Source organism: Nocardia sp. NPDC052112, from assembly GCF_040680135.1.
Lineage (GTDB): Bacteria > Actinomycetota > Actinomycetes > Mycobacteriales > Mycobacteriaceae > Nocardia.
In genome coordinates, this window is sequence record NZ_JBFAWD010000006.1 from 360,189 (window position 1) to 415,871 (window position 55,683).

Genomic DNA, 55,683 nt, shown 5'->3' on the forward strand with positions numbered 1-55,683 from the left:
TGGACGACGTCTCGGCCATGAAGATGTTGCGGCCATAGAATTCGCCCATGTCCTGCAGCGACTTGGAGTTGAAGATGCTGGCGCCACGCGCGACGGGAAGGGCGTGGAATTGGCCGACCGGCGCGGCCGCATAGGCGCGCAGGGCGTCGAAGAACGGTGTGGCGAACCGGCTCCGGACACCGGCGACCACCGTGCTGTACAGGTCGGTGACGTCGTTGAGCCGGTAGAACGTGCGATCGTAGACGTCGAGCTCGTCCTCGGTCTCCGCCGCGATCGACTCGTCGGTGAGTAGATACCGGTCGATATGAGGCCGCAGCTCCCTGATCCACTCGCCACATTCAACCCAGTTCTGGGCGCGATCGGTCACGACCACGTTGTCGTTGGCGCCGAGCAACGTGGTCATCAGCGGCACCCGGTCGCGGGAACGCAACGGCAGGTCATGCCGGATGATCGCGGCCTGAATCTCACCGTTCAACGCGATTGCGGTGATGGCGTCTTCGATGCTCGCCACGACAAGCAACTCGAACTGGACATCGTCCGACGGCTCGCGAAGCGCCCGCAGGCTCTCCGCCAGGCTCTCGGGAGCCTCGGGCGGGGAATCGTCGCCGAGCAGGACGGTGTAGAACTGCTGCTGTTTGGCCCGCGCCACGAGTTCCTGCTCGGCCAACGGCGCGGAGGTGTCGAACACAGCTGCGCGGTCGCCGTACTCGGAGAGCAGGCGCACGGCCAGCGACACTTCCTCGGTGAGCCGCGCCGTTGCGAGATCGGCGACATATCCGCGAAACGCCGCCAGTCTCGCCGCGCCGGGGTACAGCCAGTACCGCTCGTAGGCGCCGAGCCGATCGAGCAGGCGTCGCACCTTGGCGGCTTCGTGGGTGGTGTCCAGCCCCGCACGGTCGACATCGGCGAGCCGACGGCACGCGTCGTCGAGCAGATTCCAAGTATCGATTCGCGAGTACGACGGGTTCGCTACCGCCGCCAGTGCGGAAACACTAAGCCCCTTCGGGCGCTCGCCGTCTCGGTGCATGTCGTCGGTTTCGCTCCTCGATCAGTGACCGAAGCGATATGTCGCAACCCTGGAACATTCATCCCTGCAAATATTGTGCCCCGCTGTCGATCAAATTCCTAGCTATCGCTCAGAACGTCGAGGCGGCGGCTGCTCGGCCTCGCGCTGATGGGTGCGAGGATTGTGGTGATGGCTACCGTCGCGGGCACCACTGCAGGTGCGGTCGCAGGCGTGGTGGTCGCCACGCTGTTCGCGGTGGTGTGGGTGGTCGCACCGTGGCGCTGGCGCGATGGCGGCAACGGCTCGGGCGGTTGATCCGGAGCGAGCCACCGTGCCAGACTGATAGCGGTTGAGAATACAGCCGAGCCCGGGTTCGACGCGGCGGACACCACGCGGGACTCGGCCAGCGGGAGCGCTGAGTAGCACTCGACAGTGTCGCGACGACCGCCGCAGCGTAGTGATACCCCCAAACCGTCGCCCTCCCGCCGATTCGATCCTGCCGCGCAGGACCGGCATCCCCTTTTGGGAGGTTTGACATGTCAGCCGTTCTTCAGCACCGATCAAACGGTCAGCACCCGGCCGGCGAACGACCACGCAATCGCTTCTGGGCACAACGGGTCGACCGCCGTAAGCAGTGTGTGGTGGTGCGGGCAGAGGGCGAATTGGACGCGGCGGCGCTCCCGGAATTCCGTGCGATGCTCGAACGCGCCGTGGCGACTCGATGCCATGCGGTGGTCCTCGATCTGCGTGCCACCAAATTCCTCAGCATCCGGGTCGCGGCCACCATCGGCGCGATCAAACAGCACGCCGCGCACGGCGGCCCCGATGTGCGAATCGTCTCGGGTCGGCGGGAGATCGACCGGGTGCTCGCCATTACCGGAGTGCGCGCCGTATGCTGCGAATTCCCATCGATGCGCGCCGCGCTGGACACATGATGAGGCCTTAAGTCCCTGCTCGAGCCGATATCCGAGTAACGGGCATGATCACAATCCATACTTGCGCTGTGACGGAGAGTGGATCGATTCCGCCTGAGGACGCGCGTGCGTTGGATCGGGTCATCGGCATGGGAAAACCGCAGAGTGTCGGGACGTTCCGATTCTGGTTCGCGGATCAGCGCTGGGAGTGGTCGGACGAGGTCGCACTGTTGCACGGATACCAGCCCGGGACCGTGGTGCCGACCACCGAACTGTTACTCGAGCACAAACATCCCGAGGACCGCGCGCAGGTCGCCGACACTCTGGCCAGGTCCATCGAGAACGCCCAACCGTTCTCGAGCCGCCACCGGATCATCGATACAGAGGGCCAGGTGCACCACGTCATCGTCGTCGCGGATCAGATGAGCGACGAGACGGATACGGTGATCGGCACCAGCGGGTACTACATCGATGTCACCGACGCACTCGACGAGCGGCAGCAGGAGACCCTCGACGACGCCCTGCCCGAGCTGTATGCCGCGCGCGCGGTGATCGAGCAGGCGAAAGGCGCGTTGATGCTGGTCTACGGCATCAACGCCGAGCAGGCGTTCCGGGTGCTGAGCTGGCGCTCCCAGGAGACCAACAGCAAGCTGCGGGCACTGGCCACCCGGTTGATCACCGATCTCGCCACGCTGACCGATTCGATGGCGGAACTGCGCACACGGTTCGACCATCTGCTGTTGACTGCGCATGAACGGATCGAGGCCGACTGAGTCGAATCCGCACCGGTCGCGAGGTTTCGATGGTGACCGGCCGGGTAAGTCGCGAATGGCCCCCGACTCGAAGGCAGGTTCGGCGTCGGCTCGGAGGAAAGAGGTGGTGATGGGCATGGGGGAGTGGAGTTCCCGGTCCGCGGCAGAGAAGACGACAACGATCGGGGTGCGCATCCCCGCCGAGTTGGAGCAGCTGACCATGTTGCGGGCGCTCGCCGAAACCGTGGCGCTCATCGCGGATTTCGCGATCGACGAAGTCGTCGATATCCGGCTCGCACTGGACGAGGTGGCCACATCGTTGATTCTGGAGGCGACGCCGGGCTCCACCCTGGACTGCGATTTCACCTATAACGACCACGAGATGTTCGTGCGTGTCGCCTCGGTCGCGGTGTCGGAGAAGGTGGTGGGGCAGGCCGGATTCGGCTGGCATATCGTTCGTACGCTGACCCAGTCGATCGCGGCGGCGCAGGAGCCGTTCGACAGCGGAGCCTCCGGCTATCCGACTGTTGTGGACTTCAGCTGGGTGCGAGGTAGTGATGGCGGCTGACTCGAGAGCGCACCGCGACAGCTATGACAATATCGAACCGCTCTTCGAAAAGATCGCCGCCATCGACCTGGGCGACCATCGTCGAAAACTATTGCGCGAGGAGCTGATCGGCCGGTGCCTGCCGCTGGCAGAACATATCGCGCGTAAATTCTCCGGCCGCGGGGAGAACTTCGACGATCTGATCCAGGTGGCCCGATTGGGTCTGGTGCAGGCTGTCGACCGCTTCGATGTTACGCGCGGTTCCTCGTTCCTGTCATTCGCTGTGCCGACCATCATGGGCGAGGTGCGCAGGCATTTTCGGGACAACACCTGGGCGGTGCGGGTGCCGCGGCGCACCAAGGAGATCCAGCTCAGCATCGGTCCTACCATCGAGGCGTTATCCCAGCGGCTCGGCCGGTTGCCCAGGGCCCGCGAGATCGCCGCGGCACTGGATGTGGATCTGGTCGAGGTGACCCAAGCGCTGATCGCGGGCAATGCCTATCAGTCGAGTTCGATCGACGCGGTGGCTGGCGATGACACCGAGAACGCGCCGCAGGCGTTGCTGGACAGCCTCGGTGCCGATGAGCCCAGCTACCAGTTTGTGGAGGATTATCTGGCAGTCCGGCCGCTGATCGAGGAGCTGCCCGACCGGGAACGCGACGTGCTGGTCATGCGCTTTTTCGAATCCAAGACCCAGTCGCAGATCGCCGAACAGCTGGGAGTTTCGCAGATGCATGTCTCCCGCATACTGTCCAGAACGCTCGGCAAGTTGCGCGAGGCCGCGATGCGCGACTGAGCGGTGGGGGAATGCATTGTCGCGCAATGTGTTTCATAGTGATCGGATCAACTGTTTGCCCGCCGTTACGCGCGGGTACGCGAATAGGAACCGGACTATTGATGCCGACGCGCAAGGAGGTCGTCATGAACGATCAGCGACGACCGGGCACCCGAGATCCGTACGCCGGACCGGGGGCCTCGAGGTCGCTGAAGAAACCGCCGGAATCGGTCGTGGGCGGCGATGGCCCGCGGCAGCCCGGCCGCATCCTCGTCACCCGCAATCATGAAGTGATCCGGCGGTGGGCCGAGCAGCGCGGTGCCCGCCCGGCCACCATGCCAGGTAGTGAATACGACGGTCGCCTCGGCGTCTTGCGCTTCGATTTCCCCGGATACGGCGGGGCGGTGTTGCGCGCGGTGGGCTGGGACGAATGGTTCGCCACCTTCGACGCGCGGCGGCTGACATTCCGCTATCAGGAGCGTCGGGCCGACGGGGCGCCGAGCAACTTCAACCGGCTGGAACAGTCCCATCGGGACGAATGGTGACATGGGCCTAAATGTGTCGCATATCACGTTCAATTTGCACAAATCGGGTCTTCATGGACAGGGTGGAGTAGCCGGACGCTAACCGACTGCCCGTGATCTGCCGTTTACCGATTGGTTGATCCGGGTATTCGAGCAGTTGGCAAAGGTGCTCGAAGGCGGACTTTCGCGTCGGTTCTGGGTACGCGAGTCTCCGCGTCGCGTCGCGTCCGCGTGGCTGCAAGGGATGAGGGCTTGACCGCAAACCTGATGATCGTTGACGACGACGAAGTGGTACGTGGCGCACTGCGCACGGCCATGGAAGACGAGGGTTACGACGTTGCCGAGGCACACGAAGCCGAGGACGCGCTGACCTATCTGCGCAGCAATGGTGCGCCGGATGTGATGATCGTCGAACTGATGCTCGGGGATATGGACGGCTTCGACTGCATCCGGGAGATCCGCCGCGAGCACGACGTGCCGATCATCGTGATCAGCTCGCGCGATGACACCCATGATGTGGTGGCCGCGCTGGAGGCCGGTGCCGACGACTATGTCACCAAGCCGTTCGAGATCAAGGAGATCTCCGCACGCATGCGGGCGTTGCGCCGCCGCGCGCGCCTGACGATGGAGCGCGAAACGCCGCGGGAGGCCGTACTGGACGCGCACCCCGACGCACCACTGGTACTGGATCGCGACGGTGGTGCGGTGCGCCGCGGCGAAGACGAAATCCGACTCACCATCACCGAATTCAAATTGCTCTGCGAACTCGCCGAATCGCCGGGGCGCGTGCTCAGCCGCACCGTGCTGCTCGAAAGAGTCTGGGACGACGGCTTTTTCGGCGATGAGCGGATCGTCGATGTCCATATGCGCCGCCTGCGCACCAAAATCGAGCTCGACGCTTCCGAGCCGCGCATCGTGGTGACCGTGCGAGGTCTCGGCTATCGACTGGATCTGCCGCGCTGAGCCTGTGACCCGGCGCGCAGTGGCACCGAAGTATGACGCTGCCTGCGGTTGTGATCTTTTCGTAATACAACCGCAAAGAGTTCGACAGGTTCACCTCAAAGTTGCTTCGTAAGCCTGGATAAGTACTGCAGACCCGACCAGGGAGACGTATGTCACTGCACACCTTGTCCACCACGAGGATCGAACCATCGGTCACCGAATACCCTTCGGCCGTACCGATTTCCGGGCCGCACCCGCAGCCGGTACTGCGCCCGCCGAGAGTGGGTGACGCGGCCCAGATCTGGCGTATCGCCAAGGATTCGCAGGTCCTCGATGCCAATACCAGCTATGCCTACCTGCTGTGGTGTCGTGATTTCGCGAGCACCTCGGTGGTTGCCGAAGTCGGTGGCCGGGTCGTCGGATTCGTGATCGGCTACCTGCGTCCGCAGGCGCCGGAGACGGTCTTCGTGTGGCAGGTCGCGGTCGAGCACGAACAGCGGGGTCACGGCCTCGGCGCCGCACTGCTGGACGCACTGCTCGACACCGCCGCCGGCGCCGGTGTCTCGACATTGGAGACCACGATCGCACCGGACAATCCGGCCTCGATCGCGATGTTCGCCTCGGTGGCGCGTCGGCGGTCGGCACGGATGACCAAGCAACCCTTATTCGATTCCGAATTCTTCCCGGACAGCCACGCTGCCGAAGACCTCTATTTGATCGCCCCTACCGCCCGAAAGCAGGAGGATCGACGTTGATTACCGCCGAGACGACCATTTTCGAGGAGCTCGAATCCAATGTCCGCGGCTATTGCCGCGCCTGGCCGACGGTGTTTACCACCGCGTCCGGCAGCTGGTTGCGCGCCGAGGACGGGAAAGAGTACCTCGATTTCTTCGCCGGAGCGGGGGCGTTGAACTACGGCCACAACAATCCGGTACTCAAGCAGCCCCTGCTGGACTACATAGCCGGTGACGGGATCACCCACGGCCTCGATATGTCGACCGTGGCCAAGCGCCGACTGCTGGAAACCCTGCGCGATACCGTCTTCGCGCCGCGCGGCCTGGAATACAAGGTCCAGTTCCCCGGCCCGACCGGCGCGAATGCCGTCGAGGCCGCGCTGAAGTTGGCCCGCAAGGTTACCGGTCGCGAGACGATCATCAGCTTCACCAACGCCTTCCACGGCATGTCCCTGGGTGCGCTGTCAGTGACCGGCAATGCCGCCAAGCGGGCGGGTGCCGGTGTGCCGCTGGTCCATGCCGCGCATATGCCATATGACGGTTACTTCGACAACACCACCGCCGACTTCCAGTGGATGGAGCGGGTGCTCGACGACACCTCGTCCGGTTTCGACCGGCCCGCGGCGGTGATCGTGGAGACAGTGCAGGGCGAGGGCGGTGTGAACATCGCACGCCCGGAGTGGCTGCGGCATTTGTCCGAATTGTGCACCGCGCGCGGCATTTTGCTGATAGTCGACGATGTGCAGATGGGCTGCGGCCGAACCGGGCCGTTCTTCTCCTTCGAGATCGCCGGCATCACCCCCGATATCGTGACGCTCTCGAAGTCCATCGGCGGCTACGGTTTGCCGCTGGCCCTGGTGCTGTTCAAGCCGGAGCTCGATGTCTGGGCCCCGGGTGAGCACAACGGCACCTTCCGCGGTAACAACCCCGCCTTCATCACCGCGCAGGCCGCGCTAGAGCACTTCTGGTCCGACGGCGCCCTGCAGGCCTCGACCGAGGCGAAGGGACAGCGGATCGGCGCGGCCCTGACCCAGGCGGCCGAGTACTTCCACGGCATCTCGACGCGTGGCCGCGGACTGGTGCACGGAGTGGTATTCGACGATCCCTCCCAGGCCGGCAAGGTGTGCCAGGTGGCCTTCGAACACGGGCTGCTGGTAGAGACCTCCGGTTCGCTGGACGAAGTGGTGAAGTTGCTGCCGCCATTGACGGTCACCGACGAGGAGGTCGAGCATGGATTGCGGGTGCTGACCGGCGCGATCGGCACCGTCTGCGGACAGGAGCGTTGAGATGATCGTGCGCAGCACCGCGGAGATCACCGGCACCGAACGCGATGTCGCGGGACAGGGTTGGCGCAGTAAGCGCATCGTGCTCGGCGGCGACGGCGTCGGATTCTCCTTCCACGAGACCAGCATCGAGGCCGGGACCGTGCACGAGTTCCACTACCGCTATCACGTGGAAGCGGTGTGGCTCATCGAAGGTGAAGGGACACTGACCGATCTGGACCACGGCGTCAGCTACGAGTTGGCACCGGGCTCGATGTATCTGCTCGACGGACATGAACGCCACCGCTTGGAGGTGCGCACTGCTATGCGGATGATGTGCGTGTTCAACCCGCCGGTCACCGGGCAGGAGGTCCACGACAGCGACGGCGTCTACCCGCTCGTCGCGGCCCAGATAAGCGGATAGGAGGCGCAATGACGTTGGTGCAGACCGACGATCGCTACCCGACTCGGCTTGTCACGGCGGGTGAGCACCTGGAGCGAACCGATCCCACGGTGTGGGGCGCGGTCGATTCCGAGGAGCTGGCCTCCTTCGATGCCAATGGTTTCGGGATCGTCGAAGAGCTGCTGACACCCGCCGAGGTAGCCGAGTTCAGTGCCGAGATCGACCGCCTCGCTGGTGATCCGGCGCTGCGGGGTGATGACCGGGTGATCGTGGAGAAGGCGTCGAACCGGGTGCGTTCGGTCTTCGAGGTGCATCGGCTCAGCGGCGCGATCGCCGAGCTGGTGCGCGAATCCAGGGTGGCCGGATTGGCCAGGCAGGTGCTCGGCTCGGACGTCTACATCCATCAGAGCCGGGTGAACTACATGCCCGGCTTCCGCGGCACCGGCTTCTACTGGCATTCGGATTTCGAGACCTGGCATGCCGAGGACGGTATGCCCGCACCGCGCGCGGTCAGCCTGTCCATCGCGCTGACCAACAACTACCCGATCAACGGCAGCCTCATGGTGATGCCGGGCTCGCACCGCACCTTCGTGCCGTGCACCGGCAGCACGCCGGCCGAGCATTACCGGGAGTCGTTGCAGGAGCAGGAGATCGGCGTACCGACGCACACGGATATCAATGCGCTGGCGAACCGGTACGGCATCACCCAGTTCACCGGCAGTGCCGGTTCGGCCCTGCTGTTCGATTCGAACATCATGCACGGTTCGTCGAACAACATCACGCCGTTCCCACGGTCGAACATCTTCCTGGTGTTCAACAGCGTGGAGAATGCGCTGGTGGAGCCGTTCGCGGCCCCGGCCCCGCGACCGACGTATATCGCGAGCCGGGACTTCACGCCGGTGTAGTCCGCTTGCGACCCGACCGGTCTCGGGCGCCTTACCCGAGACCGGTTGCGTGCATAGGCATTCGGTTGCATGGACTGCGAATATGCAGCGGGTGTCAGCCGTAGATGTCCAGTGTGACGGTGAGCGTGGCCAGTCGCGTAGCGAGTCCGAGATCGCGGGCGCGACACTGGATGTCGGTGCGGTCGTCGGCGGGCAGCTTCGCCCACAGCTCGCCGAGACGGACCTGGGTAGCGGCATCGGTCACGGCGAGGATCCGTAGCAGTGTCGACCACAACCGCCCCTCGGTCGCGATGCCGGGGATCGCGGTCAGGGTCGATTCGGGCAATTCCAGTAGGTTCGTGCCGATTCGGCGTTGGATCTCGGCATCGGTGCGCTCGACGAGATCGAGCAGACCGCGCCAGCGTATGGGATCGGTCTGGTCCGCGAGCGCGGCGACCAGCGCCGCCATTACCGCCGGATCCGCGGTGATCGGGTTGGCCGCCAGGGTGTCCAGCGCCGATCGGCTCAGGTAGGCGGTGAAGCGGAGCATGTCATTGATCGCACTGTGCTCGATGAAGGTGGTGACGAGTTCGGCAATGGCTTCGGGCGAGCCGATATCGAGCAGAATGTCGCCGAGCGCCTCGATGACATCCTCGTCGCAGCGGGCGAAGACCGACACCGCCGCCAAGCGCAGTGCGGTGGAACCGGCGAGGACGGTATCGAGGATATGCGGTATCCGATCCAGCGGCCCGGATAGTAGTTGACGCACGATCGCGCTGATATTCGGGCCGGAATAGGCATAGGCCGCCGAGAGGATCAGGCCTTCGTCGTCGGGCACACCCGCCTCGATAGCGTCTACGAGGCGCGTTGTGGCGTAGCCGAGGAACGGCCCGGCGGTCACATAGTCTTTGCGCCGCATCAGTTCGTTGGCGACCTGAACGACCGGTTCCGGCGGCGCGACCTCGGCGAGTCGGCCGACGGTGTGCGGGTCGATATACGGCGCGCAATCGGCGGCATATTTCGGATCCAGCATCCGGAGGGCGTCCGCGGCCCGCTTGGGATGTTCGATGCCGACCGCACCCGCGGCGCGTCCGCCCATCATCGGCGGCACCACTCGCTGTACCAGCGGTATCGAAATGCGCAGCGGGATGATCGGCATCAGCTTGCTGAGCCGCGTGAAGGTCGCGGTGTGGTCGTCGAAGATCACGCGCGCCATGCGCTGTTGCAGTTCGTGCAGTTGGTCGGCGCCGAGTCTGTCCAAGTGCGCCAGGCGTTCGACGGGAACATCCAGTGTGCGGGCCAGCAGGACCAGCTGTGCCCTGGTCACCAGGTCCGTCATCAGCCGAGCCGATTCCCGAACACGACCTTCTTGGCGGCGGTGCTCAGCGGCCATGGCAGCGCACCGACCAATCTGTCGACTGCCTCGCCGAGTCCGGCTTTCTCGGCCCTGCGGGCGTCGCGGAACATGATCAGCAATTCGGCGGATTCCGCATCGGAAAGTTGGTCGAGGGCCGCGACGGTGCCGCCCAGTTCGTATTCGAGATCTGCTCTGGCGGTCATATTCGCTCCCGGTTCCCCAGTCCTCGCGCCATGACGTGCACGAAGCACCTCTAGTTCACATTGTGCAGCGCCACGTGGCCTACATGTTCTGGTTCGCCAGTAGCCCGCCATCCGGCAATCTCGGGGCAAATGCCGGGCTCTTGACCCGCCTGAGCGGCCACTGGAGGCGGTGTTGTCGTATCTGCCACGGGTCAGCCCGGTCGCGGTGGTGCTCATCCAACCCGGCCGATCACCGGGCCACAATGCGCTCCAGGGCGGCGAGGTCCTGTTCGAGCATCCGGAACAACCAGTAGATCGCGACGAAGGCCAGCGCGCTGCCGATGCAGAGCACACGCAGCGGCACGATGACCGCCGGAATATCCGCGGCCGGAATGAAAGTCGCGCCCGCGACGCCGAGCAGCGGCACCGCGGCGGCGATGGCGAGGAAGTAGGTGCTGCGGCGGTCGAGTTGGCGCAGTTGGGCGCCATCGGCGGCGCCGAGCCCGCCGTGCGGCACGAACATCGGGTAGATACTGCGCACCGCGTAGAAACTGACCAGAAAATACGGGTAGGCCATGGCGATCGCACCGCACACGATCTGGGTGATGAAGAAATGCACATAGGCCTCGGCGGTGAGGTGATTGCCGGAGACCTGCACCGAGACCGGGACGACGACACCGGAAAATACCCATAATGCGAAGCAGGTCAACACATTTCGTGGGCCGAGTCGCAGGGTGTCGGTGCGGGCCCGCGCCAATGTGGGCGCATCGTAGGACTTGCCCTTGCGCAGCCCGCGCGAAATGGACCAGAGATCGGCCAGCAGCACATTGGTGACGACGATCCCGATGAGGAAGCAGATGCCGTAGGCGGTGACGGCGATCTGGTCGAAGCGGTGCTGCGCCTGCTCGTCGAGTTTGGCGATGATGAGCGTGCGATTGTGGTTGTAGCTGTACAGGATTGCCAGGGCATTCGGACCGCCGATGGCCAGCGCCATGATGGGGTGCATGAGCACTCGAGCACGCGACCGCCAGCTGTTCGGCGGCGGGTCGACCAGATCGCGGGCGCGCGCGTCCAAGCAGACATCGAATTGCTGAGCCATATCCGCACCGCGCGCCCACCGCTTATCCGGATCCGGGTCGAGGGCGCGGACCAGTGCGCGGCGCAGCGCGGCCGGACAATCGGCTGGAAGATTCTGATACGGCAGCGATTGCGGACTGCCGGAACGGCGGTCCAACATGGCGTCGAGTGCGGTGCGGTCGCCGCCGGTCACCGTATTGTCATCGAAAGGTTTACTGCCGGTGAGCAATTCCCACAGCATGACGGCCAGGCCGTAGAGGTCGCCGCGGGTATCGAGGTCGGCGGCCGTCGTCGATTTAGCGGGGTGTACGGCGGCCAGCTGCTCCGGTGACATATAGGCCAGCGAGCCGCCGAAGTAGGCGACCGGGCTGTCACCGGAGACATTGCCGCTGAAGCTGATATTGAAATCGGCGAGTTTGGGGATGCCCTCGGCGGTCAGCAGCACATTGGCTGGTTTGATATCGCGGTGCAGCACCCCGCATCGTCCGGCGTAGTCCAGTGCTTGGGCCAGTCTGCGGCCGAGCCAGGCAATGGTCTCCGGCCACGATAACTCGGCCAATTCGGCGCGGACGGGGGATTCGCTGGGACGGATCTCGCCCTTGTCGGCGAGTACGGAGTCGATGACATCGAGCAGCATTGCGCCCGAGCGCTCCGCCGCGGGTGTATTGCGCACGCGCTCGAGTACGGTGAACAGCGTGCCGCCCGGCACGTACTGCATGTACAGCAGGCGCAGGTGGCGACTCTCCAAGACCCGCTGGTCGAAGACTCGCACGATGTAGTCGTGGTCGAGTTGGGCCAGCGTCTGTGGTTCGGCGCTCCTATCCTGGGAGATCTTCACCGCGACGAGTCGCTGCATGGAGCGCTGTCTGGCCAGGAACACCCGCGCGAACGCGCCACGACCCAGTCCGGTCATCAGGTCGAAGTCATCGACCTTCTGGCCGACGTCGATCTCGTCGAGGTCCACCGGATCGGCCGGGACGGCCAACAGAGTGCTGCGGTAGTCGTCAGTGGCCAGCATTTCCGAGAGTTGCTCGGCCTGTTCGGGATAGGCCGCGGTGTATTCCTCGACGTCAACCGAACTGCCCGCACGTCTGCGGACGTGGAACTCCTCGTAGATGAGATCGGGCGGAAGTGGCCAGGTACGCAATTCCGGCAGGTCATCGACGTATTCGGCGAGGCGCTTCGGTTCGGTGCCACGCAGCCACCGGTTCGCCAGATCGACCTTGATCAGCTCGATCAGCGACACCCGACGGATGGCGGGGGATTCGGGCAGATAGGCGGGTAGATCCGGGGGTCTATCGGCTGCCCGCCAGGCTTCCGCGAATCGCTCGACGACCTCGGCGACCCCGGTGCCGCGCGAGCCGCTTGGCGAGCGGTCCGGAGCGACCGTCGCCCGCGGAACCGGCGGAGCGGGATGCGCCATCTGCGCATCGTAGCTCCGCCGATGCCCGCATGGCGGGCGAGTTGGGCAACTGATTTGCTAGCTCAATGCCTGGTAGAGACTGAGCCAGCGGTCGGGGGAAACGAAGCCAACGGGTTCGTCGATGGCGATTCCGGCCATGATGCACGCAGTTCGGACCTTCGACGCCGGATAGGCCCGACGCAATGTGGCCGCGAGGGAGCCGCCGAGGCCGGAGAAGCCGAGTTCCACGAGTTGGTGGTAGCCGCGGAGTTCCCGACGCGCGAGCAATGGTTGTGCACGTCTGCGCAGCCGCAGGACGGCAGCGTCGGCCCGCGGTATCGGACGGAAGTAGTCACGGTGGACTACGATGCCCAATTCCATTGTCACAGTGGGCCATTGGGTGACGGTTAGCCTGGTCCAGCGGCCGTAGTCCCCGGCGTATTTGCGGGCGAACTCGCGTTGGGTCAGTAGCGTGGCCGAGGTGAGCTTCGGTGCCGCGAGACACCAGCGCACGATATCTGTGCTCGCGGCGAACGGGATATTCGCAACGACGGTGAATGGTGTGCGGGGCGGGGTGATTTCGCGAATATCGGCGTGGTACACCTGAATTCGGCGATCGTCCGCACAGCGCGAGCGGAGTTTCTCGACGTAATGGCGATCCTTTTCGTAGGCCAGGATGTGGTACGCGTTGCCGAGGAGGTGGCCGGTGAGTATGCCGTCGCCGGGGCCGACCTCCACAACGAGGTCATCGGCGCTGATACCGGCCCCGCGGACCAGCCGCGCTGCGACGCGGGTATCGGTGAGAAAGTTCTGCGAGAGCTGTTTGCGGGTACTGCCGGAGCGGATTCGGGCCTGCGGCAGCGAATGATTGCGGGACATGGGTGCCCTCCGAACGGAGTGGTCGAATCAGGAATGTGTGATTCGCCCGGACCCATGCCGGAACACTATGGGGCGCAGCCCATCCCAGTGCGGTCACGCGACGACCGGACCGGCGGAATCGATCAGATCGATTGAGAAGCGGGAGCAGCGCAGTGCGCGGGCAGAGGCCGGGCCGCCGCGCGGGGCCGCACGTAGTATGCGCGGACCACACACGCTCCGTTCAAGCCAGGACTGCCTCCCATACGGGCAAACCTAGCGCACGCCACAGTTGTCCGCGACCGATTTTCGGACCCGTCCCACGGGCCTCGCCGCAAGCGGCGGCCGGGTGAAATACCCACGATTCTGGGCTTCGACCTGCTCGGCGTCGCCTCGATGGCCGCCAGGGCTCAGCTGGCGGTGGCGAATCCCGCTGTCGCTCAGCCCAGGTTCACCGATTGATCGTGTTCGTCGGTCTGTTCCTCGGCTGCGCAGGCACGCCAGACCCTGGCCTCGTCGTGATTGCCCTGACGTTCGAGGAGTTCGGCGAGTCCGGTCATGGCGCGTGATTCGCGGCGCTCGGCCGCCGTGCGCCACCAGCGTTCGGCGTTGCCGAGTTCGCCCCGATTGAACAGGACGACGCCGAGATCATATGCCGCGCCGGCGTGTCCGGCCTCGGCGGCCTGTGCCCACAGACCGCACGCCTGGTCCTCCTCGCCGCGTCCGAACATGGCGACGCCGAGATCGTAGAGGGCGGCGCGATAGCCGCGCTCGCCATCCTTGGTGCGCTCGTCCGGTCGCGATTGCGGTCGCTCGGGCTTCGGTGGTTTCGGAAGCTCGATGTGGTCGGTATCCGCTGCCGGTTCCGGCATTACCGACACCTGCTTTTCGACTGTTGACGAAGGCGCCGCCAACCGGCTATGCGCGGGCTGCAACGGTCTCGTCTGCTCGGCCTCCGGGAGCTCGGGGCGGGCAAATGCCGTTTGCAGTGGTTCCGGGAACCGCACCAATTCCAGATCAGGGGGTGTCGGCTGTGGCTCGGGGAGTCGAGGCGGTGCAGGGGTTACGGATACGGCTCGCTGCGGCTGTGTCGCTGGCGTCGCCTGCACGGGTCTTTCCTGTCGCGGTTCTGCGGGTTGTTGTGGTTCTGCGGGCGGTGGTTGGGGTGGGGCAGCCGGGGGCGAGACGGAGATCGCGGGCGAACTCGCGGTATCCACCTCGACGACCAGGTTGGCGAAGTTCGGCGGGCCCTCACCGACGCTGCACCAGAGGATGATCCGGCCGGTAGGTGGTTGTTCGATGAGGATGCCGTAGTTGCCGGACCAGGATTTCTGTGCCCCGAACCCATCGACCCACACCGGCGTGAGCGAGAACAGTGCGCCCGGATCAGTCGGGACCACCTCGAAGGTGACGCCGGCGGCAAGGGCATCGCTCCACACGTCGACACCGGCCAGGCGTCTGCCATCGATGCCGAGGTGCCCGTCCACCACCGATAGCCCGATTCCGTGGCCGCGCAGACCCGCGGGTGGTGCCGCGGACAGCAGCTTCATGGTGACCAGAATCGGCGCGGGTCCGACCTGTTCGGTGTACATCGGGTAGATCAGGCTGCCGTTCCAAGTGATCGGGTCAGCGGACTGGTAGCGGGCGGCCAGCGGTAGGTTGTCCGGCGAATTCTGGGCATACCAGTGCGAATACGGCTGATTCATATCGCGCCCCGACCTTTCACCTATGCTTCCTCGCCCCTGGCCATGCGGTCCGGCCGGTAACACCGTACTCGCCTCGAATCCGGTGGATGTCTCAGTCCCAGGCGGACCGCATCGCGATCCACCTTGACGACACCAGAAGTTCTTCGCCTGTTCCGGTACCCCTTTTCGAGTCCGTCGAAAGCCGGCACCGGCTGTGCTGGTCCGCGAAGGGTACTGAAATGCAGTGGGGCCACAATGCCCTGCTCGACCTCGGTGCGCGCCCGAATGTGGATGTCCGGCGGACACCTCGATCACGGCGCCGCCAGGCGACACGTCCACGATCTTCCACCTGATGGCGGCGGCAATCAACTCGACTGCACTCGAAGACGTTGCGCACCATGCGATATTGCAGTCCGTTCCCCGATCGACAAAGAGAATTTACGTGTAACTCACGGTTACATATAAATCGGCTTCTGCGGAATTCGGGTGCCAGAGCGGCGATGGGATCATCGTACCCGGTCGCGGACCGCGTTGCGACGCGGCTGCGAATCGGGCGGCACCCCGGATTCGACCCACGGATGAACGGTATCCGTGGGTCGAATCGATCAGGCTTCAGACGCCGACTGCCTCTTCTATTTCCGCTTCGGTGGCGGTTGGTTGCTGTGCATGCGGGGGAGCAGCGGTTGCGGGGGAGGCGTGGCGTTCATATCGAGCGGCCACCACCAGCAGGACCGCGCCGACGGCCAGCCACACGAACAGGCTCGCGATCCGACCGGCGAAACCCGCACCACCGTCGAAGTACAGCAGGCTGCGTGCACCCTCCACGAAACCGGCGCCATTCCAGAAGGCATGCAGCGAACCGAAGAAGCCGTTCTGCAGTTCGGGGCGGTAGATGCCGCCAGAGGTGGTGAAGTTGAGCATGACGAACAGCACCATCAACGCGAGCGTGGTCCAGCGCTTCAGGAAGGTGTGCAGTCCGATGCCGACGGTGATGATGCCCGCCGAGTACAACCAGCCCATCGCCCAGATCGCCGCGTAGTCGTGCTCGACGATATGGAAGACCGGTGCGGCCACCACGATTCCGATAACGCTGACCACCAGCGAGGTCGCCAGGCCGATCACCGCGCGCACTCGCATGGACAGTCCGGCACCCGCAGCACCGATCGCGGCGACGCTGCCGTAGGAGCCGATGCTCAGGGCGACCAGCAGGAAGAACAGGCCCTGGCCGGTGGGGTCACCGCTGGCGGTCTGGGTGATATCGGTGACCGTCATCGGCACTCCCTGCGTCCCGGAGACCTGCCGGAACACCAGCTCGACCGCCATGGCCGTGGTGTCGGAATTGGCCTTTGCCACAAGCAGTTCGGGATGTCGGGCGTCGGGAATGTACGCGCCGGAGAGCGTGCGGTCCCGCAGCTGCGCGGTCGCGTCCGCACGGGTGGGCAGCGTGACGACCCCGAGCGCGTCGCCGGCCTTGTCCTTCATGGTCTGCGCCAGCACCATGTCCTGCGCGGATGTGCCGACCACGGCGACCTTCAGATGATTCGGCTCGGGCTGGTGGAACGCACCCAGATAGGCCAGTGCCATGCCGAGACACATCAGCAGCGGGGTCAGCAGATGTCCGGTGACGTGGCGTAGCTGGTGCGAGCGCATAGGGGTCAACTCCTAATAGTTGGTAAATACAACTATTAGTGTTGTATCATACAACTGATGTATAGTGCAACTATGACCAGTGAACAGCGCGCTGCGGCAATCCACATCATCCAGCGCGAGTTGACCGCATTCGCCCGGCGCGCCCGCGGCCGCGCCTCGGAGCTGCATCCGGAGTTGTCGCTGGTGGCATCGAGCATTTTGGATCTGGTCATCGAGCGCGACGGTTGTCAGGCGACCGATCTCGCGGACCATTTCATGCTCGACAAGTCCACGGTCAGCCGACAGGTGGGCGCGCTGGAGCGCTTGCGTTATCTGACCCGGGAGGTCGATCCGGAGAACCGGCGCAACCACATTCTGCGGCCGACGCCGGAGGGTCGTCGGGTCGCGGGGGCGGCCGAGCGGCGGCGTCATCAGGAGTTCGCCGAGCGCTTGACGACATGGGACGATGCCGACATCCGACGTTTCGCCGATTATCTGGTTCGCTATAACATCGCGAAGTGACCGCGCGAATTCCCTAGTCCCACTGCATAATTCCAATTATCCCGGTTGCCAAACCAAGCGCTTGCTACGCTCACTCGATGATCCCCACGATTGTCTGGGGCACCGGCAATGTCGGCCGGGCAGCCATCCGCGCCGTCGACGCACATCCGGCGCTGGAACTCACAGGCGTGCTCGTCCACAACCCGGATAAGGTCGGCCGCGACGCGGGTCGGCTCGCGGGACTCGACTACGACCTCGGCATCCCGGCGACCGCGGATATCGAGGCGGCCCTGGCCGCCGGCCCCCGTGCGGTGGTGTACGCGGCCTCGGGCGATATCCGTCCCGATGATGCGCTCGCCGACATCATCCTGGCCGTCGAGTCCGGCGCGGTTGTCGTCACCCCGGCGCTGTACGCGCTCTACGATCCGGCAAGTGCCCCATCCGAAATGCGCGATCCGGTGCTCGCGGCCGTCACGCGAGGCGGCGGGTCGCTGTTCGTGTCCGGTGTCGATCCCGGTTGGGGCAATGACGTGCTGCCACTGCTGATGAGCGGACTCGGCAGCACCGTGGATGCGCTCCGCTGCCAGGAAATCTTCGACTACACCACCTACGACCAGCCCGATTCGGTGCGCTATCTGGTCGGCATGGGCCAGCCGATGGACTATCTGCCACCGATGGTGGCGCCAGGCATCCCGACGATGGTGTGGGGCGGGCAGATTCGGTTGATGGCACGGGCGCTCGGCGTCGAACTCGAGGAGATCCGCGAAACCCTGGACCGGCGCGCGCTCGACGCCACGGTGACCACCGAGCGGATGGGGGAGTTCGCGGCGGGCACCCAGGGCGCCTTGCGATTCGAGGTGCAGGGGATCGTCGCCGGCGAGGCGCGCATCGTCATCGAGCACGTCACCCGAATCGCCCCGTCCTGTGCGCCGGACTGGCCAACACCGCCGGACGGCGAGGGCGCGCACCGTGTACTCATCGAGGGCCACCCGCGCATCGAAATCACCATCGAGGCCGCCGACGAGGACGGAAACCGTTCCGCGGGCGGCAATGCCACCGCGGTCGGTCGGCTGGTGAATGCCATCGACTGGCTCGTCGACGCCGCACCCGGACTCTATGACGCGCTCGATGTCCCACTGCGCCCCGCAGTCGGCAAGCTCGGAAGGAAACACCCATGATCATCGATATCCCCGAGGGCAAGGACCCGATCGGTTACGTATGGGGCGAGATGGTGCCCGGCATCGGCCTGGCCGCCTCGAACTTCTCGCTGGCGGTGTATTCGCATTCGACTCTCGGACTGCGCGAATTCGAGGCGGCGCGACTCAAGATCGCCCAGGTCAACGGCTGCATCTTCTGTCTGGACTGGCGCACCGAACGTGACGGTCAGAAGGTGGAGCCGGAGTTCGCCGACGCGGTCACCAACTGGCGCACCACCGAGCTGTTCGACGAACGCACCCGCCTGGCCGCCGAATACGCCGAGCGCTACGCCACCGATCACCACAATCTCGATGACGAGTTCTGGGATCGGATGCGAGCCAAGTACAGCCAGACCGAAATCGTCGAATTGAGTATGAGTATCGGCTCGTGGTTGGCGTTCGGGCGGCTCAACCATGTGCTCGGGCTGGACGCGATCTGTGTGTTGCCGGGACATTCATCGTAGGCGAATGACTTTGTCCGAGCGACAAATCGCTCAGGTCGCGCTCTCGATCGAGCCCTCGCACATGTGCTGCCGTTCGCGGGTCATCCCGAGGCCGACGGGTGGCTCGACGACGTGCTGGAGGTAGCCGATCACGCGCTGCTGATCTGCGCGCCGCAGCGCCGAGTGGTGCGCGAATCACCCAGTGGCGCTGACTGTTTCAGTCCACGGGCGACCAATCGATGGCATCCAGGCGACTCCAGTCGTCGCAGGCCCAGTCCCAGATGAGTTGGGCGACAGTCGCGCCGTCGGACACCGTGGCGCCGAGGCGTTGATCGCGGACCGGGTGGTGGATTTCGAGGGTGTAGTCGGTGGGAGAGTTGCGGTAGGTCTGGATGAAACTCTTCGCGTCGTTTCGCTTTCGGGCGATGAGGAATGGCGTGGCGGCCAGTAGATGGAGTTGGCGGACCCAGTCGAAAACCTCGCGCTGGGTGAGTGAGGAGTATTTGCGTTCACCGCCGATATCGACCGAGGCGTAGCGGCGAATGTCGGGACTCGTCAAAGTGTTGGTTCGCGCATCGTAGATTTCATATGCGAAACCCGCAATGAGGGCTTCGATGAGCTCGCGTACTCGCGGCGCGGCGTAGTCCATGGCGGAGCCGCGAGTCCTGCGGCGATCCACACTGTCGGCGGCGGTCACCCGCACCGAATCTCCGGCCGCCTCGATCCGCAGCCTGGCATGCCGGGCCGCGGCCGGAATTCGGCTGTTCCAGCCGTGTAGTCCCGCGATGACGGTCTGGTACAGGTGGTCATCGGCGGGTTGTCCGCGTCTGGATCGAAAATAAGGAAGTACGTCCCCCGGCGATGCCGCCGCGCCCGCGGGTAGCACCACGAACTCATAGCTCATCAACCCAATTTAACTCGGCCCCCGACACATTCGCCCGCCCTGTTTTCGATCAGAACTTTGCCGAGAACCCCATCTTGATAGGCAAGTGGTTACTTGCCTATAGTGGGCGTGTGAGCGGCGATGTCTTCAAGGCGCTGGCCGATCCCACGCGTCGGGCGATCCTCGACGAATTGGCCGATCGCGACGGCCAGACGCTGTTCGAGCTCTGTGCGCGGCTCACCATGGGCCACCAGCTCACCTCTAGTAGGCAGGCGATATCACAGCATCTGGACGTGCTGGCAGCCGCAGGTCTGGTGACCACGCGCCGGGACGGCCGGTACAAGTTCCACCATCTGAATCGAGAACCACTACGGCGGCTCACCCACCGCTGGCTCAAGGAGGGCCGATGATCCGCATCAATATCACCAGTGTCCTGGTCGACGATCAGGACAAGGCCTTGCGCTTCTATACCGAGGTCCTCGGCTTCGTGAAGAAGACCGAAGTTCCACTCGGCGAGGCGCGCTGGCTGACGGTCGTCTCGCAACAGGAACCGGACGGCGTCGAGCTGCTGTTGGAGCCCGATGGGCATCCGGCGGTTCGACCGTTCAAGCAGGCGCTGGTCGAGGACGGAATTCCGTTTACGTCGTTCGCGGTCGACGACCTGTACGCCGAGTACGAGCGGTTGCGCGGACTCGGCGTGCGATTCACTCAGGAGCCCCTCGATCAGGGCCCGGTGGTCACCGCGGTACTCGATGACACTTGCGGCAATCTGATTCAGATCGCCCAGCTGAAGAACTGAGGCTCAGGCCGTTCGGCGGACCCGCGGTAGCGTGTCGGCGAGGAGATCGAGCTGGCGGCGTGCCTGCAGTGAGCCGATGCGCAGCACCAGATGCTGCGCACCCGCATCGAGGTACTGTCCGAGCCAGTGGACACATTCCTGGGCAGAACCGCCGAAATAGGCTTGGATCACAGACATTTCGTCCAGGGACCGGCGGTAGTACCGCCGGACGTAGTCACCGAGTTCGCGGCGGGCGGCGGCGGAGTCCGGGTTGATATTGACGGTGGCGTAGAGGGCGGGAGTGATACTGCGGCTGGTCTTTCCGCGGAGGGTATGCCAGGCGCGGGCATAGGCGTCCGGGTTCGGTAGGAACGGCAGCCAGCCGTCGTAGTGGCGGGCCACCCGTTCGAGCACCCGCGGTGTGTCACTGCCCGCCAGCCACAGCGGCGGACCGGCAGGGGTCGCGGCGGGGAGCGTGCGGGTGAGGTCGTCGAGTTGCCAGTAGCGGCCGTCGAATTCGGTTCCGCCGGACCAACTCCGGCGCCAGATGGCCACCGTTTCGTCCAGTCGACCGACGCGTTCGTCGAAAGGTACGCCGACGCTGGCGAATTCGTCCCGGCTCTCGGGGAGTGGGAACCCGGCGCCGAGCCCGAGGATCAACCGGCCACCGCTGAGTTGGTCAACGGTGGCGGCAGTGTGGGCGCCCAGCAGTGGATGACGCAATGTCGCGGTGAGTGCGGCGGTGCCGAGCCCGACCCGCGCGGTAGTCGCGGCGACGGCGGCCAGCAGTGGCAGCGGATCGACTCGGGTGCGCGCCAGCGGGGAATCGCCGATCCACACCGAATCGAAACCGGCGTCCTCGGCGGCCCGCGCGAACCGGACCAATCCGGCGGCATCGTGTTCGCCGGTCATCGAGGTTTCGCGGCTGGGGAGCAGCAGGCCGATCTGTGTCATACCGGCGATCTTCGGCCGCGCTGGCGATTCGGGGCAATTACCTCGGAGGTAAGCGACTACCGGGGTTCGAACTCCGATTGGACGAGATCCTCCGGGAAGGCATACCGCCGAAACGCCCAGTACCGGAACGCCATGGCGAGCAGCACACCCAGAATCTGGCCGGTGATGAAGTTCGAGATAGCCTGGGTCACCGGACTGACGTGCGGCACCCGGATATCGAGCACGTAGAGGGCAACCGCCTGCGGCAAGAGCGTGACACCGATACCGAGCGCACTGATGGCGAAGAACAGCGCCGCCTCGTGGTGCCGTTCCCGACCGCCCCGGGTCCGGAACGACCACTCCCGATTGAGCACATAGGACACGATCGTCGCGATCAGCACCCCGAGCACGCGTGCGGTGAGCGGCTTCTCCCCGAGCACCGTCAACTTCAGTGCGTAGACGATTCCGGTGTCGATGAACCAGGTGATTCCACCCACTACCGCGAACTTCAGCAGCTCACGCCGCTGGATCAGATACGACCGGTAAGGCTCCGGGATCCGGTCGAGCGCAAGCTGGACGAAGGACACGCCCCGCACTATATCCAGCAAATCCGTCACCTCACGTTTTCCGACCGTCGATGCCGCCCTAACCCAAGCATGCCCGCGCGCGTCGCGCTAGGTAAGCGACCTTTCGTGCTCTGCGCGGCCGCGTTGGTCAGCGCGACGGGGATGCTCGTGGCACTGTGTCTTGACTGGCCCCGTAGTCGGAGGAGGAGCGCCAATGGCCGATGCAGGCAATTCCAGTGTTGTGTTGACCGCGGGGAAGGCGCAGGCCAGCATCGACCCGGAGGATGGCGGGCGGCTGACCAGTTTCCGGGTCGGTGAGCTGGAGCTGTTGCGGCAGGGGGCACGGTATGGCGCATTTCCGATGGCGCCCTGGTGTGGGCGAATGGGATTGGGACAGTTCCGGTATGGCGGCGCGGTGCATCAGATGCCGATCAACGCTGATCCGCACGCGATCCACGGCACGGCCCGCGACCGGGCCTGGCGCGTCCTCAGTACCACGGCATCGACTGCCGCGCTGAGCTGCGAGCTCACCGACCCATGGCCGTATCGCGGACGAGTCATCCAGGAGATTCAGCTCACCGAGCAGGCCATCAACCTCACCATGCGGGTCGAAACCGCTGGCGAGCCGTTTCCCGCGCAGGTCGGTTGGCATCCGTGGTTTCTGCGAAATCTGGGCTCCGGCAAGGACATCCAACTCGACTTCACCCCCGCCTGGCAGGAGGAGCGCGGCCCCGACTATCTCCCGACCGGACGCCGCATCGCACCGCAACCCGGCCCCTGGGACGACTGTTTTGCGATGCCCGATGGCACCGCTGTCACCCTGACCTGGCCCCATGCCCTGGAACTGATCATCACCAGTCCCGCCGAGTGGGTCGTCATCTTCGACCAACAGCCCGAAGCCGCCTGCGTCGAGCCGCAATCCGGTCCGCCCAACGGCATCAATACCCACCCGCGACCGGTCACCGCGAGTGATTCGTTGGAACTTTCCACTACTTGGGCCTGGCGGCTGCTCGACTGAAGTTTATGCGCGATCGATCTCTGCAGCCACGCCGTTGAGGATCAGTTCCAGCGCGAATACGAAGTCCTGCTCGTCCGAATCGGTATCCGCATCCGGCGGCGTTTCGAACAGCGGACCGGCGAGCAGTGCGGCGGCCTCGGAGAAACGGTCCGGATCGACCAGCTTCGCCAGGGCACGGCGGTAGTTCCGATTGGCCTGCACCTCGTCGAGTCCGGTGCCGCGCCGTGCCTCGGTGATGTCCTGGGTGAGCAGGCTCGATTGCCGTACATGTCCGCTCGCTAGCATCAGGATGCCTGCCTTGGTGGCCCAGGAGAGTCCGGTGTCGGCGAGTGCGCGCAGCCCGGCATCCAGCCAGCCGATCGTGTTCGGACCGCGGGGCGGCCCGGATATCGGTATCTGCGGCAGCCACGGATGCTCGGCGTAGACCGCCCGCATCGCGTGCGCCCACTGGCGCAGACCGGCCCGCCAGTCGATGGGCGCGGAACCGAGATCCGGTGCCGGACCAATGGCGAAATCGGCCATCAGCTCGAAGAGTTCGTCCTTCGAACCGACGTGGCGATACAGCGCCATTTTCGTGAAACCCAGTGCCTCCGCGACCTTCAGTAGTGTGACTGCGGCGAGCCCGGAGCGATCGGCGAGATCGACCGCGGCGCGCACGACCCGGTCGACGTCGAGTTCGGCTGGTCGCCCGAGCCGTGCGGACGCCGGGAGTCGCCACAGCCTGCCCAGATCGGCGGGAACCGCCTCGTCGGTCATGGACTTACCTCCTCGGGATCACCGATACTCCCGGCGGATACTAGCCCGCGAGATAGTATATGTTGGATAGTATCCCTGGGATGCTTTTGCGGTATTGAAGAAAGTGGCACGTTTTGACCGATCAGCTAGTTGCCTCCAGATCACGAGTGCACGATGTCGACGCCCTGCGCGGCTTCGCTCTATCGGGCATCTTCATCGTCAACATCACCTTCATGGCCTCGGGTTATCCCGGCAATCTGGCGATCGACCCCGCGTACGTCTCAATCCTCGACGACGTGGTGCGCGGACTGTCCGAGGTATTCGTCGATATGAAGTTCTATCTGCTGTTCTCATTCTTGTTCGGTTACAGCTTCACCCTGCAGATGGAATCGGCGGCCGCGGCACGAGCCGCCTTCGAACCGCGAATGCTGCGCCGCATCGGCGGCCTGTTCGTCATCGGTGTGCTGCACTCGGTGTTCCTGTACGCGGGCGACGTGCTTACCACCTACGCGGTGGCGTGCTTGGTGTTGTTCTGGATGCGGCGGGTCGGTGACCGAACCGCGTTGCGCGTCGCGGCGATTCTGTACGGCTTGGTCGTGGCGAGCCTGCTGCTCGGTGCGGTGTTCATGGACGTGTCGGCGCTGCTGCCCTCGAGCACCGAGGCGCAGGCCAATGCCGAGCGCGCGACCCAGGCCATGCTCGGCAGCTGGGGCGATGTCATCGGTGTGCATCTCGACAGCCTCGGACTCCTTGTCCTGCAATCCCTTACACTGCAGGGACCGACCGCGCTCGCCATGTTACTACTCGGCATGGTCGCGGGCCGCCGCAGATCGCTCGCCGACGTACACCGTGACGAACCGATCCTGCGCCGAATCCAACTCGTCGGCTTCCCCATCGGCCTCGCTGGCAGCGTCCTCTTCGCCATCGGCGGCGGCGTCGGCCACATCCTTGCGGTGGCAGTCAGTCTCGCCACCGCCCCATTCCTCAGCGCCGCCTACATCGCAACCCTGCTCCGAGCAATGCACAGCCCCCGCACTTCCTTCATCCGCACGGCCCTGGCCCCCGCCGGGCGCATCGCCCTCACCAACTACCTCACTCAATCGGCAATCGGCCTATTGATCTTCACCGGCATAGGCCTCGGCGCCGCTGGCACTTTCTCGCCCCTCGCCACCGTGTCCACAGCCCTCATCGTCTTCACCCTCCAACTGGCCCTGAGCGCAATCTGGCTCCGCTGGTTCCGCTACGGCCCTGCCGAATGGATCCTCCGCTGGATCACCAACGCCCACCGCCCCGCCTGGCGCACAGCCCTCCCGACAACAGCCCTGGCCAGTGACGAATCGATGAAGGCGGCGAGAATTTCGAGATGGCGCGACAAGGGGCGAACAAGCTCCTAGTGCTGGTCAACGGGCTACCCGGATCGGGAAAGTCGACATCGGCACCGCCGCTCGCCCGCCAAGGACACCGTGAAAGAAGCCCTGGCGGAGGGTATTTCCCGGCCCGACGCCGTGCCCTCGCTCGGCGCGATCGCGATGGAGGCGGTCTGGTCGGTCGCTACGGCGATACCGCAGACCGTGGTGATCGACTCACGGTGGTTTCGGCCGCGCGACCTCGAGTTCGCTGATGCGGCGGTGATCACACTGCGGGCGCGGCCGTGGTCGTGGGGCGCGGCGATATCACCACTGTTGGAAATACGCCTGCGTTGACTGTTCGAGAGAATAGTCGACTTGACATCGATCGGCGCCAGTAGGTCCGGATGTAGGAGCGGTGATGTTGGTAGCGGTGCCGGACGGTGATGCTGGCAAGGATGACGCAACGGCGAACGGAGGTACGGAGGGAGCGACTCAGGGAGTACCGAATCCAATTCCCGATGCCACCTCCGGATCGAATGGAGGTGACAATCTATCTATCGATTCGGACCAGATGCAGTCGCCGATAGCAATGGTCGATCTGATAAACGACAATCTCACCGCGATAAATAAACGCCTGGCCGGATCGGCCGCCGATGCACTTCTCGGCGCGGTCCCACTCATGATGTATTCAGGAATCTTCGGCGATAGCGCTATCGAATCTGCTTGGTCAGAGTTCCATAGGGCCTGGGTTAGCGAGGTGGGTGTGACAAGTTCGGCAATTGCCGAACTCAGGAAGCTGCTCCCCGACGCCACCGCGAAGTATGAAGGAGGGGATATAGCTGGAAGGCGGGCGGTCAGCGGTGTGGATATCGATACGCCGGGCTCAGGAGTGGTCCCGGCGGATCCGCCGCCCATTACGAGCCCGTTGCCGCCAGATGCACTCGATCCGAGTGGATCCGGGGTGGTGACCGAGCCCAATACAGCACCGACCCCGTAGGTCCGGAGTCGGAGGATGAGCACAGTTTCTGCGCTACAGGCAGCGCTGGACCTTATCGATGGCCTGATCTTCGACAGTCGTGCACCGGCCCTGCCATCCACGGGCTTGCCGCACGCGATCGAGATCGCCCTGATGCCCCCCTCGCCGGGTGGCTCGCCGACGAGCATTACCGAGCGGGCGGGCGACTATAAAGTCGCCTCGGATGCATATAACGGCTCCTGCGCGGATTTGACCACCATCGCAAACGGATCACTCCCTACCGCCTGGCGCGGAGCGGCCGCGGAGACCGCCGTGGAAGCTGTTCGGGCGCTCGGGTCTCAATCAGACGCAGGCTCGGTAGCCTTTCTCGGCGGCGCCACGGCGTTGAATGTCTTTTCCCAGAAGTTGGCACAGGCACAGCAGACCGATGGACGGGGCGTCGAACTGCTGAAGCAGGCGAAGGCTGCGGCGTTATCACCTGGCGGTGCCGGGATCAACTGGTTCGAGATTCGCCACAAGGCGGCGCAGGGCTGCCATGACCGCCTCACCGCCGCCAAACTCCGTGATGACGCAGCAACCGATGTGGTGAGCGCACTCAAGCAGTTCGCCGCGCAGGCCAGAGCGAGGCAGATCAACTCACCCGGCATCGATCCATTGTCGACGGTAGTTCTGGCATATGCCGGAGATTACGGCTACACGCCGAATCCCCTCCTGGGCATCCTCACCCCGACAGCTTTGGCGCGCGCCTCCCAATTGCTGAACGACATGTCGGAGGCGGATCGAAAGGAGTTCGAGAAAATGCTGGGCGACGCCAAATCCCCGCAGGAGGCCGCATACATTTGGAAAGCATTGGCAGCGGGATATTCATTGGCCGACGTGCAGTCGTTCGACAAATTGGTACACCCGCACGGCGATGACCCCGCTTGGCTGTCCAGCCATCTGAACCCGCAGGTCAATACGATGAATAAACAATTGGGGAAGGACGGTGAACATACATTAGGATATAAGGGCCAGTCGACCTATCTGACACCGGCAGAGGAGAAAGGTATGGTCTACGTCCACGATTTATACGAACAAAACAAGGGCAACTGTGTTGCCGCCTCCACCGTTGTCGCACGAGCCGCCAACGACCCGGTATTCATGCTTGGGTTGACGACCGGCCAAGGCCCGGCCGCGGTGGCGGGCGCGGCGCCGGGCGACGATTCCTCCACCGCATTCCGCGACCGGTTGGTACATGTCTACAACACCACCGACGCCGCCCTGGACAACACCCCCGAGGGCAGGGCCAGACTGTTCACCACCGAGCTCCAGCCGTCAACCGGCGACTCTTACTCCGTTACGACTGTGCCTGATGGTTCCCCTGCCAAGGAGTCGGCGGCACGGGAGGCGATGTTGCCCGAGATCGAAACCTCGGTGAATGCGGGCAAACCGGTTCCGATCAGCATAGTGGCGGACAACAACGATGCCCACGAATTGGTGATCATGGCGGCGGACGATGACAAGTTGGAGGTCTATAACCCCTGGGGTTACACAGAATGGGTCACCAAGCAGCAATTCATCGACGGTGAGCTGGGCGCGGTGACGGAAACCGCACCGAAAAAGGGTTTGAGCGATGCCTACGATGCCGGGCTGCCACAATGAGCGTTCCGAGGATTCGTCGCGATGAAGCGTTGGGCGAGATCGACATCGAGGCGGCGATCGCTGCTGGTATGGCTGAACCCGACGAAGCACGCTCAGCCCTGTTCGGTGCGGCGGCCGTAGCGGCGGCGCTGCGCGCCGATGAACTCGAGGTCGACCCGTATTCTCTCGAATTCCTGGCCGGCTGTGTGCGGGCACTCGGCTTGGAGGGCGCATTGGAGCTACCTGAACCGCTGATCGGCGAGCAGCGGACCGAACTGGTCCGCGGTTGGATGTCAGCCGCTCGCCTGCCACGCGACCCCGATGCCCTCCGCGACCAACTATTCGCCAGATGGCTGGACGCTGTCGCTGTGGTGCTCGCCGCGCGTCGGCGTGTCCGAGCGACAACCGGCGCAGAGAAGTTCGGTCGCGAGGACAACGCGCTCTGATCCATCCGGTCCGCCGACCGAGCTGGTCAGGCGGCGGTGGTTGTGGGGAGGTGGGTTAGGGCTTCGAGCGCTGCCGTGGTTGTTTCGGGGATGGCGGGGAGGAGGGGGAGGCGGACGGTGGGGGTGGGGATGCGACCTTGGGCGGCCAGGGTCGATTTGATGACTACTGGGTTGGGTTCGGCGAAGAGGGCTGCGGAGAGGGGGGTTAGGCGGCGGGTGAGGGTGCGGGCTTCGTGGATGGGGCCGTTGCGCCAGAGGTTGATCAGGGTGGCGAAGGCGGAGGTAGCGAGGTGGGCGGTGGCGAGGATGGCACCGGAGGCACCGAGGGCCAGGAGCGGGGCGGCGTGCAGGTCGTCACCGGCCAGCACGGTGGTGCCGGGTGGGACGGTGGCCATGAACGTGGATGTGGTGTCGTCGATGCCGCCGACGGCGTGTTTGAAGCCGATGATGTTCGGGATGCGGGTGAGTTCGTGGAGGGTGTCGAGGCCGAGCGGGCGGCCAGTGCGGTGCGGAATGTTGTAGACGATGAGAGGGACGGGGCTGGTGGCGGCCAGCTCGCGGAAGTGGGCGAGGACGCCCGCTTCGGAAGGCCGGGTGTAGTAGGGGACGACCGTGAGTGCCGCGGTGACGGTGGAGCCGAGAGCGCGGAGCGCTTCGGCCGAATCCGCGGTGGAGTTCGTGCCCGCGCCGGCGATCAGCGCAGCGTTGCGTTCTCGGCAGACGGTGCCGCAGATATCGAGGATGCGGCGGCGCTCTTCGGGGGTGAGGGTGGCGGCTTCGGCGGTGGTGCCGAGAGCGACTATGCCGGTTGCCCCATCGTCGAGTACCTCATGTGCCAGGCCCGCCAATGCGTCGGCGGCCAACTCGCCGTTGGCGGCGAACGGCGTGATCAGGGGGACGAAAAGGCCGGTGAGCGTCATGGTTTCCAGACTGGCCCGCAGCGATGCTTCAGGTCTAGTTCATATTTCTTGCGCCGAGCATAAGCTGAACTGATGCTCGACATTCGAAAGCTGCGCCTGCTGCGCGAACTGGCCCATCGCACGACGATCGCGGCGGTCGCGGAGGCAATGAGCTACACGCCGTCGGCGGTCTCCCAGCAGCTGACCGCATTGGAGCGGGAAGCAGGCGTACCGCTGCTCGATCGAACCGGGCGACGCGTCACGCTCACACCCGCCGCGCTCACCCTGGTCGAACACGCCGAGACAATCCTGGCGGCACTCGAACAGGCCACCGCCGACCTCGCCGCGTCCCGCGCCGCACTCACCGGAACGCTGCGTATCGGCGCTTTCCCGACGGCGGTAGCCACAATCCTCTCTCCCGCCTTGGTCGCGCTGAGCCGTGCGCATCCGCGACTGGATTTGCTTGTCACAGAACTGGATCCGGCCACCGTCCCGGACGCACTGCGCACGGATGCGCTCGACGTCGCGCTGGTTCAGGAGTACGACTACGTACCGGCCGACCCAGATCCCGCCTTGGACACCGAGCCTCTCCTCGAGGAGACCATCTACCTGGCCGCCCTGACCAGCACACCGCTGGAAGACCTCCGCGACGCCTTCTGGATCGCCGGCACGCCCGGCACGCTTTGTCACACAATGACAATCCGCGTCTGCCAGGCAGCCGGATTCACGCCGCGGGTCCGTCATCACGTGGACGATTTCAGCACGGTCCTCGCCTTGGTCGCGGCCGCCCAAGGCGTCGCCCTCGTCCCCGAACTCGGCGCACTGACCCCACCCCCGAACCTTGTGCTGACCCCCCTGCCCACCCGACGCAAAACCCACTTGGCCTACCGGCGCGGTACCGGCCGACACCCCGCCGTCGTCGCGGCCCGCACCGCCCTACGCGCCTCCGCCGACAAACTCGACAAGTAACCAAGATCAGGGGGAAACTATGGCGGCAAAACGCGACTTGGCCGCCGCCACAGTTCCACCTGATCTTGATCTGCTACGCGAGCGACTTCCGCAGCGCTGCCAGTTCGTCCCCGCGGGGGTTGCTCACCACGCTCGATTTCGGGGTGTTGAAGGTCTGGACGAGATGTGAGTCATCGTCGAAGCGGGCCCACCCGGGATTGCCGGACTCGGCGAAAGCTACCCATGCGGAGTGGATTTCATCGGCGAGCGATTGCGGTGGGTTGGGTCCGGTCAAGGTGTGCGCGCCCGCGAGCGCGTCGAAGACGAACGGCACCTCCAAGACGTGACAGGCACCGAGGCCCTCGATATCGGATGACCAAGCGAACTCATAGGCATAGCTCGGCGTACCCGCGGCCGCGATCGACTGTGCGATCCGCAGGGTGTCCGAGCGGAAGGCTCGATCGGTGATGATGGTGGCGAAGACATCCGCCGCACTGGCACCCGGACGATCGGCACTGTAGATGTCCCCGAGCGCGGGATCGAGTCCGTACCGGGTGAGCACGAAAGGTAATGTCTCCGTGGTGATTCCGGCGGCAACACCGGTCGGAAACGTGAAGAACCGGAACTCCTCGGCGGTGCATCCGGCAATGAGCGGTACCGCACGACCAGGTTGTGCGGCAAGCACTTTGACAGGTAGCCCTTCGACTACCTCGCCATCGATCACCGGCAGCAGACTCATGATCCCCATCCCGCTGGTGATGATCGACGATCCCCACCGCGCCGGATCCGGATCGCTCATCAGGGCGAGCGCGAGTGCGTCCTGCGCCGCGCGCAACTCGTCGGGACCGAGCTCGCCGAAATCCGCCGCGGTGGGGTTGATTCCCAGACTTGTGGCCAGCTCGCCGGCGAGCTTGCGCGCGTCCTCCACTGCCACCGCTGCCGAGCCATTGCCACTCTGCATGATCGCTTGCCGGAACAACCCGCGGGACAGCGGCGAAGCCATCAGCGTCGCCACACTCATTCCGCCCGCCGACTCACCGAATACGGTGACCCGGTTCGGATCCCCGCCGAAGGCGGCGATGTTCTCCTGCACCCACCGCAGCGCGAATAGTTGATCGTGTAACCCCCGGTTGAGCGGCGCATCCGGCACCGCCGCGAATCCAGATATCCCGAGTCGGTAGTTGATCGAAACCAGCACGACCCCATCGCGCGCGAACGCCGCACCGTCGTAGATCGCCCGAGCATTGGAGCCTCGGGTGAATGCACCGCCGTGAATCCACACCATCACCGGCAGTCCGGCACCGCCCGGATCCGGCGTCCACACATTGACATTCAGATATTCGTCGCCCGGTATCCCGTCACTGCCGATCAGCGCGTGGATCGGCGGGGAATAGGGGGGCTGCACGCAGGTGGCGCCATGGGTGAGCACATCACGAATCCCCTGCCAGTCCGGCACCCGGGTCGGCAGCCGGAACCGCGCCGGTCCGACCGGCGCCGCCGCATACGGCACCCCGAGAAATGCGCTTACCCCGGCGGTCGTCCGGCCGCGGATCTTGCCGCCGGTGACGGAAACAATCGGTTCCATGAGTCTCCTTCGCTCTGACTCGATTCTCTACGCAGCCCCCCGGCGTCGGACCACTATTTCGAGCACCTCGCCGAACTTCCGGAATAGCCGCCGATATGCCGTGGTTGCGCACAACCATGACGATCACCCTCGAGCAGGCACAGACCGTTCTCGCCGCCGCACGGACCGCGGCCACCGAGCGATCCGAGACGGTGGCACTCGCGGTTGTGGACCAGGGCGGCAATCTGGTCGCATTCGTTCGCGCCGACGGCGCACCCCTTATCACCATCGATACCGCGATCGGCAAGGCCTTCACCGCCATCTCGATCGGCGCGGACACCATCAACCTGACCCCGGCCATCCAACCGGGCCAGCCGCTTTTCGGCATCGGACTCGGTCTGGCGGGGTCGCGCTCGCTCGTCCCCTACGGTGGCGGTGTCCTCATTCGTTCGGGCGATGCCGTCATCGGGGCGTTGGGTGTCTCCGGCGCCGCGTTGTCGCAGACCGACCACGAGATCGGGGTGGCCGCTGTCGGTCGGCTCGCCTGAGGTCGGCGCCACGCAAGGCGCATGCAAGGCGGTGTAAGTCCGCCGCAATCACCCATCGGCAGAGTCGAGTTCATGAACGAGACATTCGATGTGGTCGTCGCCGGTGCCGGACCGGTCGGACTGATGCTGGCCTGCGAACTACGCCTCGGCGGTGCCGAGGTACTTGTGGTCGAGCGGCTGACCGAACCCGATCCGACCATCAAAGCCGGCGGGGTCAACGTGCCGACGGCGCAGGCGTTCGACCGTCGTGGCATGCTGCCTGATCTGCTCGAACAGCAGAACGCGACGGTGCAGCGCATCCGCGCCGCGGGGATGTTCCCGAGTGCCGCGGGCCAGCGCCTGCCGATCGGCGGTCATTTCGCGGGCATCGTGCTCCGCACGGACAACATCGATTTCGACGACCCGGCTTTCGCCGAACTCGGCCCCGGCGCCGAAGTGGTGCTCGTGGCCCAACAGGCCATCGAGGCGACCCTGGCTCGGCGCGCCGCCGAACTCGGGATCGCGGTCCGGCGCGGTGTGGAGTTGACCGAATTCGGCGATGACGAAACCGGTGTCACCGTCCACCTCGGCGACAGCATCGTTCGGGCGGACTGGCTCGTCGGCTGCGACGGTGGCCGCAGCACCGTCCGCAAGCTGGCTGGATTCGATTTTCCCGGACTGGACGTGGAGATCACCGGCCATCAGGCGGTTGTCGAAATGACCGGCGCGCAGGGTTTGCGGCCCGGTTGGAATACCACCGAAACCGGGATCTACACCAGTGGACCGACACCGGGCCGTATCGTCACCGTGGAACTCGACGGTCCGCCCGCCGACCGGGCGACACCGGTCACCGCGGCCGAATTGCAGGCCAGCCTGCGCGCGGTATCGGGTGTGCCGGTCGAGATCACCGCGGTGCACTCGGCAACACGGTTCACCGATAACACCCGCCAGGTCACCGATTATCGCAAGGGCCGGGTGCTGTTGGCCGGTGATGCCGCCCATGTGCATCCACCATTCGGCGGCCAGGGTCTCAATCTGGGCATCGGCGATGCGGTCAACCTCGGCTGGAAATTGGCCGCCGTGGTGCGCGGCGATGCAAGCGACGCTCTGCTCGATAGCTACACCGCCGAACGTCATCCGGTCGGCGCATGGGTGCTGGAGTGGACCCGCGCGCAGGTCGCGCTGATGCGACTCGACCAGCGCAGCAAGGCATTACGCGCGGTGATGACCGAACTTCTCGCGACCCGCGACGGCACCACCGCGATCTTCAAGAAGATCTCCGGCGTACTGCACCGCTACGACCTCGGCGGTGGCCACGATTTGATCGGCGCGGTCACACCGGATATCGAACTGTCCGACGGCAGCCGGCTCGGTGCGCACTTCGCCGATGGTCGCGCGATCCTGTTGGATCTGGCCGATTCCGCGGAGCTGCGGACCATCGCCCAACCGTGGTCGGATGTGGTACGCGTCGTAACCGCGAAACCCGTTGCACCACGCGAACTTTCCGCAATGCTGATCCGACCGGACGGTTACGTGGCCTGGGCCGCGGATTCCGGCGACCGCGATGGACTCGTCGAAGCGCTGCGCCGCTGGTTCGGTGACAAATCCTGATCAGCTGGTGCCAGCCCGGCCCGCCTGGACCGGGCTGGCACCCACCCCGGGGTATCAGGCCTCTCGTCGATACACCGCGACAACCGGAATCACCCGGGACGTCTTCGCTTGGTACTCACCGAATCCCGGCATCATCTCGACCATCCGCGCATACAGTTCGTCACGTTCTGCACCCGTCACCACCTCGGCCTTCGCCGGATAGCTCTCGGCTCCGAGCTCCACGGTGAATTCCGGATTCGCACGCAGATTGTGGTACCAGGCCGGGTGCTTATCGGCGCCGCCGTTCGAGGCGATGAGCACGATCCGCTCGCCGTCCGGGAGGTAGACCAGCGGGCTGGTGACCTGGCGGCCGGATTTGGCGCCCGTCGTGGTGATCACCACCATCGGCGCACCCTCGAACATGCCCCCGACCTTGCCCGCGTTGGCCCGGAACTCATTGATAACCTGCGCATTGAAATCGTTCACTGCACTCCGATCGGTTGTTTTCCGCACCAACCCACAGACCGCGCCGGAAATTCCGGCGCGCTTATTGCCGGACCGGACGACTCGGAATACAGTACGTACGTACGGTTTGGTTGAATCGACTTGGAGCTGCCGATGTGGGATCCCAAGAAGTATCTGGCCTTCGATGACCACCGCTCGCGCCCATTCTTCGAACTACTCGGTCGGGTCGGGGCCGAGACCCCGCGCCGTGTCGTCGATCTCGGCTGCGGTCCAGGACATCTCACTGCTTCGCTGGCCGAGCGCTGGCCAGGCGCGATTATCGAGGCCTCGGATTCATCGCCCGAAATGGTCTCCGCGGCAAGGAGTCTCGGCATTGACGCACAACTCGGCGCGGTGCAGGACTGGCAACCGGCACCGGATACCGATGTCGTGATCAGCAATGCCGTCCTGCACTGGGTGCCGACGCACACCACCCTGCTGCCCCGGTGGGTGCGTGCTCTGCCTGCGGGTGCCTGGCTCGCAATCCAGGTGCCCGGCAATTTCGACGCACCATCGCACCTCGCGATCCGCGAACTCGCGGCCCGCGACGAATGGCGGGACCGGCTCGCACCCGCGGGCGTCCTGCAGCCCCGCGATGTCCTCGATCCCAGCGGGTATGCCCAGCTGCTCACACTTGCGGGCTGTGCGGTCGACGCATGGGAAACGACCTACCTGCAACGACTCTCGGGGGAGGACCCGGTACTCGAATGGGTCACCGGAACCGCGCTGCGTCCGGTGCGCAACGCACTCGACGACACCGGCTGGCAGGAATTCACCGCACAGCTGGCGCCGGTCCTGCGCACGGCCTACCGACGCCAGCTCGACGGCACCACCTGGCTGCCCTTCCGCAGAGTCTTCGCCGTGGCGCACAAGTCCGGCTGAGACCAACGCCAGCACGAATGACCGATCGAGGCTCCCGACCCTGGGGAGCCTCGTATTCAGGCAGTACCCGGCGCGACGAACATAAAGCTCTTCTCCTCGACACGCTGCTTGATCCGCCAGCGGCCCTCGATGCGGGCGAAGGTGTCGTGATACCAGAGACCGCACAGCATGAGACTCTGCTGACCCTCACCGGTCGAGACCAGCATCGGATTGTGGCACATGGTGCGTCCGGTGGCGCTGTCTTCATCGACGGCGATGGACGAATTGCTGATCAGATGTTGGAACGCAAGGAAGTTCGGCATGACGGTGGCGAGGAACTTCTTGGTGGATTCCAGATCACCGGCCGGGCCGCCCATGGCCGTATAGTCGATATGCGCATCCGCGGTGAAGATCTCGTCGAGCAGATCCCACTGGTGGGTATCGACCGCATGTGAGTACCGGACCATGAGGTCCTCGATCTCCAGACGGTCGGAAATCTCCTGCAGGGACAGCATGGCGCCTCCGAATTGCCGACACATAGTTCCGCCGGAACGCGCAACTGTGGCTCAGGGTAGCGGTTGGCCGCGCACGGATCGGGCGAACGGTATATCAGTGCTGCACGGCGTCCCGTACCCGTCCGTCGGCGTCCCGCAGTAGCATGCGGGCCTTCGATGCGTCGACTCCGGCCAGGCGCATGACGATGGCGGTTTTCACGTGACCGTCCGCCGCGTCCAGCAGTGCCGCGGCGGTGTCGGGGTCGGCCCCGGTCGCCTCGGCGACGATACGGCGTGCGCGGTCGACGAGTTTGGCATTGGTCGGCCGCATATCCACCATGAGGTTGCCGTAGACCTTGCCCGCCCGCACCATGGCGGCAGTGGAGAGCATATTGCATACCATCTTCTGTGCCGTGCCCGCCTTCAACCGGGTGGAACCGGTCAAAACCTCAGGGCCCGTGTCGATTTCGATCCCTACATCGGCGAATGTACTGGCTTGCGCATGGCGATTGCAGGAAATCGCGACGGTCGCGGCACCGATCGAGCGGCCGTGTCGCAGCGCACCGACGGCGTAGGGGGTTCGGCCGCTGGCGGCCAGCGCGACGACCACATCGTCGCTGGTGAGCGTGATCGCGGACAGATCGGCGGCGGCCAGCCCGGGATCGTCCTCGGCACCTTCGACGGCGCGCAGGAAGGCATCCGGGCCGCCTGCGATGATGCCGAGGACCTCCCCGGGCTCGGTGCCGAAGGTCGGTGGGCATTCGACCGCGTCGAGCACACCGAGTCGGCCGCTGGTGCCCGCGCCCACGTAGATCAGTCGACCGCCGCGCCGCCGCGCCGCGACGATCAGCTCGACCGCCCGCGCTATCTCCGGAATCGCCTGCGCCACAGCGGAAGCCACACCGGCATCCTCGGCGTTCATGGTGCGCAGCAGCTCATCGATCGGCATCGAATCCAGTGCGGTGGTGCGCGGATTCGACGCTTCGGTTGTCAGCGAACCGATTTCGGTCACCGTGACACCGGGTAATTCATTCGGCCTCCTTGGTTCGACGATCCGCTACCGCCTCGTAGGTGCGCCGCAGCGCCCTGGCCGCCGACGGCGTGCGTTGCAGAACGCCGACATACAGTGCGTCGACGATGAGGAGCTGACTCATGCGACTCGCCATTGCCGCGGAACGAAATCCATCCTCGCGTCCGGCAACGAGCACCGTATGCGCGGCGGAATTCGCCAGTCCGGATCGCGCCCCTGCCGTCACTGCCACTGTCGTCACCCCCGCGTCGGCGGCCCGGCGCACGGCCTCGACGACCGCCGCGGTTTCGCCCGAATGTGAGAACGCGACGGTTACATCACCGGCCTGGAGCAGGCTTGCCTGGACCAGCGCATCATCCTCGGATGTGCATGCACCGCACCACATTCCGATGCGGGTCAGCTTCTGCGCCATATCCATCGCGACGAGTCCGGATGCGCCGATGCCGACCAGGTGCACCCGCCGCGCCCCGACCAGCGCATCGACGACGGCCTCCATGGTCGCCGGATCGGCGAGTTCGGCGGTCGCCATCATGCCCTCGGTTTCGAAGGCGGTGAGTTTGTGCAGCACCTTCGACAACGCGTCGTCGGCATCGATATCGGTGGCGAAAACCGGTGAGCCTTCCTCGCCACCGACCGCGGCCATTGCGAGTCGCAGCTGCGGATAACCCTCGTAACCGAGGGTCTTCGCCAGCCGCACTACCGCGGAGGTGCTGGTCGCCGACCGGTCTGCGAGCTGGCTCACCGTGAGCTGTGCGGCGGACGCGGGATCGTGGCGAATCACCTGTGCGACGCGCAGTGCGGTCGGGGTGAGACATGGCAGTGCCGCCAGCAGGCGCGTGCGCACGTCATCGGACTCGGGCATCGTTCATCCCGCCAGCGTGAGTCGTAGGGGCATGATCGTCGGTGCGCTGGGCAGCGCGAATCCAGCCGCACCCGGGGTGATCGAACCGAGCACCGCCGCGCGACCGGCTCCGGTGCAGCCGGGATGGGTGCCCGCGAGGCCGTGTGCGGTGAGGAAGCCGAGCACGGCGAATGCGGTGGCCTCTTTCGCCGCCGACGGTAGGCCGAATTCGTCGGATGTGCGCAATCTCGTGGGCCTCAGATATGCGCCGAGCATTGTCATCAGGGTGGGATTGCGTGTTCCGCCACCCGACGCGATGACCTCGGTCGGGCGCAGCGGTGCGAGGGCGTCGGCGATGGTGCGGGCGGTCAGCGCGGTCACAGTGGCGACAATATCGTCGGCGGCGCGCGCACGGCCGTCCAACACGCGCTCCAGATAGCTGCGGTTGAACAGCTCCTTGCCGGTGGTCTTGGGCGCCGGCGCGCGGTAATACGGTTCCGCGAGAAGGGTTTCCAGCAGATCGGTGTCGATATTCCCGCGGGCGGCCCGGCCCCCGGCACGGTCGAAATGCTCGGCGCCGCCGGTGCACAATTCGACCGCCGCATCGATGAGGGCATTGCCGGGTCCGGTGTCGAAGGCGACCGGCTTGTCGCCGGTGACCGTGACATTCGCGATCCCGCCGATATTCAGCGCGACCGCGCATCCGGGACGTCCCGCCAGCCACAACAGGTCGAACAGTCCAACCAGCGGTGCGCCCTGTCCACCTGCGGCGATATCGCGGGCACGAAAGTCGCTGACGACCGGTAATCCGGTGCGTTCGGCGATCCACGCGGGCTGCCCCAGCTGCAGCGTGCCTTGCACCGCACCGTCTCGCACCCAGTGGTAGACGGTCTGACCATGCGAGGCAACGAGATCAGCTGTGTCACCGAAGAACTCGCGCTTGGCCGCAACTGCGGCATCGGCGAATGCCTGGCCGATCGCGGTATCCAGACGGCACACGGTCGCCATATCAATGGCACAGGGCGGCAAGGCGGCGATAAGTTCCGAGCGTAGTTCATCGGGATACGCTCGGCTGAGCTGTCCGACGAGTCGCAGTTCAATCATCGTGTCCCGCAATACGATATCCGCTCCGACGGCATCGATCGCATCGTGCGAGGTACCCGACATCAACCCGATGACACGCACTACGCCACCACCGCAACAGGTTCCGGCTCCTCCGGTGCGGGAGCGGGATGAAACAGGCTCGCTATACCACCGACGATCAGCGTGACAAGCACGCCGATCGGCACCAGCCACTGTGCCGCGATGCCCTTTTCGACGACCTTCCCCGCGACGGTCACATCGACCTTGACCACCCGCACCACGAATGTCATCACGATCACTGTGGCGATGAAGGCGACGATCGCGTCGAATTGGTTGGCGCGCGCGACCAGCCGCCCGAGCAGGAATGCACCGAGCAGCGCACCGTAGGTGTACCCCGCGATGGTGAGCGCCGTCAGGTATACATTGCCCGTCGTCGCGCTGAACCCCATGGCGAACACCGCCATCAGCGCCGCCCACACCAGTGTCATCACGCGTGCGAGGCGCAGCAGCGTGTGGTCGGCGAGCGTATGTCGGGAGAAGCTGCGGATGATATCGGCGACCGTCGAATTGGCCATGGAATTCAGTGCCGAGGACAGCGAACCCATTGCCGCGCCCAGGATTCCGGCGACCAGCAGCCCGGAGACGACTACCGGCAGGCCGTGCAGAATGAAGTCGGGATACAGGCTGTCCGCACTGGCCAATCCGAGTTCCTTGGCCGTCTTGCCGCCGTTGTATGACCACAGCAGCACACCGACCAGGGAGAAGGCGGCGAACTGGATGGCCACGAAGATGCCCGAACCGATTATCGCCTGCTGACTGTCGCGTAGCGACCGTGTCGCCAGAATGCGCTGCACGATCAGCTGATCCGAGCCGTGCGAGGCCATCGCGAAGATCGCGCCACCGATAATCGCGGTTGGGAGGGCGAAGGTGCTGGTGAGAATGTGCGCGAGACCGAAATCGGTGTCGAAGACACGGAACTTGCCGGCATGCAGCGCATCCGACCAGCCGGACGCGCCGACGTGGCCGGTGAGCACGCAGATCGCGATGAGCGCACCGGTGAGGTAGAGGCCCATCTGCAGTGCGTCGGTCCAGATCACCGCTTTGATGCCGCCCAGGTAGGTGTACACAACGGTGAGCAGCGTCAGCACCACGATGATCGCGTCGTAGCCGAAGTCGAGCCCGAATTCGCTGAGTAGCAACTTGATCGGGATGGCGGAGGCGAACAGCCGTACGCCTTCGGCGAGCAGCCGGGTGAACACGAAGGTCACCGCGGCCACGCCCTGCAGATAGCGACCGAAGCGCAGCTCGAGATACTGATATGCGCTGACGAACCCGCCGCGCTTGTAGAGCGGGATCAGCACGATCGCCACGATGGTACGCCCGATGATGTAACCGATAGCCAACTCGACATTTCCGAATGCCTGATCGGTATACGCGCCACCGGGAATCGATATGACGGTGAGCACGCTGGTTTCGGTGGCCACCACCGAGAAGCACACCGTCCACCACGGCATTCGGCCCTCGCCGACAAAATAGTCGCTGCTGGACTTCTGTTTTCCGGATAACCGCAGGCCGATCCACGCGACGGTGACGAGATAGACGACGATGACGGCGAGATTGAGTGCGTTCAACGCAGCTCCCCGGTGACGCGACGGACTGAGTGCAACTAAGTGTCAGGCTTCACTAATACTCTGTCAATAAGTGTCAGAGATTCGGGTGACCAGCGCTTCGAGCGCGGTCGTCGAGTCGACGGCGAGCAGTGCCGCACCGTCGATCGGATCGCCGAGCGGGTCGCGGCGGTCGATCGCGTGTGCGATCCGGTGCTCGAGCGGGTCCAGAAGCGGTGCGCCGAGGTTGGTGAGACCCCCGGTTATCGCATAGGGGACCGGCGGGTGGATTCCGGATCGCTCGATCGCGGCGAGGACGGTGCCGGCGAGTGCGTGTGCGGCGGCCGCCATGATCGCGGCCGCGGCATCGTCGACGACGGCGGCGGCAACGACGGGCGCGAAGCTCGCGGCGACCAGGGCCGGATTATCCTGTTCGCCAAGATATTTCGGTAGTGCGTCCAGTTCGATGCCGTAGTGTTCGCGGACTTTGTCGACCAGGATGGTGTGTGGACCCCGCCCGTCATGGGCACGTAGCGCGGCGCGTAGACCTTCGAGGCCGATCCAGCCGCCGCTGCCTTCATCGCCGAGCTGAGGACCCCAGCCGTCGACTCGGGTGAACCGGCCCGCGTCGTCGACCGCCGTGGCGACGGCCCCCGTTCCGATTGCCAGCACGACTCCGGGCGAGCCGCCCAGCGCCCCCGCGTGTGCGGTGACGGCATCGGACGTCACGGCGACCGCCGCCGTGCCGGGGACCGCGGCCAGTCGCCGCGCGAGTGCCGCGGCGGCATCGGGTGCCGACACGGCACCCGCCGCACCCACCGAGAGCGTGAACGTTGTCGGTAGCGAGGCAATCTGATCGATTGCCGCGCGTATCGCGCGCTCTGCCGCGGTGACACCCGAAGCATGCGCCAACCCTGGCGCACCCGGTGCCTGCGCATAGCCCACCTGGCCTCCGTCGACACGGAGCGAACCGCGACAGCCGGTCTTGCCGAGATCGATCGCGAGGACATCGCTGGTCATGGGAAGATCTTTACCGTCGGTAGACTGCATTTATGGACGTTCCGTCGGAGCTGTCGCCATGAGCGAGCGTAAACCCCTCGGTGTCACCTTCGAATCGTGGATCGACAAACAGGTCCGCGTGGCCACCGAGCGCGGGGAATTCGAGAACCTCCGTGGCGCGGGCAAACCGATCCCGAACTCCGTCGACGACGAGAACTGGTGGTTGCGGAGTTACCTGCGCCGCGAGGGAGTGCGCGGTGATGGCCTACTGCCCCCATCGCTGATATTGCGGCGCGATATCGAGGAACTTCCGGAAACGGTGCTCGGTATGACCTCCGAACGCGAGGTTCGCAAAACGGTATCCGAACTGAACGAGCGCATCGTCGAGTGGTTGCGAATGCCGCACGGGCCGTATGTTCCGGTCGGACCGGTGAATACCGAAGAGATCGTCACACAGTGGCGCGCCAGCCGTGCGCCCACGCGTCGAGTCGATCAGCCGAAAGCGAGCGAGCCCAGCAGCCAGCCCGCCCCAGCCAAATCCCGTTGGTGGCACCGTGTTACCCGTCGAATGCCGGACTGACGCTCCGTTTACCTGAGGTGCAGCATGTTTCACCGGTCCTGTCCCGGCCTTCGCTGCCGTCGAGAATTTCCCGCTCGAGTAGCCGGTCAGACCAGAAATCGCAATGTCGACGGTTCGCCGCGGGTGAGGGCCGCGGTGTGCTCGGTCACGTTGAGGCCATCGCTGAGCGTCGATCCGGTGTCGAGCAGCGCGGCGAGTCTGGACTCCGTGTCTTTGACCGCCGCCGCCGCATCGAGGAGCGCCTCGATGCGGTCCGGCTCGACGACGATGACACCCTCCTCGTCGGCGAGGATCAGGTCACGGGGGGATACCTCGACGCCGCCGCAGGTCACCGGGATCTGCAGTTCACCGAGTTGCGCGGTGGTGCCTGCCATGGGCGTGACGAAGCGGCTGTACACCGGCAACGCGCAGCCTCGGACGTAGGTGATATCGCGATACCCGCCGTCGACGATGATGCCGCCGAGCCCGCGTACCAGCGCACCACGGGCGAATAGTTCTCCGGCAAGCGCGATTTCGGCACCACCGCCGTCGACCACGATGACATCGCCCGGCGCCGCCGTCTCGACGGCACGCAGCACCGCGAGGAAGTCGCCGCGACAGCGTACGGTGAAGGCGGGCCCGAGCATCCGCGGCTCGGCCGAGCGTGGCCGAATTGCGCTGTCCAGCACACGAATCGACTTATCCGCATCACAGATCGCCGTCGTATCGACGGCCCGGAATTTCCGGACGAGCTGGTCGGTCGGCATCGATGACGCCCCTTCGTAACTCGAATGACTGGATCAACTCGCATCGTACGGCCGGGACGATGCGGGTTCCTTTTGTGGCCGTGCACTGAGCAGCGCGGTCGTGTTCATCTGGCGAATATCCAGCAAATCGGAGTCATCTGATCGTATGATGCGTCAAGAATTCGGTTTGCCCTGCTGCGATGACGTCCAGGAGGTCATGCGCGTGGAAGACAACCGATACCCGGCCGAGACCGAGGACGAAAAGGTCCGCGAGATGCGCCGCAGAATCGCGCTGGCGCTACCCACACTGGGCCTGATGCCTCCCGTCGTCCGAAGAGGCTCGAACGGCAACGCGGCCGAGCCGTCGACCGTCGAATTCCCGACCGTCCAAGACCGGTCCCCGGGACCGGGCACCACGATTCACGGCTTGGCCGACTTGAACTGGCAGCCCGCGCCCGGCGCACCACCGCAGAGCTTCGAAACTGCCGACGTGCTCGGTTCCCATCGATCCGCCGGCTTCTACGCGAGCTACGCCCGCTGGCACCCCGGATGGATGAGCGCACCGCACACCTACACCTGCGACCGCCACGTGGTAATGCTCTCGGGCATCTGGACCGTCGGCGCGGGGCCCACCATCGACCTCACCACCACGCTGCCCGTGTACCCCGGCGAATTCGCCACGCGCGCAGCCGGTACGCCGCACTACGACGGAACTTTGTGCGACAGCCCGGAGCCCGCGGTCTTCATCCTGTTCGGAATCGGCCCAGCGATACCGGTTCCGGTGGACCCCGCGCGGCCGCCGTTCGTTCGGATCTGAGCGCCGGGACGAGAATGGGTCTGCGGCCGGAGAGATCGGAGGTGCGGTGCGACTGAATGCGAAGGTGGCGCGAGAACGGTTCATGGCCGAACCGGTAGCCCGACTGGCCACGGCTTCAACCGACCTGCGTCCACATATCGTGCCGATCGTGTTCGCGGTTGCCGACGACACCATCTACACCGCCGTCGATGCCAAGCCGAAGACGACAACGGCCTTGCGCCGCTTGGCGAATATCGCCACGAACCCCGCCGTGGCCGTGCTCGCCGACCGCTACCACGACGACTGGACACACCTGTGGTGGACCAGGGCCGACGGCAGCGCGCGCATCGTCGACGGCTCCGAAGCCGACCATGCGCTCGACCTACTGACCGCGCGCTATCCGATATACCGCACCCAGCCACCGCCCGGACCGGTGCTCGCCATCGACGTCACCCGCTGGTCGGGGTGGTCCGCGAGCTGACCTCCGATCACCGAATACGCAGGTGGATCCGCGGTAAATCGGCTGCACCGACGCCGCGGATCGTGAAAGCATGGCATCACCGGTCGGAAAGGGGATGCGCATGGGGCAGTTGGCGGGCAGGGTAGCGGTGATCACCGGCGGCGCTCGCGGCCAAGGGCGTTCGCATGCGGTGACTTTGGCGGCCGAAGGTGCCGACATCGTCCTGTGCGATATCGCCGCGCCGATCGCCAGCGTGCCGTATCCGCTGAGTTCGGAGGACGATCTCGCCCAGACGGTCGAGCTCGTCGAGGAAACCGGGCGGCGGTGCGTCGCGGTGCAGGCGGATGTGCGCAGCCGCGTGGAGATGGACGGGCTCGCCGAACGGGCCGTCGCGGAGTTCGGCCGGATCGACATCCTGCTCGCCAATGCGGGTATCGCCTCCGGCGCGGCCGTCGCCGAGATGGACGAGCAGATGTGGCAGGACATGATCGATGTCAACCTCACCGGCGTCTTCCACAGTTTCCGCGCCGTACTGCCGCATATGATCGAACGCCGGTGGGGCAGAATCGTTGCCACCTCGTCCATCGTGGGCCGCATGGGGGCGGCGAAGTCCGGCCACTACGCGGCGGCGAAATGGGGTGTCATCGGTTTGGTCAAATCGCTTGCGCATGAAGTCATCCCGCACGGCATCACCGTCAATGCGGTACTACCGGCCGGTGTGCGCACCGATATGATCATGAATCCGGCAATGTATTCGGCCATGGTGCCCGATATCGACAATCCCACCCTCGAGGATGTGGAGGCGATGTTCGCCGCCGCTCCGCCGAATGGCGATCTCATTGTGCCGCAAGAGGTTTCCCATGCGATCCTGCTCCTCCTCGGCGAATCCGGACGGCATTTCAACGGCGAGGCCATCACCATCTCCGGCGGCATGAGCGCGGGCACCACCTGACGCTAGAACCCGACGCTCAGAATCGCCAGTACGAACGGCGCGGCGACGACGAGCACCCCGATAACCACCAGCGCCGCAATCACATTCGCGATGCGCCAACCGCGGGAGTGGGAATAGCCGCGCGACATCCGATGCGCATCCGCCGTGGACTGCCGCGCCCAGTCCATATAACGGGCTACATTCGGGCTGGCATTCCGACTCGCCTGCCAGGACGAGAATCCGAGATTTGTCATCGTCGATGTCCTTTCGACACTTCGCTCGAACCGATGCCGCCCACGCTATTTTCCGCACGGCCGTCCGTGAATCCGCCGAAGTACTCATCCATCTACTCATCCGGCGGCCGAGTCGGAGCGCCAGTGGCTGTCGGCGGCGGTTGCTCAGGCAAACGCACCGCACGCGACGTGCACGAACATCCGATGAACCAGCGCCCGTAGTGCGTAGGATCACCGGCATGCGACTATCCACACGTAACCAACTCGTTGGAACAGTCGTCTCGGTCACCCGCGGCGAAGCGATGGCCGTCGTCCGCGTCCGGCTGACCGGCGGCGACGAAATCACCTCCTCCATCACCCGCGACGCGGCCGACGACCTCCAACTCAGCGACGGCTCCCGGGTCACCGTTCTCATCAAATCAACCGAAGTCGCCCTCGCCGTCGACTGACTCACTGACATCGAGATCCGCGGGTTGATCGGCCAGCCCGGCGATTACTCGCCGAGTTCAGCCGTGCTGGCCGATCAACCCGCGAATGGGTGGTCAACTCTGGGGACGGGCGATGATCAGCGGGCAGTCGGTGGCGTGGAGGACGGCTTGGCTGACCGAGCCGAGGGTCATGCCGGCGAAGCCGCCGCGACCGTGGCTGCCGACGACGATGAGTTGGGCGTGTTCGGCCTCGGCGAGTATGCGTCTGGCGGGTCGATCTTCGACGACCACACGCTCGACCTTCAGGTCCGGATACTGCTCCGGATAGCCGGCGAGGCCTTCGGACAGCAGTCCCTCGGCCTCTTTCTGCATATCGGCGCGGGAGATATAGCGGTTGAATTCGGACCAGGTGAGCACCGCGCGCACCGCGACATTGCGATGGACGGCCTCGTCGAAGGCGATCTCGATGGCGCGGGTGGCGCTCGCCGAACCGTCTACCCCGACCAACACCGGGCCGAGCACCCGATCCGGTGTGTAGTTCTCGGGTTCGGGGATGACGGCGACCGGGCAGTGTGCGTGCCTGGCCACGGCCGTGCTCACCGAGCCGAGCAAGGCGCGGCGAAAGGCACCGAGACCACGAGTGCCGACAACCAGCATGCGCGCATCCTTCGAGCGGTCGAGCAGCACCGGTATCGGCGGCGCCTCGACAACGAAGGTGGCGATATCGAGCTCACCTACTGGCGCGGCCGCCGCGGTCGCGAACGCACGAGCCGTTTCGACTGCTGCCGCACCGGCCGTTCGAAACGCGTCGTAATCGATCTGCTCGAAGGCGATTCCGGGCCCGAAGTCCATCGGGGCGCCGATGCCGTGGACGATGTGCAGTGGTGCGCGATGATGAACGGCGTCGACCGCGGCCCAGCGCACGGCCTCGGCGGCGGCGTCGGAACCGTCTATGCCGACGAGCACGGGGGGATTGATGTTGGTGGACATGGGATGGCATGGCCCTTCTACGCGACGGGGATGGGTGCTCTACTGGGGGTGGACGACCATGACCGGGCAATGCGCGGTCTGCACCAGCGCGTTGCTGGTCGAGCCGAGCAGCAGCCCGCGGAATCCACCGCGCCCCCGGCTGCCGACAACGAGTAGTTGCGCCGATCGCGACCACTCCACCAGGGCCTGGCGCGGCCCTGACAGGTACACCTTGCGGATAACCAGGACGTTCGGGTATTTCTCCTGCCAGCCCGCGAGCTGCTCGTCCAGGACGGCCTGTCCGGCGGACTCGGTGTCGCGATCGGAGACGGTGTAGGGGAGTCCGGCGAAGCGGTCGTAATACAGGTCGCTCCAGGCGTGAACCGCGATGAGTCGCGCATTGCGCTCGCTGGCTTCGGCGAACGCCGCCCCGACGGCGGCCGTGCCGACCGATCCGCCATCGACGCCGACCACCACCGGCCCGATCCGTCGGGTCTGCTGCTCGGTGCCGGTCTCACGCACGACCACGACCGCGCCGTGACCGTGGCTGGCGACCGCGAGCAGTGTCGACCCGAGATGGCTCAGGGGGCCACCGGTGCCTGCCGCACCGATCGCGACCAGATGCGCGGCTTCGGACAGCTCGATCAACAGGTGCGCCGGATTCGCCTCGGACACTTCGGCTTCCACGGTCAGGGCGGGATCGACATCGCGGGCCAGTCGACTCGCGGTGCGGACCATATCCGCGCCTGCAAGGCGGATCGCATCGATCACCGGCGGTGTGATCACATCGTAGATTCCGTAGACGGCTCCGGCCGCGGCGAGGTCGAAGCCGTGCACGATGCGCAGCCGACGGCCCCGCTGGGAGGCGGTCTCGGCGGCCCATCGAACGGCGAGATCGGCGGCCTCGGAGCCGTCGACGCCCACCACAATATCGGCCGACGCCAGCCGGCGCGTTCCATCGTGGGGCTTAGCGGCCATCACAGGTGTCCCTTCGGTGTTCGATTGAGCAGCTGCGCGCAGGTCGAATCGGGCAGAGGCCTTTCGGTGGTCGCCAACCGCTCGTGCACGGTGGTGGTATTCGGTTCGGCGACCGAGATCTGATACGACATCCCTGCGCTCCGATGTCAGGACCGGTGCGCGAGGTAATCGAGTTCGGTATGGGCGAGGCGATCCGCCCAGGCCCGCGCACGCTCCAGCTCGCCCGCGACGAGCGGACCGAGGATGCCCTCGACGAGGAAGTCGGCTGGTTCGTCGATCAGCTCATAGCCTAAGCGCCGCAACCGTTTTCCAGCACCGCGGGCGGCCGATCCGGGCAGCCAGGACGGTTTCGCTGCCTTGGTGGCGAAGGCCGCGGCCCGGGAGCCCGGCGGCACCGGTAGCGCCGCATCCAGCCACTCCCGCATGCCGATGTCGACCGTGACCGGCGCCTCGGTGCGGGTCGCCGCGTCGCGTCGTGTGCGTGCCCGGCTCATGCCGAGGGCGTGCGTCGGAGCGCCGACCACGAGTAGATCCACGGTCGGCTCAGGACGCTGGGCGGCTGCCGCCACATCCAGCACCTCCGCCTCGCCGTATGCACTCAGTTCCGCCGCGATGGCCTTGGCGATCGCGGCGGTGTTGCCGAACATCGACTCGTAGACGATCCGGACCCGCATGATGGTCTCTTCCGCCGGGAAACTCCTTAGACCTCGACGCTACGACCGGGCAATGCCCCCGGACAGTGCCGAACCGACGCTTGCCGAGGGACTTTCGGCCATACCGCCAGCGGACGAACCGCACCATGCTCGCCATAACCCGAGCTCACCGCGAATCACCCACTCTCGAGACCTGGAGCGCCCCATCCTCGAGCAGGAACAGGCCCGCGATGGTCGCGTCCTTGTGGAAGCCGAGTTGGAAAGGTGCAGATCGCGATCGGCGCACGGGGTGACCATGTGCGGGTGCCGCCGTGACGGTCACCGAGGTACGAGAGATTATGGCGTGAACAGGATTTCGCTGTGGCGGGGCGGGGCTGTGGTCGCGTACCGGACCCGCTGATCGCCGGGCTGTATCCGCTGCCACCGACTGAACCGCTGTGCGAGCACCGCGATGGACAGCGCGCCGGTGAGCAGCGCCATGGGTTCGCCGATGCACTTTCGCTTGCCGGCGCCGAACGGCAGTCGGGCGGGGCCGAGGGCGATGAACAGTTGGTCGCCCGAATGCAGCGGGCGACCGGCCAATTCGGTATCGACCGCGACGTTGCGGAAGATCAGCGGAAATGAGGGCCGCTGCGTGACAACATCACCGAAAAGCGCGGTGAGCAGCGGCAACCGAGCGAGGTCGGCCGCCTCCGGCGTGCGGTTACCGACCACTTGCTCGAGTTCGGTCCGCAATCCGGCCAGCTCCCCCGGATTGTCCGCCAACCGTAAGCACGCCCACGCCTGAGCACATGCGGTGCTGTCGAAACCCGCCATCAAATGGCTCATCACCTGATCGCGTATCCGCTGAACCGAAAGTTCCGGACGCACCTGCAGCAGGTGCGCGAGCAGATCGCCGTCGGAGCCGCCCACGGCGCGCCGCCGGTCGATGATGGTGTAGACCTCGGTATCCATCGCGGCGATGGCACGCTGATAGCTGCCGCCGCCGACGCGGAACCACTGCTTGCGCTGGCTGTCGAAGATCGGCTGGGCCAGTCGTATCAGTGTCGCGCAGTCGACGGCTTGTCCGAAGAGATGTCGCGCCAGCAGTTCCACATTCAGCAGTTTGAATTCGGTGAATACGTCGACAGCTCGGTCTGGGCTCCAGCTTCCGACGCGGTCGACCAGCCGACCGACGGTCTCCTGCGCGAGCGGCGCCAGATTGGCGGCCGCGAACGCGGGATTGGTGTGTTCACGCAAGGTCCGCCAGTTTTGTGGATCGTTGACAGCGAACAACCCTTCGTCCCCGGTCGCCTTGCGGATTATCCGATAGATCGGGCCACCTTTGTCGAAATCTCCGGCGCCGGTACGCAGTACGCGGTCGACCAGGTCGAAGTCGCTGATCAGCCAAGACCGCCCCGGCAAGGGTATCCGGACACGAATGATTCCGCCGTTGCGCTGCGCCCGCCCGATCAGTGCGGCCGGTAGGTTGCGGTCGGCAATGGCCTGCCGCCAACCGATATCGGCTCGAATTCCGTTGGGCACAGCAGCCACCCCGCTCCTGGGCCGGATGTATCGAACCTGACGTTAGCAGGGCCTTGCGGTCGTCCGGGTCGAAAGAGTGGACCTGCGACGATCCCGGCACGCCCGAAAGGGTGCGGTCTCGCCTGTGCGAATCGCGCACCTCGGCCAGCGCGCAGGTCGCCGCCCTTCGATCCGATCGTTTCGGGAGCACACCGCGGTATGTCGTCGTACTCTCTGAGTACCGAAGGTGTTGATCAGCGAATATCCGGACATCGGGTCCGGCAGGAGCGTGACCACCACACGTCGAATCGCACATCCGAGCCCGTCTCCGCGGTATCGCCGGAGCTGGGAATGCCCATCCGACACGACAGCCGCATCGATCGGCCTTGGCGCGTGTACCCGGCATGAGGTCCGGAACCCGGACAACAGGATGAATGGCAAATAAACAGCTTTCGTTACCGGAGGTAAATGATGGCCAAGAAGTTCGAGGGGGCGGTCGCACTCGATATCCGTGATTCGGTGGCCGATTGGGGGCCTTACGCGGAGCCGGCTGCCCCGCGCGGCGCGCCGAACGTGCTGTATCTGGTGTGGGACGACATCGGGATCGGTACCTGGGACTGCTACGGCGGACTGGTCGAAATGCCGAATATGAAGCGCATAGCCGATAGTGGTGTGCAGTTCACGCAGTTCCACACCACCGCCCTGTGTTCACCCACTCGTGCCTCCCTGATGACCGGCCGGAATGCGACCTCGGTCGGGATGGCGACCATCGAGGAGTTCACCGACGGGTTCCCGAGCATGTGCGGTCGCATACCGGCCGAAACCGCGCTGTGCTCGGAGGTTCTCGCCGAGCGCGGGTGGAACACCTACGCGGTCGGCAAATGGCATATGACACCGCTAGAAGAAGAGAATCTGGCGGCGTCCAAGCGGCATTGGCCGCTGGGACGTGGGTTCGAGCGGTTCTACGGGTTCCTGGGCGGCGAGGCGGACCAGTGGTATCCGAATCTGGTCTACGACAATCACCCGATCTCGCAGCCGTACGCGCCGGAAGACGGATATCACCTGTCGAAGGATCTAGCCGACAAGGCGATCGAGTTCATCCGCGACGCGAAGGTGGTCGCCCCTGATAAGCCATGGTTCACCTATCTGTGCCCGGGATGCGGGCATGCGCCGCACCACGTACCACGGGAATGGGCCGACAAGTACCGCGGCCGGTTCGATATGGGCTACGAGAAGTACCGGGAGATCGTGCTGGAGAACCAGAAGCGCATGGGACTGGTACCTGAGAACACCGAACTGTCACCCATGAACCCGTATGTGAATGTCACCAGTGCAGACGGCAAACCCTGGCCGCTGCTGGACACGGTGCGAGCATGGGATTCGCTGTCGGAGGACGAGAAGCGGCTGTTCCGACGGCAGGCGGAGGTGTTCGCCGGATTCCTGTCCTACACCGACGCACAGATCGGCCGACTACTGGACTATCTCGAGGAAAGCGGCCAACTGGACAACACCATCATCGTCACCTTCTCGGACAACGGTGCCAGCGGCGAAGGCGGCCCGAACGGCACCGCCAACGAGATGAAGTTCTTCAACGGCTACCTCGACACGATCGACGACAGTCTGGCCAAGCTCGACGAACTGGGTTCGCCGACCACCTACAGCCACTACAGCATCGGGTGGGCGATGGCGTTCAACACCCCGTACAAGCTGTACAAGCGATATGCCTCGCACGAAGGCGGCATCGCCGACCCGTGCCTCATGTCATGGCCCGCCGGGATAGCGGCCCGCGGCGAAGTGCGCCACCAGTACCTCAACGTCTGCGATGTCACCCCGACCGTTTACGACCTGCTCGGTATCGCACCACCGGACACGGTGAAGAATGTGGCACAACGTCCCTTGGAAGGGATCAGTTTCCGGGCGCTGTTCGACGACGCGAACGCGGACGTCGGCAAGCACACGCAGTTCTATTCGATGCTCGGCACGCGCGGCATCTGGCATCGCGGGTGGTTCGCCGACACGATTCATGCGGCATGCCCGTCCGGCTGGGGACATTTCGACAAGGACCGCTGGGAACTGTTCCATATCGAGCAGGACCGCAGCCAGATGCACGACCTCGCCGAAGTTCACCCCGAGAAACTGGCCGAGCTGAAGGCGCTGTGGTTCTCGGAGGCCGAGAAATACAACGGCATGCCGCTCAACGATCTCGACGTCATCTCCGCCCTGACCCGCTACCGCCCGACCTACGGCGCGAAGCGGGACAACGCGGTCTACTATCCGGGCATCGCGGAGGTGGGACCCGGTGCGGCACTGGAGATTCAGGGGCGGTCGTTCGCGCTGCTCGCGGAGACGACGATCGACACTGCCGATGCCGAGGGGGTGCTGTTCGCCCACGGCGGCCGCCTCGGTGGACACACGCTCTACGTCAAGGACGGTCACCTCTACTACACCTACAACTTCCTCGGTGAGGAAGAGCAGACCATCGTCTCCGATCGAACGGTGCCGCTGGGTGACCACATCCTCGGGATCCGGTACGAACGCCAGGGAACCCGCGCCGACAATTTCACACCCACCGGTGCGGCCGTGCTGTACATCGATGAGGACCCGGTCGGCTCATTCGAGGACATGCGGACCCAGCCCGTCGTGTTCTCCGGTGTCGGGGAAGGAATCCGCGTCGGTCGCGACGGTGGCCAGTCCGTTTCCGCGCGGTATCGCGCACCGTTCCCGTTCACCGGGGGAACCATGCACCAGGTCATCGAGGACGTGAGCGGCAAGCCCTATCAGGACCTGGAAATGGTTGCGGCTGCGGCATTTTCGCGGGATTGAGGCGACGATCCGTGGCGACCGCAATCCGTGACGACATCCGGCGAGGCATGGTCCGGATATCCGGTGGCAGCTTCGCCATGGGATCGGAAGACTTCTTCCCCGAAGAGCGGCCGGTGCACCGGGTGCGGGTCGATTCGTTCTGGATCGACCCGCACCCGGTGACCAACGCCGCATTCCGCCGCTTCGTGAAGCGGACCGGGTACGTCACGGTCGCCGAACGCATTCCCGCAGCCGAGGACTATCCGGACGTGGAGCCCGAGAACCTGGTTCGGGGCGCGCTGGTATTCCAGCCCACCAGGGGACCGGTGCCATTGGACGACTGGCGCCGTTGGTGGCGGTATGTGCACGGCGCGTGCTGGCGCCACCCGCGCGGGCCCGGCAGCACACTGGACGGGCTCGACCGCCACCCGGTCACCCAGGTCGCCTACGAGGACGCCGCGGCATATGCGGCCTGGGTCGGCAAAGAGCTGCCGACGGAGGCCGAATGGGAGTACGCCGCCCGCGGCGGACTGGACGGGGCCACCTATGCCTGGGGCAATGAATTCGAACCGACCGGTCGACGGATGGCCAATATCTGGGTCGGTGCGTTTCCGTGGCAATTCCAGCCCGGTCGAGGGCAGACCGGGACACCCGGCACCACAGCGGTCGGCACCTATGCGCCGAATGGTTACGGTCTGCACGATATGACCGGCAACGTGTGGGAGTGGACCGTCGACCATTTCCGCCCCGAGTACCCGGCGCCGAGCTGCTGCGCCCCACTCGATCCGCACGTGGATGCGCCCGAATCAACGGCACCGCAACGCTTTCCCCGCCATATCATCAAGGGCGGCTCATACCTGTGCGCGGCGTGCTACTGCCTGCGGTACCGGCCCGCAGCTCGACAAGGTCAGGCCGAGGACACCGCGACCTGCCACATCGGCTTCCGGTGCGTCGTGCACGAGATCGCTTCGTGAAATCGTGTCCTCGACCTGTCAGGGCGGCGCCGGACGCGATCCGACCGCGTTCAGCCCACCTCCCCGTGGTGCTCGGCCGAGGGGCTCAGATGCACCAGACGACACTGCCGAGGGGGAAACACCACGTGGCTGATCCGAATGATCCTCCTCCTTGGACCGGAGCAGCGGCGGAGGGCGATGGAGGCGCCACGGCAGCCGAATCGGCAGTGGCCGCGGGCGCCGCGAGGACGAGCAGGGGCGCGGCGATAAGAGTCGCGGCTAGGGTTTTGACGATCTTGCTAGACATTTTGCTTCCTTACAACGACCTCTATGAAGTCCCGCGTACTCGGCCGCGCTGCCGAGCTACCGGACTGGGGCTGCGAGTGCGTCACGTGCCGAATCGACTCTGCGACACGCGATTCGCCAATTGGTGAAGTACATGACGCGTCCCGACAGGAACGCGCATTCAGGCTGGCCGACAGCTCAGCATCGACCGGACCGAACCAGACGCCATTTGGTACCACGGAAGGCGTCGTTAACAGCATACCGCTGGCTACCAGACGATTCGGCCGGAACGAGAACATTTAAAAGATAACTTTCCTGTTTAAGACCGGTAAAGCGACGTTTGCAATGCCTATCGGCCGGTCTTCGGTTCGACCGGGGAGTCATCGACATCGCCGCCTCGGCTCGCCGCGTGTCGCTCGCAACCGGCTGGCGACGCGACAGACACCAGTTCGGCCCTTCATGAACACAGGCAGATCTGTATCGCCCTGTGGAGACCTTGCTGCATCGTGACGCGCTGGCCCGCTTCGGCCGCGCGCTGTCGATCCGACCCGCACCCAGATCCTGCTGAGCCTGCGCGGATCACTGCGCGACGGCGGTGCTCGTCGAAGGCGACCCGGAACCCCTGGCCCGAGCGCTGGCCGACGTGCTCGACCGGATTCCCAGCCTGCCCGCCGACGATCCCGCCGCGATCCTCACGGTGCAGCCCACCGAAGCCGTGGTCGCGGTCGACGCCTACCTGCACAAGATCGCGGGCGAGGCCCACCCGATCCTCGGCCGGCGACACCATCGTCGACGAACTCGATACCGGTGGCGCGGTACTGCGCCCCTCGGTACACCTCGTAGCGGACAGCACCGCGGCACAACTCAACGTCGAACTGCCCTTCCCGTGCGTGTGGGTTGGCCCATGGTCGGCGTCGGACGGCGTTGCGCCGCTGAAGCATTCACTGGTATTGACGGCAATGACCGAGCGAAAGCGCCTGATCGAAGAGCTCCTCGACGAGCCGACGATCACCAACCTGTACCTCGGCGACAATCCGACCACCTGGCTGCGCCCCGGCGTACCCCACGACAGCTATCTCGCCGAATTCCTGATGCGCACCAAAGGCATGATCCGATCCGGAGTTTGACCGCCCTCCTGACAGCTGGTATCACTCGTCCTGGCGGCACGGCCCGACCCCAAGTCACCGACCCCGAGCATTCGCGCGGTGTGGGCCTATTGTTCGGTTCCGGCCGGTAGGTTTGCGGATGCGGATATCCTTCGCAGCCGATGATGTGCAGCCAGTGATGAATGGATAGGGCCAACGCGTGACATCGACCGAAACCGAACCGCGCGTCGAGCCCGACCGGGTCGCGGAGCGGGGCAGCGACTACGCCCGGCTGGCTCGCCGAGTGCGACAAGCGGGACTGCTGAACCGGCGGCTGCGGTACTACGGCTGGCGAATCGCGGTCACCGTGGCCGGGCTGGCTGCCGGGTGGACGGCGTTCGCTCTCATCGGCGACTGCTGGTGGCAGCTGGGCACCGCGGTGTTTCTCGCCGTGATCTTCGCTCAGTTCGCCTTCCTGGGCCACGACGCCGGACATCAGCAGATCTTTCGCACCCGACAGGCCAATTATCTGTTCGGCATGATATGCGGGAATCTGGCCATCGGGTTGAGCATCGGCTGGTGGGTCGGCAATCACAATCGACACCACGCGAACCCCAACACCGAGGACGCCGACCCCGACATCATGGGCATACTGGCGCATTCCGGTGTGCGGGCGCGGGCCAGCCGTGGCATCCGGCGGCTGATATTCCGATATCAGGCGTGGCTGTTTTTCCCGATGTTGTTCCTCGAAGCGGGCAGCCTGCACACCGCAAGTGTGCGAGCTGTGGCACGCCGGGCGACGCCGTACTGGGGCCGGGAGGCCGCACTGCTCGGTGCCAACGCGGCCTTGTACCTGTCCGCGGTATTCCTCGTGCTGTCCCCGGCCAAAGCCATTGCCTTCCTTGTGATGCAGCAAGGCCTGTTCGGGTTCTATATGGGGTGCACGTTCGCACCCAACCACAAGGGAATGGCCGTGCTGTC

62 protein-coding genes (2 of these 62 running past the window's edge) are annotated in these 55,683 nt (G+C 65.2%); 35 read left to right on the top strand and 27 right to left on the bottom strand.

The window, feature by feature from the left end; genetic code table 11:
- Window positions 1–1,027 carry the start of an aminotransferase class I/II-fold pyridoxal phosphate-dependent enzyme gene (locus AB0L58_RS14365; RefSeq protein WP_364386433.1) on the bottom strand. It extends 1,778 nt beyond the left edge of the window, so the window shows 1,027 of its 2,805 coding nt (coding positions 1–1,027); it begins with the start codon at window positions 1,025–1,027; the stop codon falls past the left edge of the window.
- Between the two features lie 168 nt (window positions 1,028–1,195).
- Here AB0L58_RS14365 and AB0L58_RS14370 point away from each other — a divergent pair, with 168 nt between their 5' ends.
- The 11 genes from AB0L58_RS14370 (at window position 1,196) to thpD (ending at window position 8,764) form a co-directional block, all read left to right on the top strand.
- A complete protein-coding gene (locus AB0L58_RS14370; RefSeq protein ID WP_364386435.1) occupies window positions 1,196–1,321 on the top strand; it encodes a hypothetical protein in 126 nt (41 codons plus the stop codon).
- A gap of 221 nt (window positions 1,322–1,542) precedes the next feature.
- Complete coding sequence (locus AB0L58_RS14375) at window positions 1,543–1,941, top strand: STAS domain-containing protein (RefSeq protein WP_364386437.1); 399 nt, start codon at window positions 1,543–1,545, stop codon at window positions 1,939–1,941.
- A gap of 128 nt (window positions 1,942–2,069) precedes the next feature.
- Window positions 2,070–2,693 (top strand): PAS and ANTAR domain-containing protein, encoded by a 624-nt coding sequence (locus tag AB0L58_RS14380; protein ID WP_364386685.1) that lies wholly within the window; start codon window positions 2,070–2,072, stop codon window positions 2,691–2,693.
- 109 nt (window positions 2,694–2,802) lie between these two features.
- Window positions 2,803–3,240 (top strand): anti-sigma factor, encoded by a 438-nt coding sequence (locus tag AB0L58_RS14385; protein WP_364386439.1) that lies wholly within the window; start codon window positions 2,803–2,805, stop codon window positions 3,238–3,240.
- Window positions 3,230–4,015, top strand: coding sequence for an RNA polymerase sigma factor SigF (locus AB0L58_RS14390; protein WP_364386441.1), 786 nt, complete (start codon window positions 3,230–3,232; stop codon window positions 4,013–4,015). Before AB0L58_RS14385 ends, AB0L58_RS14390 begins: the two co-directional genes overlap by 11 nt.
- Window positions 4,016–4,140: 125 nt before the next feature.
- Window positions 4,141–4,539 (top strand): hypothetical protein, encoded by a 399-nt coding sequence (locus AB0L58_RS14395; RefSeq protein WP_364386443.1) that lies wholly within the window; start codon window positions 4,141–4,143, stop codon window positions 4,537–4,539.
- 231 nt (window positions 4,540–4,770) lie between these two features.
- Window positions 4,771–5,481: a response regulator transcription factor gene (locus AB0L58_RS14400; protein ID WP_364386445.1), complete on the top strand. Its 711-nt coding sequence runs from the start codon at window positions 4,771–4,773 to the stop codon at window positions 5,479–5,481.
- A gap of 149 nt (window positions 5,482–5,630) precedes the next feature.
- The gene (gene ectA / locus AB0L58_RS14405) at window positions 5,631–6,215 is read left to right on the top strand and encodes a diaminobutyrate acetyltransferase (protein WP_364386447.1); all 585 of its coding nucleotides are present in this window, start codon (window positions 5,631–5,633) and stop codon (window positions 6,213–6,215) included.
- The gene (ectB, locus tag AB0L58_RS14410; protein ID WP_364386449.1) at window positions 6,212–7,480 is read left to right on the top strand and encodes a diaminobutyrate--2-oxoglutarate transaminase; all 1,269 of its coding nucleotides are present in this window, start codon (window positions 6,212–6,214) and stop codon (window positions 7,478–7,480) included. The genes ectA and ectB overlap by 4 nt, the downstream gene beginning before the upstream one ends.
- 1 nt (window position 7,481) lies before the next feature.
- Window positions 7,482–7,880, top strand: coding sequence for an ectoine synthase (locus AB0L58_RS14415; protein WP_364386451.1), 399 nt, complete (start codon window positions 7,482–7,484; stop codon window positions 7,878–7,880).
- An 8-nt stretch (window positions 7,881–7,888) separates the two neighbouring features.
- Window positions 7,889–8,764, top strand: a complete 876-nt coding sequence (gene thpD / locus AB0L58_RS14420; protein WP_364386453.1) for an ectoine hydroxylase — start codon at window positions 7,889–7,891, stop codon at window positions 8,762–8,764.
- Window positions 8,765–8,858: 94 nt separating this feature from the next.
- Here the strand turns inward: thpD and AB0L58_RS14425 are convergent, their stop codons facing one another.
- From AB0L58_RS14425 to AB0L58_RS14450, 6 genes are all read right to left on the bottom strand, one after another.
- Window positions 8,859–10,082: a hypothetical protein gene (locus AB0L58_RS14425; RefSeq protein WP_364386455.1), complete on the bottom strand. Its 1,224-nt coding sequence runs from the start codon at window positions 10,080–10,082 to the stop codon at window positions 8,859–8,861.
- Window positions 10,082–10,303 carry a hypothetical protein gene (locus AB0L58_RS14430; protein WP_364386457.1) on the bottom strand — a complete coding sequence of 74 codons (222 nt, stop codon included), beginning with the start codon at window positions 10,301–10,303 and terminating at the stop codon, window positions 10,082–10,084. The genes AB0L58_RS14425 and AB0L58_RS14430 overlap by 1 nt, the downstream gene beginning before the upstream one ends.
- Window positions 10,304–10,532: 229 nt before the next feature.
- Window positions 10,533–12,782, bottom strand: a complete 2,250-nt coding sequence (locus tag AB0L58_RS14435) for a serine/threonine-protein kinase (protein WP_364386459.1) — start codon at window positions 12,780–12,782, stop codon at window positions 10,533–10,535.
- Window positions 12,783–12,839: 57 nt separating this feature from the next.
- Complete coding sequence (erm, locus tag AB0L58_RS14440) at window positions 12,840–13,640, bottom strand: 23S ribosomal RNA methyltransferase Erm (RefSeq protein WP_364386461.1); 801 nt, start codon at window positions 13,638–13,640, stop codon at window positions 12,840–12,842.
- A gap of 416 nt (window positions 13,641–14,056) precedes the next feature.
- Window positions 14,057–15,322 (bottom strand): hypothetical protein, encoded by a 1,266-nt coding sequence (locus tag AB0L58_RS14445; protein ID WP_364386463.1) that lies wholly within the window; start codon window positions 15,320–15,322, stop codon window positions 14,057–14,059.
- 591 nt (window positions 15,323–15,913) lie between these two features.
- On the bottom strand, window positions 15,914–16,951 hold the full coding sequence (locus AB0L58_RS14450; protein WP_364386465.1) for a hypothetical protein: 1,038 nt from the start codon (window positions 16,949–16,951) through the stop codon (window positions 15,914–15,916).
- Window positions 16,952–17,023: 72 nt separating this feature from the next.
- Between AB0L58_RS14450 and AB0L58_RS14455 the strand changes: the two genes are divergently transcribed.
- From AB0L58_RS14455 to AB0L58_RS14465, 3 genes are all read left to right on the top strand, one after another.
- On the top strand, window positions 17,024–17,452 hold the full coding sequence (locus tag AB0L58_RS14455) for a MarR family transcriptional regulator (protein WP_364386467.1): 429 nt from the start codon (window positions 17,024–17,026) through the stop codon (window positions 17,450–17,452).
- Between the two features lie 77 nt (window positions 17,453–17,529).
- The gene (locus AB0L58_RS14460) at window positions 17,530–18,609 is read left to right on the top strand and encodes a dihydrodipicolinate reductase (protein WP_364386469.1); all 1,080 of its coding nucleotides are present in this window, start codon (window positions 17,530–17,532) and stop codon (window positions 18,607–18,609) included.
- Window positions 18,606–19,091, top strand: coding sequence for a carboxymuconolactone decarboxylase family protein (locus AB0L58_RS14465; protein WP_364386471.1), 486 nt, complete (start codon window positions 18,606–18,608; stop codon window positions 19,089–19,091). The genes AB0L58_RS14460 and AB0L58_RS14465 overlap by 4 nt, the downstream gene beginning before the upstream one ends.
- A 196-nt stretch (window positions 19,092–19,287) precedes the next feature.
- Here AB0L58_RS14465 and AB0L58_RS14470 read toward each other — a convergent pair whose 3' ends face one another.
- Complete coding sequence (locus AB0L58_RS14470) at window positions 19,288–19,974, bottom strand: hypothetical protein (protein ID WP_364386473.1); 687 nt, start codon at window positions 19,972–19,974, stop codon at window positions 19,288–19,290.
- Window positions 19,975–20,084: 110 nt separating this feature from the next.
- Here AB0L58_RS14470 and AB0L58_RS14475 point away from each other — a divergent pair, with 110 nt between their 5' ends.
- Together AB0L58_RS14475 and AB0L58_RS14480 are read left to right on the top strand one after the other, a co-directional pair.
- On the top strand, window positions 20,085–20,363 hold the full coding sequence (locus tag AB0L58_RS14475) for a metalloregulator ArsR/SmtB family transcription factor (protein ID WP_364386475.1): 279 nt from the start codon (window positions 20,085–20,087) through the stop codon (window positions 20,361–20,363).
- A complete protein-coding gene (locus AB0L58_RS14480) occupies window positions 20,363–20,752 on the top strand; it encodes a VOC family protein (RefSeq protein ID WP_364386687.1) in 390 nt (129 codons plus the stop codon). The genes AB0L58_RS14475 and AB0L58_RS14480 overlap by 1 nt, the downstream gene beginning before the upstream one ends.
- Before the next feature lie 3 nt (window positions 20,753–20,755).
- On the opposite strand, the gene AB0L58_RS14485 is transcribed toward AB0L58_RS14480, so the two are convergent.
- Window positions 20,756–21,685, bottom strand: coding sequence for an LLM class flavin-dependent oxidoreductase (locus AB0L58_RS14485; RefSeq protein ID WP_364386477.1), 930 nt, complete (start codon window positions 21,683–21,685; stop codon window positions 20,756–20,758).
- 56 nt (window positions 21,686–21,741) lie between these two features.
- Window positions 21,742–22,251, bottom strand: coding sequence for a GtrA family protein (locus tag AB0L58_RS14490; RefSeq protein WP_364386479.1), 510 nt, complete (start codon window positions 22,249–22,251; stop codon window positions 21,742–21,744).
- A gap of 193 nt (window positions 22,252–22,444) precedes the next feature.
- On the opposite strand from AB0L58_RS14490, the gene AB0L58_RS14495 reads away from it, so the two are divergent.
- Window positions 22,445–23,248, top strand: a complete 804-nt coding sequence (locus AB0L58_RS14495; RefSeq protein ID WP_364386481.1) for an aldose 1-epimerase — start codon at window positions 22,445–22,447, stop codon at window positions 23,246–23,248.
- Between the two features lie 3 nt (window positions 23,249–23,251).
- Here the strand turns inward: AB0L58_RS14495 and AB0L58_RS14500 are convergent, their stop codons facing one another.
- Window positions 23,252–24,004, bottom strand: a complete 753-nt coding sequence (locus AB0L58_RS14500) for a TetR/AcrR family transcriptional regulator (RefSeq protein WP_364386483.1) — start codon at window positions 24,002–24,004, stop codon at window positions 23,252–23,254.
- 113 nt (window positions 24,005–24,117) lie between these two features.
- Between AB0L58_RS14500 and AB0L58_RS14505 the strand changes: the two genes are divergently transcribed.
- The 5 genes from AB0L58_RS14505 (at window position 24,118) to AB0L58_RS14525 (ending at window position 28,374) form a co-directional block, all read left to right on the top strand.
- Entirely contained in the window at window positions 24,118–25,377 is a 1,260-nt protein-coding gene (locus AB0L58_RS14505) for a DUF418 domain-containing protein (protein ID WP_364386485.1), read from the top strand.
- 69 nt (window positions 25,378–25,446) lie between these two features.
- Complete coding sequence (locus tag AB0L58_RS14510) at window positions 25,447–25,686, top strand: hypothetical protein (protein ID WP_364386487.1); 240 nt, start codon at window positions 25,447–25,449, stop codon at window positions 25,684–25,686.
- 64 nt (window positions 25,687–25,750) lie between these two features.
- A complete protein-coding gene (locus tag AB0L58_RS14515) occupies window positions 25,751–26,329 on the top strand; it encodes a hypothetical protein (RefSeq protein WP_364386489.1) in 579 nt (192 codons plus the stop codon).
- A gap of 15 nt (window positions 26,330–26,344) precedes the next feature.
- Window positions 26,345–27,949: a hypothetical protein gene (locus tag AB0L58_RS14520; RefSeq protein ID WP_364386491.1), complete on the top strand. Its 1,605-nt coding sequence runs from the start codon at window positions 26,345–26,347 to the stop codon at window positions 27,947–27,949.
- Window positions 27,946–28,374, top strand: coding sequence for a hypothetical protein (locus tag AB0L58_RS14525; protein ID WP_364386493.1), 429 nt, complete (start codon window positions 27,946–27,948; stop codon window positions 28,372–28,374). Before AB0L58_RS14520 ends, AB0L58_RS14525 begins: the two co-directional genes overlap by 4 nt.
- 26 nt (window positions 28,375–28,400) lie before the next feature.
- Here AB0L58_RS14525 and dapA read toward each other — a convergent pair whose 3' ends face one another.
- Window positions 28,401–29,294, bottom strand: a complete 894-nt coding sequence (dapA, locus tag AB0L58_RS14530) for a 4-hydroxy-tetrahydrodipicolinate synthase (RefSeq protein ID WP_364386495.1) — start codon at window positions 29,292–29,294, stop codon at window positions 28,401–28,403.
- A gap of 72 nt (window positions 29,295–29,366) precedes the next feature.
- Here dapA and AB0L58_RS14535 point away from each other — a divergent pair, with 72 nt between their 5' ends.
- Window positions 29,367–30,242 (top strand): LysR substrate-binding domain-containing protein, encoded by an 876-nt coding sequence (locus AB0L58_RS14535; protein WP_364386497.1) that lies wholly within the window; start codon window positions 29,367–29,369, stop codon window positions 30,240–30,242.
- A 73-nt stretch (window positions 30,243–30,315) separates the two neighbouring features.
- On the opposite strand, the gene AB0L58_RS14540 is transcribed toward AB0L58_RS14535, so the two are convergent.
- A complete protein-coding gene (locus AB0L58_RS14540) occupies window positions 30,316–31,806 on the bottom strand; it encodes a carboxylesterase family protein (RefSeq protein WP_364386499.1) in 1,491 nt (496 codons plus the stop codon).
- A 116-nt stretch (window positions 31,807–31,922) separates the two neighbouring features.
- On the opposite strand from AB0L58_RS14540, the gene AB0L58_RS14545 reads away from it, so the two are divergent.
- Both AB0L58_RS14545 and AB0L58_RS14550 read left to right on the top strand, forming a co-directional pair.
- Complete coding sequence (locus AB0L58_RS14545) at window positions 31,923–32,333, top strand: heme-binding protein (RefSeq protein ID WP_364386501.1); 411 nt, start codon at window positions 31,923–31,925, stop codon at window positions 32,331–32,333.
- A 72-nt stretch (window positions 32,334–32,405) separates the two neighbouring features.
- Entirely contained in the window at window positions 32,406–33,923 is a 1,518-nt protein-coding gene (locus tag AB0L58_RS14550) for an FAD-dependent monooxygenase (protein ID WP_364386503.1), read from the top strand.
- A 54-nt stretch (window positions 33,924–33,977) separates the two neighbouring features.
- On the opposite strand, the gene AB0L58_RS14555 is transcribed toward AB0L58_RS14550, so the two are convergent.
- Window positions 33,978–34,388, bottom strand: coding sequence for a nitroreductase family deazaflavin-dependent oxidoreductase (locus tag AB0L58_RS14555; protein WP_364386505.1), 411 nt, complete (start codon window positions 34,386–34,388; stop codon window positions 33,978–33,980).
- Window positions 34,389–34,520: 132 nt separating this feature from the next.
- Between AB0L58_RS14555 and AB0L58_RS14560 the strand changes: the two genes are divergently transcribed.
- Window positions 34,521–35,288, top strand: coding sequence for a trans-aconitate 2-methyltransferase (locus tag AB0L58_RS14560; protein ID WP_364386507.1), 768 nt, complete (start codon window positions 34,521–34,523; stop codon window positions 35,286–35,288).
- Window positions 35,289–35,344: 56 nt separating this feature from the next.
- Here AB0L58_RS14560 and AB0L58_RS14565 read toward each other — a convergent pair whose 3' ends face one another.
- The 6 genes from AB0L58_RS14565 to AB0L58_RS14590 form a co-directional block, all read right to left on the bottom strand.
- Window positions 35,345–35,782, bottom strand: a complete 438-nt coding sequence (locus AB0L58_RS14565) for a nuclear transport factor 2 family protein (protein WP_364386509.1) — start codon at window positions 35,780–35,782, stop codon at window positions 35,345–35,347.
- A 94-nt stretch (window positions 35,783–35,876) separates the two neighbouring features.
- Window positions 35,877–36,773: an N-acetylmuramic acid 6-phosphate etherase gene (gene murQ / locus AB0L58_RS14570; protein WP_364386511.1), complete on the bottom strand. Its 897-nt coding sequence runs from the start codon at window positions 36,771–36,773 to the stop codon at window positions 35,877–35,879.
- Between the two features lie 16 nt (window positions 36,774–36,789).
- Complete coding sequence (locus AB0L58_RS14575) at window positions 36,790–37,653, bottom strand: MurR/RpiR family transcriptional regulator (protein ID WP_364386513.1); 864 nt, start codon at window positions 37,651–37,653, stop codon at window positions 36,790–36,792.
- Between the two features lie 3 nt (window positions 37,654–37,656).
- Window positions 37,657–38,817, bottom strand: coding sequence for an anhydro-N-acetylmuramic acid kinase (locus tag AB0L58_RS14580; RefSeq protein ID WP_364386515.1), 1,161 nt, complete (start codon window positions 38,815–38,817; stop codon window positions 37,657–37,659).
- Window positions 38,817–40,346, bottom strand: coding sequence for a sodium:solute symporter (locus AB0L58_RS14585; protein WP_364386517.1), 1,530 nt, complete (start codon window positions 40,344–40,346; stop codon window positions 38,817–38,819). The genes AB0L58_RS14580 and AB0L58_RS14585 overlap by 1 nt, the downstream gene beginning before the upstream one ends.
- Before the next feature lie 63 nt (window positions 40,347–40,409).
- A complete protein-coding gene (locus AB0L58_RS14590) occupies window positions 40,410–41,342 on the bottom strand; it encodes a BadF/BadG/BcrA/BcrD ATPase family protein (protein ID WP_364386519.1) in 933 nt (310 codons plus the stop codon).
- Window positions 41,343–41,400: 58 nt separating this feature from the next.
- Between AB0L58_RS14590 and AB0L58_RS14595 the strand changes: the two genes are divergently transcribed.
- A complete protein-coding gene (locus AB0L58_RS14595) occupies window positions 41,401–41,901 on the top strand; it encodes a DnaJ family domain-containing protein (protein ID WP_364386521.1) in 501 nt (166 codons plus the stop codon).
- A gap of 86 nt (window positions 41,902–41,987) precedes the next feature.
- Here AB0L58_RS14595 and AB0L58_RS14600 read toward each other — a convergent pair whose 3' ends face one another.
- The gene (locus AB0L58_RS14600) at window positions 41,988–42,647 is read right to left on the bottom strand and encodes an RraA family protein (protein ID WP_364386523.1); all 660 of its coding nucleotides are present in this window, start codon (window positions 42,645–42,647) and stop codon (window positions 41,988–41,990) included.
- Window positions 42,648–42,849: 202 nt separating this feature from the next.
- On the opposite strand from AB0L58_RS14600, the gene AB0L58_RS14605 reads away from it, so the two are divergent.
- The 3 genes from AB0L58_RS14605 (at window position 42,850) to AB0L58_RS14615 (ending at window position 44,834) form a co-directional block, all read left to right on the top strand.
- Complete coding sequence (locus AB0L58_RS14605; RefSeq protein WP_364386525.1) at window positions 42,850–43,443, top strand: hypothetical protein; 594 nt, start codon at window positions 42,850–42,852, stop codon at window positions 43,441–43,443.
- 52 nt (window positions 43,444–43,495) lie between these two features.
- On the top strand, window positions 43,496–43,903 hold the full coding sequence (locus AB0L58_RS14610; RefSeq protein ID WP_364386689.1) for a TIGR03668 family PPOX class F420-dependent oxidoreductase: 408 nt from the start codon (window positions 43,496–43,498) through the stop codon (window positions 43,901–43,903).
- A gap of 70 nt (window positions 43,904–43,973) precedes the next feature.
- Window positions 43,974–44,834 carry a mycofactocin-coupled SDR family oxidoreductase gene (locus tag AB0L58_RS14615; RefSeq protein WP_364386527.1) on the top strand — a complete coding sequence of 287 codons (861 nt, stop codon included), beginning with the start codon at window positions 43,974–43,976 and terminating at the stop codon, window positions 44,832–44,834.
- 2 nt (window positions 44,835–44,836) lie between these two features.
- Here the strand turns inward: AB0L58_RS14615 and AB0L58_RS14620 are convergent, their stop codons facing one another.
- The gene (locus AB0L58_RS14620) at window positions 44,837–45,067 is read right to left on the bottom strand and encodes a hypothetical protein (RefSeq protein WP_364386529.1); all 231 of its coding nucleotides are present in this window, start codon (window positions 45,065–45,067) and stop codon (window positions 44,837–44,839) included.
- A 218-nt stretch (window positions 45,068–45,285) separates the two neighbouring features.
- Between AB0L58_RS14620 and AB0L58_RS14625 the strand changes: the two genes are divergently transcribed.
- A complete protein-coding gene (locus AB0L58_RS14625) occupies window positions 45,286–45,495 on the top strand; it encodes a TOBE domain-containing protein (protein WP_364386531.1) in 210 nt (69 codons plus the stop codon).
- Between the two features lie 93 nt (window positions 45,496–45,588).
- Here the strand turns inward: AB0L58_RS14625 and AB0L58_RS14630 are convergent, their stop codons facing one another.
- The 5 genes from AB0L58_RS14630 to AB0L58_RS14650 all read right to left on the bottom strand — a co-directional run bounded on the left by AB0L58_RS14630 (window position 45,589) and on the right by AB0L58_RS14650 (window position 49,607).
- Window positions 45,589–46,464, bottom strand: a complete 876-nt coding sequence (locus AB0L58_RS14630) for a universal stress protein (RefSeq protein WP_364386533.1) — start codon at window positions 46,462–46,464, stop codon at window positions 45,589–45,591.
- A gap of 39 nt (window positions 46,465–46,503) precedes the next feature.
- Window positions 46,504–47,421, bottom strand: coding sequence for a universal stress protein (locus AB0L58_RS14635; RefSeq protein ID WP_364386535.1), 918 nt, complete (start codon window positions 47,419–47,421; stop codon window positions 46,504–46,506).
- Window positions 47,421–47,552 (bottom strand): hypothetical protein, encoded by a 132-nt coding sequence (locus AB0L58_RS14640; RefSeq protein WP_364386537.1) that lies wholly within the window; start codon window positions 47,550–47,552, stop codon window positions 47,421–47,423. Before AB0L58_RS14640 ends, AB0L58_RS14635 begins: the two co-directional genes overlap by 1 nt.
- Window positions 47,553–47,567: 15 nt before the next feature.
- A complete protein-coding gene (locus AB0L58_RS14645) occupies window positions 47,568–48,095 on the bottom strand; it encodes a flavodoxin domain-containing protein (protein WP_364386539.1) in 528 nt (175 codons plus the stop codon).
- A 315-nt stretch (window positions 48,096–48,410) separates the two neighbouring features.
- Window positions 48,411–49,607 (bottom strand): cytochrome P450, encoded by a 1,197-nt coding sequence (locus tag AB0L58_RS14650; RefSeq protein ID WP_364386541.1) that lies wholly within the window; start codon window positions 49,605–49,607, stop codon window positions 48,411–48,413.
- A 441-nt stretch (window positions 49,608–50,048) separates the two neighbouring features.
- On the opposite strand from AB0L58_RS14650, the gene AB0L58_RS14655 reads away from it, so the two are divergent.
- The 4 genes from AB0L58_RS14655 to AB0L58_RS14670 all read left to right on the top strand — a co-directional run.
- Window positions 50,049–52,400 (top strand): arylsulfatase, encoded by a 2,352-nt coding sequence (locus tag AB0L58_RS14655; protein ID WP_364386691.1) that lies wholly within the window; start codon window positions 50,049–50,051, stop codon window positions 52,398–52,400.
- Between the two features lie 47 nt (window positions 52,401–52,447).
- A complete protein-coding gene (locus AB0L58_RS14660) occupies window positions 52,448–53,353 on the top strand; it encodes a formylglycine-generating enzyme family protein (RefSeq protein WP_364386693.1) in 906 nt (301 codons plus the stop codon).
- A gap of 1,223 nt (window positions 53,354–54,576) precedes the next feature.
- Window positions 54,577–54,744, top strand: coding sequence for a hypothetical protein (locus AB0L58_RS14665; protein WP_364386543.1), 168 nt, complete (start codon window positions 54,577–54,579; stop codon window positions 54,742–54,744).
- A 178-nt stretch (window positions 54,745–54,922) separates the two neighbouring features.
- A protein-coding gene (locus AB0L58_RS14670) for an acyl-CoA desaturase (RefSeq protein ID WP_364386545.1) crosses the window boundary here: on the top strand, window positions 54,923–55,683 show its 5' portion. Its footprint extends 403 nt past the window's final position; the window shows 761 of its 1,164 coding nt (coding positions 1–761); the start codon lies at window positions 54,923–54,925; its stop codon lies off the right edge, out of view.

Coding starts and splice junctions, on each gene's coding strand:
- AB0L58_RS14370 (WP_364386435.1), top strand. CDS start 1,196: ATGGCTACCGTCGCGGGCACCACTGCAGGTGCGGTCGCAGGCGTGGTG.
- AB0L58_RS14375 (WP_364386437.1), top strand. CDS start 1,543: ATGTCAGCCGTTCTTCAGCACCGATCAAACGGTCAGCACCCGGCCGGC.
- AB0L58_RS14380 (WP_364386685.1), top strand. CDS start 2,070: ATGGGAAAACCGCAGAGTGTCGGGACGTTCCGATTCTGGTTCGCGGAT.
- AB0L58_RS14385 (WP_364386439.1), top strand. CDS start 2,803: ATGGGCATGGGGGAGTGGAGTTCCCGGTCCGCGGCAGAGAAGACGACA.
- AB0L58_RS14390 (WP_364386441.1), top strand. CDS start 3,230: ATGGCGGCTGACTCGAGAGCGCACCGCGACAGCTATGACAATATCGAA.
- AB0L58_RS14395 (WP_364386443.1), top strand. CDS start 4,141: ATGAACGATCAGCGACGACCGGGCACCCGAGATCCGTACGCCGGACCG.
- ectA (WP_364386447.1), top strand. CDS start 5,631: ATGTCACTGCACACCTTGTCCACCACGAGGATCGAACCATCGGTCACC.
- AB0L58_RS14415 (WP_364386451.1), top strand. CDS start 7,482: ATGATCGTGCGCAGCACCGCGGAGATCACCGGCACCGAACGCGATGTC.
- thpD (WP_364386453.1), top strand. CDS start 7,889: ATGACGTTGGTGCAGACCGACGATCGCTACCCGACTCGGCTTGTCACG.
- AB0L58_RS14425 (WP_364386455.1), bottom strand. CDS start 10,082: ATGACGGACCTGGTGACCAGGGCACAGCTGGTCCTGCTGGCCCGCACA.
- AB0L58_RS14430 (WP_364386457.1), bottom strand. CDS start 10,303: ATGACCGCCAGAGCAGATCTCGAATACGAACTGGGCGGCACCGTCGCG.
- AB0L58_RS14435 (WP_364386459.1), bottom strand. CDS start 12,782: ATGGCGCATCCCGCTCCGCCGGTTCCGCGGGCGACGGTCGCTCCGGAC.
- erm (WP_364386461.1), bottom strand. CDS start 13,640: ATGTCCCGCAATCATTCGCTGCCGCAGGCCCGAATCCGCTCCGGCAGT.
- AB0L58_RS14445 (WP_364386463.1), bottom strand. CDS start 15,322: ATGAATCAGCCGTATTCGCACTGGTATGCCCAGAATTCGCCGGACAAC.
- AB0L58_RS14450 (WP_364386465.1), bottom strand. CDS start 16,951: ATGCGCTCGCACCAGCTACGCCACGTCACCGGACATCTGCTGACCCCG.
- AB0L58_RS14455 (WP_364386467.1), top strand. CDS start 17,024: ATGACCAGTGAACAGCGCGCTGCGGCAATCCACATCATCCAGCGCGAG.
- AB0L58_RS14460 (WP_364386469.1), top strand. CDS start 17,530: ATGATCCCCACGATTGTCTGGGGCACCGGCAATGTCGGCCGGGCAGCC.
- AB0L58_RS14465 (WP_364386471.1), top strand. CDS start 18,606: ATGATCATCGATATCCCCGAGGGCAAGGACCCGATCGGTTACGTATGG.
- AB0L58_RS14470 (WP_364386473.1), bottom strand. CDS start 19,974: ATGAGCTATGAGTTCGTGGTGCTACCCGCGGGCGCGGCGGCATCGCCG.
- AB0L58_RS14485 (WP_364386477.1), bottom strand. CDS start 21,685: ATGACACAGATCGGCCTGCTGCTCCCCAGCCGCGAAACCTCGATGACC.
- AB0L58_RS14495 (WP_364386481.1), top strand. CDS start 22,445: ATGGCCGATGCAGGCAATTCCAGTGTTGTGTTGACCGCGGGGAAGGCG.
- AB0L58_RS14500 (WP_364386483.1), bottom strand. CDS start 24,004: ATGACCGACGAGGCGGTTCCCGCCGATCTGGGCAGGCTGTGGCGACTC.
- AB0L58_RS14515 (WP_364386489.1), top strand. CDS start 25,751: ATGTTGGTAGCGGTGCCGGACGGTGATGCTGGCAAGGATGACGCAACG.
- AB0L58_RS14520 (WP_364386491.1), top strand. CDS start 26,345: ATGAGCACAGTTTCTGCGCTACAGGCAGCGCTGGACCTTATCGATGGC.
- AB0L58_RS14525 (WP_364386493.1), top strand. CDS start 27,946: ATGAGCGTTCCGAGGATTCGTCGCGATGAAGCGTTGGGCGAGATCGAC.
- dapA (WP_364386495.1), bottom strand. CDS start 29,294: ATGACGCTCACCGGCCTTTTCGTCCCCCTGATCACGCCGTTCGCCGCC.
- AB0L58_RS14535 (WP_364386497.1), top strand. CDS start 29,367: ATGCTCGACATTCGAAAGCTGCGCCTGCTGCGCGAACTGGCCCATCGC.
- AB0L58_RS14540 (WP_364386499.1), bottom strand. CDS start 31,806: ATGGAACCGATTGTTTCCGTCACCGGCGGCAAGATCCGCGGCCGGACG.
- AB0L58_RS14545 (WP_364386501.1), top strand. CDS start 31,923: ATGACGATCACCCTCGAGCAGGCACAGACCGTTCTCGCCGCCGCACGG.
- AB0L58_RS14550 (WP_364386503.1), top strand. CDS start 32,406: ATGAACGAGACATTCGATGTGGTCGTCGCCGGTGCCGGACCGGTCGGA.
- AB0L58_RS14560 (WP_364386507.1), top strand. CDS start 34,521: ATGTGGGATCCCAAGAAGTATCTGGCCTTCGATGACCACCGCTCGCGC.
- AB0L58_RS14565 (WP_364386509.1), bottom strand. CDS start 35,782: ATGCTGTCCCTGCAGGAGATTTCCGACCGTCTGGAGATCGAGGACCTC.
- AB0L58_RS14575 (WP_364386513.1), bottom strand. CDS start 37,653: ATGCCCGAGTCCGATGACGTGCGCACGCGCCTGCTGGCGGCACTGCCA.
- AB0L58_RS14590 (WP_364386519.1), bottom strand. CDS start 41,342: ATGACCAGCGATGTCCTCGCGATCGATCTCGGCAAGACCGGCTGTCGC.
- AB0L58_RS14595 (WP_364386521.1), top strand. CDS start 41,401: ATGAGCGAGCGTAAACCCCTCGGTGTCACCTTCGAATCGTGGATCGAC.
- AB0L58_RS14600 (WP_364386523.1), bottom strand. CDS start 42,647: ATGCCGACCGACCAGCTCGTCCGGAAATTCCGGGCCGTCGATACGACG.
- AB0L58_RS14615 (WP_364386527.1), top strand. CDS start 43,974: ATGGCATCACCGGTCGGAAAGGGGATGCGCATGGGGCAGTTGGCGGGC.
- AB0L58_RS14620 (WP_364386529.1), bottom strand. CDS start 45,067: ATGACAAATCTCGGATTCTCGTCCTGGCAGGCGAGTCGGAATGCCAGC.
- AB0L58_RS14625 (WP_364386531.1), top strand. CDS start 45,286: ATGCGACTATCCACACGTAACCAACTCGTTGGAACAGTCGTCTCGGTC.
- AB0L58_RS14630 (WP_364386533.1), bottom strand. CDS start 46,464: ATGTCCACCAACATCAATCCCCCCGTGCTCGTCGGCATAGACGGTTCC.
- AB0L58_RS14635 (WP_364386535.1), bottom strand. CDS start 47,421: ATGGCCGCTAAGCCCCACGATGGAACGCGCCGGCTGGCGTCGGCCGAT.
- AB0L58_RS14640 (WP_364386537.1), bottom strand. CDS start 47,552: ATGTCGTATCAGATCTCGGTCGCCGAACCGAATACCACCACCGTGCAC.
- AB0L58_RS14645 (WP_364386539.1), bottom strand. CDS start 48,095: ATGCGGGTCCGGATCGTCTACGAGTCGATGTTCGGCAACACCGCCGCG.
- AB0L58_RS14655 (WP_364386691.1), top strand. CDS start 50,049: ATGGCCAAGAAGTTCGAGGGGGCGGTCGCACTCGATATCCGTGATTCG.
- AB0L58_RS14660 (WP_364386693.1), top strand. CDS start 52,448: ATGGTCCGGATATCCGGTGGCAGCTTCGCCATGGGATCGGAAGACTTC.
- AB0L58_RS14665 (WP_364386543.1), top strand. CDS start 54,577: ATGACCGAGCGAAAGCGCCTGATCGAAGAGCTCCTCGACGAGCCGACG.